Source organism: Azospirillum sp. Sh1 (genome assembly GCF_008365135.1).
Classification (GTDB): Bacteria; Pseudomonadota; Alphaproteobacteria; order Azospirillales; family Azospirillaceae; genus Azospirillum; species Azospirillum oryzae.
The window spans coordinates 113,672-168,527 of the sequence record NZ_VTTK01000004.1 but is presented as its reverse complement, the minus strand read 5'-3'; the positions used below and the strand labels follow the sequence as shown (position 1 = coordinate 168,527).

The following is a 54,856-nucleotide window of genomic DNA, read 5'->3' as shown; positions in this document are numbered from 1 at the left end:
TCGAGCACCATGTCAGCGCCGAGACGCTGGACGCCTTCCGCCGGGCACTGGCGAAGGGCGGCTGAGCGGCTGTCAGTCGAATGGTCTTCAGCCGGCCAGACCGTTGTCGATTGCGATGCGGATCAGGGCGCGGGTGCTGTCGGCGCCCAGCTTGTCCTTGATCTGGGTACAGCTGTTCGCCACGGTCTTCTGACTGATCCCCAGCCGCTCCGCCATGGCCGCCGTGGTCAGCCCGCGCCCGACCAGCCCCAGGATTTCCCGCTCGCGCTGGGTCAGTCCCGTGAGCGGGTCGGGCGGCGGCGTCAGGGTCATCAGCGCAAGATCGCGGGCAAGGCCGCTGTCCAGATGGATGCGCCCTGCCAGCACCGTGCCGATGGCGGAGGCGAGGCTGTCCGGCGCGTCGTTCTTGGTGACATAGCCCCTGGCTCCGGCTTTCAGCGCGCGGGCGGCGATGGCCGGATCCTCGTGCATGCTGAAAATCAGGACGGGCACGGCCGGGGTTTCCTCGCGGATGGTCCGGAGCACCGCCATCCCGCCGCCGTCGCCCGGTATGTTGAGGTCGAGGACGACGACGTCCGGCCGCTCCGCCCGCCACAGGGCCAGCGCGCTGCCGACATCCTCCGCCTCGACCACGCGGCCGAGCGCCGCTTCGGCCAGAAGGCGTTGGCAACCGGCCCGGACGATGGGATGGTCGTCGACCAGAAGAATGGTGCGGGTCACGTCATGCACTCCAATGCGGGCGGCGAGGATGGGGAGAGGGCCGGCCGGCACAGGCGGGCCGACACGCGGGTGCCGCCGCCGGCCGCGGTTCCGATCGACAGGGTGCCTCCAAGCGTCCGTACCCGCTCCGCCATCCCGGAAATGCCGAAGCCGCTTTTTCCTGCGTCCCCGCCGTTTGGCATGCCCGGGCCGTCGTCGGTTATGGTGATCTCGACCATGTCGGGGTCGATCCGCAGGCCGACCGCGACGGCCGACGGCGCGGCATGGCGAAAGGCGTTGACCAGGGATTCCTGCACCAGCCGGTAGACGGTCAGCCGCAGCACCTCGTCGCAGCCGTCGAGATCGGCAACTGCCGCCGGCGGTTCGATGGCGAGTGTCACGGCGATGTCGGGCTGGCGCCGCATCCAGTCCCCGGCCAAGTCGGCCAGCGCCTCGCTCAACGGCAACTGGTCGAGCAGGGCGGGGCGCAGGCGGGCCAGGATGCGGCGGCTCAGCCGGTGGACCTCCGCCGCCGTGTCGAGGATCTTGCCGGCACGCTCGGCGGCCTCGGTGTCGGCATCGCCGTCCCGCAGGCGCAGGATGCGGCCGGCATCGACCTTGATCGCGAACAGGGCGGCGCCGAGTTCGTCGTGGATTTCGCGGGCGATCTCCCGCCGTTCGGCATCCTGCGCGGCGACGATCCGCTGGCCGGCTTGCCGGTTCTCCCGCTCCGCCGCCGCCAGCCCGTCGGCCAGCGCGGCGATGCCGGTTCCCAGCCGGTCCAGTTCGGGAACGCCGTGACCGTCGAAGGCAAAGGCATAGTCGCCGGCGCGCAGCCGCTCCACCCCGGCTTCCAGCCGCGACAGCGGAGCCAGGGCGCGCCCGACCGCGAGATGGGCGGCCGCCATCAGCAGCAGCCCGACCGCCAGCATCGCGGCGGCGAGATCGCTCATATCCTCCCACACCTCGGCAATCTCGTCCCAGGGCTCGGCGACGATGCGCAGATCGCCCGCCACCAGCCGGCGCTCCTGCGGCTCCCCACCGATCAGCGCGGCGAACCAGTCCGGCGCCCGCCGTTCCGCCGGCTCCGGCCGTGGCAGCCCATCGGGTCCGATGAAGCGAAGGTGGCGCAACCCCAGACTGTTCAGGATGCCGATGCCGTCCGGCATCTCCCCGCGCTCCGCCATCGCCAGTCCCAGCGCACCGCCCAACTCGAGGGCGGAGGCCATTTCCGCCCGGACGGCATCGCGGGCATTGGCGACCATCACCGCCCCGCCGGCCGCCGCCATCAGCAGCAGGAAAAGCCCGATCAGGGCCAGGATGCGCATCCGCAACGACACCGCCGCCCACTCCGCAATAGGACCAATGACGGAATGTTAGTCGATCAATCGGATCGAACGCCATCCGCCCTTCGGACAATCGAACGACGCCGCCGACGTGGATTCGCACGTGCCGCATCGGCGGACGGGAAAAAATCCCGGTCCGTACGGGATGTCGTCATGGCGCGCCGTCAAGAAGTTCTTCCCCGGATTGTCGAATGGAACTGCAGCCCCGACGGAGAGACTATTGGAAGCGGCAAGACATGGTGCTGTGCGCCGGGCGGGATGCACAGGCCGGCTTTGGAAAGGTTCTGCCGCTCAGAAAGCAACGGCCTTCTGGCACGACATCGTCACGTTCGGCTTTTCCCGGTTCCGCGGGCGGCATCGCCTCCCGCCGTCCACGGGATCGGGGACAAGCCGGCGTGGCGGTACCGCCGCTTGGCGGCCAATCATCGGGGGAAACGCATGACACTTTCGTCCTACAGCACATCTGCGGCCAGCACCATTTCCGGCGCAAAGCCGCGCCGCCGGGCCCATCTGGCAGGAGTCGCCACCGTGCTTGCCGCGCTGGTCCTGGCTGCGGCTCCGGCGGATCCGGCGCTGGCCTCCGAGGTCACCTGGGATGCCATCGCCAACGATGCGAAGAACAGCGGCGACGTGCTGATGTATGGCATGGGGGTGGAAGGCAAGCGTTTCAGCCCGCTGAAGCAGATCAATGCCGAGAGCGTGTCCCGGCTTGTCCCCGCCTGGTCCTTCTCCTTCGGCGACGAGAAGCAGCGCGGTCAGGAGACCCAGGCGCTGGTCCATGACGGCGTTATCTACGTCACCGCCTCCTACTCGCGGATGTTCGCGCTGGACGCCAAGACCGGCAAGCGGCTGTGGAGCTATGCCCACCGCCTGCCCGACGACATCCGTCCCTGCTGCGATGTGGTCAACCGCGGTGCCGCGATCTATGGCGACAAGCTGTTCTTCGGAACGCTCGACGCATCCATCGTCGCGCTGAACAAGGACACCGGCAAGGTCGTCTGGAAGAAGAAGTTCGCCGATCACAAGGTCGGCTACACGATGACCGGCGCGCCGACCATCGTGAAGGACCAGAAGACCGGCAAGGTTCTGCTGATCCATGGCTCGTCGGGCGACGAATTCGGCGTGGTCGGGCGGTTGTTCGCCCGCGATCCCGACACCGGCGAGGAAATCTGGATGCGTCCGCTGGTCGAAGGCCACATCGGCAGGCTGAACGGCAAGGACAGCACGCCCACCGGCAGCGACAAGGCTCCCTCCTGGCCGCGCGACAAGGACGGCAATCTGGTGGAGGCCTGGAACCATGGCGGCGGCGCGCCGTGGCAGAGCGCCACCTTCGACGTCGAGACCAACACCATCGTCATCGGCACCGGCAACCCGGCGCCGTGGAACGGCTGGGCGCGCTGGCCGGGCGACAGCCTCTACACCTCGGGCCAAGCCTATGTCGATCCGACCACCGGCGAACTGAAAGGCTTCTATCAGCACACGCCGAACGACACCTGGGACTTCTCCGGCAACAACGAACTGGTGCTGTTCGACTATACCGACGCCGCCGGCAAGACGGTGAAGGCGACGGCGCATGCCGACCGCAACGGCTTCTTCTATGTCACCGACCGGGTGAAGCTGGCGACGGCCGGCGGCGAGCCGAACAAGCCGAACAGCGTGTTGGCGGCCTATCCCTTCGTCGACGGCATCACCTGGGCCAAGGGCATCGATTTGAAGACCGGCCGTCCAATCGAGAATGAGGGACAGCGTCCGCCGCTGCCAGCCGAAGGCGAAAAGCGCGGCAAGCCGGTCGAGGTGTCGCCGCCCTTCCTCGGCGGCAAGAACTGGAACCCGATGTCCTACAGCGAGGACACCAAGCTGTTCTACATCGCCGCCAACCATTGGAAGGAGGATTACTGGACCGAGCATGTCGGCTACAACCCCGGCTCGGCCTATCTCGGCATGGGGTTCCGCATCCACAAGATGTTCGACGACCATGTCGGCAGCCTGCGGGCGCTGGATCCGAAGACCGGCAAGATCGTCTGGGAGCATAAGGAGGAACTGCCGCTGTGGGCCGGCACGCTGGCGACCGCCGGTAATCTGGTCTTCACCGGCACCGGCGACGGCTTCGTCAAGGCCTTCAACGCCAAGACCGGCGAGGAGCTGTGGCACTTCCAGACCGGGTCGGGGATCGTCTCCTCCCCGATCACTTGGGAGCAGGACGGGGTGCAGTATGTCGGCATCACCACCGGCTATGGCGGCGCGGTGCCGCTGTGGGGCGGCGATCTGGCCGACCTGACCACCCGCGTGACCCAGGGCGGCTCCTTCTGGGTGTTCAAGCTGGCCGACGTGAAGGTCTCCAGCACCAAGTGACCAGGACCGGGAAACCGGACCATGGAACGCCGGGGTGCCAAGCCGCCCCGGCGCCTTTCATCGGAGGCATCATCATGACGTCGCGCATCACAACCCCGCAGTCCCGGAAATGGCCCGATGACTTTCGCCGGCTCGTTGCCCTGTGTGTCCTGACCGTCGGCCTTTCGGAACCCGTCCCATCCGCGTTCGCGGCGGGAATGGAGACGGCGGCCGTTCCAGCGGCTTCAGACGACCAGACGGCGCAGCCGGTCGGCGGCGGCGAGGAGGAGCGGGCGAGCGTCGTCGACGGGTGCAGGCTCGGGCCGCGCATCGTCTGCCCCAATCTGGACCTGAGGCACCGCAATCTGCGCGGCCTGTCGCTGGCGGGAGCCGATCTGCATGGGGCCAATCTGATGCGGGCCGACCTGCGCAAGGCGGACCTGCGCGGCGCCGACCTGACCGGAGCCATTCTGGACGGCGCCGACCTGCGCACCGCCTTCCTGCAGGGCGCCCGCCTGTCGGGAGCACGGCTGCGCGGCGCCAATCTGGAATTCGCCCGCGCCACCGGCGCCGACTTCACCGGCAGCGACCTGACCGCCGCCAATCTGGAAGCGATCCGCGCCGACAAGATCAACCTGTCCGGTGCCAGCCTGGAGGGGGCCAATCTTCAGGAAGCGAAGATGTCGCTCTCAAACCTGTCCGGCGCCAACATGGACGGGGCCAAGCTGCGCTTCGCCATCTTCCAGGATGCGCTGATGACCGGCTGCCGGGCCTGCCCCACCGGCTGGTGAGCGCCGGCTGGCGATTTCAGCAGTGCCGGCCGCGCTTCGGGGTCGCGGCGTCGCAGCCGCAACATCCCCCGCAGCCGCCGCCGGCCTGCGGCGGCACCGGACGTCCGGCCAGCCGGCGCAGGCGGTTGCGCCAGGATGCCGGCAGCAGGATGGTCCAGGCCACCCAGGCGAAGGCAATGGCGACGATCATACCGACCAGAATGTTTTCCATCATGGCTCAGCCTCCCAGCAGGGCGGTGGACAGCCGGAAGGTGACGAAGGCGGCGCCATAGGCGAGCGCCGTCATGTAGGCGATCATCACCAGCATCCAGAACCAGCTGTTGGTCTCCCGTTTCACCACCGACAGGGTGGAGACGCATTGCGGGGCGAACACGAACCACGCCAGCAGGGACAGCGCGGTCGGCAGGCTCCAGTCCGCCGCCAGCACGCCGGCCAGCGAACCGGACAGCGCGTCGCCCGTCTCGCTCAGCGCATAGACGGTGCCGAGCGCCGCCACCGCCACCTCGCGCGCCGCCATGCCCGGCACCAGCGCGATGGCGATCTGCCAGGTGAAGCCGATGGGGGCGAGCAGCGGGGCCAGCGCATGGCCGAGCATCCCGGCGAAGCTGTAGTCGATGGCCGGGCCGGTCGCACCGTCGGGCGCCGCCGGGAAGCTGCCGAGGAACCACAGCAGGATCATGATGGCGAAGATCACCGTGCCGGCGCGGGCCAGGAAGATGCGCGTCCGCTCCAGCAGGCCCAGCAGGATGTCGCGCGGGCTGGGCAGCCGGTAGGACGGCAACTCCATCAGCAGCGGCTCGCGGGCGCCCTTGAAGATCGTGCGCTTCAGCACGAAGGCGACCGCCAATGCCGACAGGATTCCGGCGGCATAGAGGGTGAACATCACCAGCCCCTGCAGCCCGATCATGCCGCCGGCCACCGTCCGGTTGGGGACGAAGGCGGCGATGATGAGTGTGTAGACCGGCAGCCGGGCCGAGCAGGTCATCAGCGGCGCGATCATGATGGTCGCCAGCCGGTCGGCCCGGTTCTCGATGGTGCGGGCGGCCATGATGCCGGGAACCGCGCAGGCGAAGCTGGACAGCAGCGGGATGAAGGCCCGGCCATGCAGCCCGACCCCGCCCATCAGCCGGTCGAGCAGGAAGGCCGCCCGCGCCATGTAGCCGGTGGATTCCAGCATCAGGATGAAGAAGAACAGCACCAGGATCTGCGGCAGGAAGATCAGCACGCTGCCCACCCCGGCGATGATGCCGTCGGTGATCAGGCTTTTCAGCATGCCGTCCGGCAGGGTGGCACCGGCGGCGGCCTGCACCCAGCCCAGCGCGCCGTCGATCATGTCCATCGGCACGGCGGCCCAGGCGAACACCGCCTGGAACATCAGGAACAGCACCAGCAACAGGAAGGGCAGCCCGACCGCCGGGTGCAGCAGGGCCGCGTCGATGCGCCGGGTGGCGAGCGACGGCTTGCCGGCATCCTGAAGCGCGGCGGCGAGGATGCCTTCGACCTCCTGGTGATAGGCGCGCAACTCCCGCGCCGACGGCTCGCTCCAGCCGCAAGGGGCTGCGGCGAGGTCGGTCGTCATCGCCATCATGCTGCGGTCGATCTGGTCGAGCAGCCCGGCCACGCCGTTGCGCCTGATCGCCACCGTCGGCACCACCGGGACGCCCAGCGCCGCCGACAGGGCCGCCGCATCGACACGGCAGCCGCGCGCCTCCGCCACGTCCATCATGTTGAGTGCGAGGATGATCGGCCGGCCGAGCTTCTTCAGTTCCAGCACCAGCCGCAGATGCAGGCGCAGGTTGGTGGCGTCGCAGACGCAGACCATCGCGTCGGGCGGCGCCTCATGCCGGAAGCGACCCAGCACGACGTCGCGCGTCACCTCCTCGTCGGGGGAGCGGGCGCGCAGGCTGTAGGTTCCGGGCAAATCGACGATCTGCACGCGGGTGCCGGCGGGACTGAGAAATTCGCCGACCTTGCGCTCGACCGTCACGCCGGGGTAGTTCGCCACCTTCTGGCGGGCGCCGGTGAGCGCGTTGAACAGGGCGGTCTTGCCGCAGTTGGGATTGCCGACCAGCGCGATGCGCGGCACGGCCAAAAGCGCGGAGGTGGATAGTACGGTATCGGACATCGCGGAAATCCTTCCGCAGGAAGGGGAGGCGACGGCTCAGCCGAGCGTCACCAGAACGGCGTGCGCCTCCGCCCGGCGCAGGGCCAGGGTATGGTCGTCGATGCGCACGGCAAGCGGATCGGCGCCGGGGAATCCCTCATGCAGGATTTCCACGCGGGCGCCTTCGATCAGGCCCATCTCGATCATGCGGCGTTCCAGTTCGCCGGGCGGCAGCGGGGTGACGACGGCGGCCTCGTCGAGGCCGGTCACCACCGCGCGCTGACCCTTGCGCAACACGCCGAGACGGCAGCTGTCGCCGGGGGCCGGAGGGTCGGAGGTGGTGCCAGGGGAGATGTGGTGTCGTGCACCGGAAATAGGGGAAGTCATTCGGGATCACCTTTCGGCGGCGCAAGGCCGCTGACGCCATAGTGATGCGAATAACTCGCAATTGCGATGTGGCGAAGCGTCGCAAAGCCCGCCGTCCGTGGGTGCTCGTCCTTTTTGCACCCTTGCCGCGCCGGCGCCGCGGCGACCAAATAGGGGCCGGAAATCAGGCCGTTGCCCAACCGGGGCGGTGGCCGGTCGGGAAGGCTTGTGATGACAGAGACACAAAAGGATCCCTTCGCCGCGGCGGCGTCCTTCAACGCCGGGGTCTATGGCACAGGGCTGCGGCCGGTGCGTGCGGAGCGGCTGGCCGAAGCCGTGCGGCGCCTGCTGCGGGCGGCTGGTAGCGAGACGGAGGAGGCGGCCGTCGTCGCCGACCATCTGGTGGAAGCGAACCTGCGAGGCCATGACAGCCACGGCGTCGGCATGCTGGCGATGTATATGCCGGCGATTGCCGCCGGGCTCTTGCTGCCCAACCGGCATGCGACGGTGATCGGCCGCTCCGGCCCCTTCCTGGCGGTGGGCGGCGGCAGCGGCTATGGGCAGGTGATCGCGCGCGAGGCGACGGACCTCGCCATCGAACAGGCGCGGCGGGACGGGCTGGCGGTGCTGTCCCTGCGCGACAGCCACCATATCGGCCGCGTCGGCTCCTATGGCGAACAGTGCTGCGATGCCGGACTTGTGGCGCTGGCATTCGTCAATGTCGTCACCCGCCCGGCGGTGGCGCCGCATGACGGCACCCGGCCGCGGTTGGGCACCAATCCGATCTGCATCGCGGTTCCCGGTACGGCTTCGACGCCGGCCCTGGTGCTGGATTTCGCCACCAGCGCCGTCGCCGTCGGAAAATGCCGCGTTGCGATGGGCAATGGGCAGGAGATGGCGCCCGGCCTGCTGCTCGATCGGCAGGGAGAGCCCACGCAGGACCCCGGCGTGATGTTCCAGGACCCGTCGGGCGCCCTGCTGCCGCTGGGCGGCCACAAGGGGTTCGGATTGGCGCTGATGTGCGACGTGCTGGCCGGGGCGCTGGCCTCGGCGATGCCGGGCACGCCGTCGCACCAGAACTCCGGCCGGGTGATGAACAACATGTTCGCCATCGTCTTCGACCCGGCGCGCGGCGGCAACGCACAGTGGGCGGCCGACCTCGACGATCTGGTCGCCTATGTCCGCGACACGCCGACGGCACCGGGGGTGGACGCCATCCAGATGCCCGGTGAGCCGGAAAGCCGGACCCGCCGGGAGCGTCTGGCCGACGGCATCCCGCTGGACGGCGCCACGCTGGCCATGCTGGACAGCCTGGGGCGGGAGCGCGGGGTGGAGTTGGGCGACCTGCTGGCCTGACGGCGGTCAGCCCAGCAGCTTCAGCGTCGCCTCGTCCGGTTGGCCGCCGCAACAGCGGTCCAGGGCCTTGCGGTAGAGGTCGCCGTCCTCTGCCGCAGCCCGCGCGTACAAGGTCATGGAGGAGCGGAACTTCAGGTCGTCCGGCGAACCGAAGATCTCATGAAGCGTCCGCCCCTGCACCGCCAGAACCGCTTCCGTCGCCTGCGCCAGCCGGGCACCGAGAATCGGGTGCGCCAGATAGGCCCGCGCCTCGGCGAGCGAGGCGATGCCGTAGAACTGCGCGGTGGGGGAGCGGCCGAGGTCGCGCAGCTGCGGGAAGACGAACCACATCCAGTGGCTCCGCTTGCGGCCGGCCCGCAGTTCCTGGAGCACGGTCGCGAAGACCGGATCCTGCGCCTTGACGAAGCGCTGGAGGTCGAAAGGATCATCCTGCGGCATGGCGCTGCTCCTTATCGGGTGCCATGCCGAGACATCGGTTGCCGGCCAGCGCTTCGCAACGGCTGTTTGCGGGATCAGCCGCCGGTCCCCAGCGCGATGGCGATCTTGCCGAAATGGCTGCCGCGCGACAGGGTGGCATAGGCGCCGGCCGCATCCTCGAAGTCATGGACGCGGTCGACCACCGGGCGGATTTGGCCGGCGTCGACGGCGCGGACGGCCTCGCGCAGGTCGGCCACCGATCCGGTGTTGCTGCCGACCACCTTCAGCATCTTCATGATGATCGGGAACAGCGAGGCCTGGAGGTCGGCGCCGCTGAGGAAGCCGATGACGAAGACCGTGCCTTCCTCCGCCGTGGCGTTCAAGGACCGGGCGAAGGTCTGGGCGCCGCCGGTCTCCACCACCAGATCGACGCCGGCCCCGCCGGTCAGCTCCAGAACCCGCGCGTCCCAATCGGGGGTCGTCCTGTAGTTGATCGCCTCGTCGGCGCCGAGCGCCTTCGCCCGCTCCAGCTTCGCGTCGGAGGAGGAGGTGATGATGACGCGGGCGCCCGACGCCTTGGCGAATTGCAGGGCGAACAGGCTGACGCCGCCGGTGCCGAGCAGAAGCACGGTGCTTCCCGGACGGACCGCGCCGGTGCGGATCGCCCGCCATGCCGTGGTCGCGGCGATGGGCAGGGTCGCCGCCTCGGTGAAGGACAGGTGGTTGGGCACCGGCACGAGGCTGGTGGCGGGGACCACCGCGTAATCGGCGAGCGAACCGGGCATATTGATGCCGCGCATCCGCCGCCCGGCGACCGGCGGCAGCGCGCCGGCCTGCCAATCCGGCAGGAAATGCGGGATGACCCGGTCGCCTTCCGTCAGTCCGGTCACGCCGGGACCGATCTCCGCCACTTCCCCCGCACCGTCGGCGACGGGGATGAGCGGCAGCGACGGCACGGGGAAGGCACCGGTCGCCACCGCCAGATCGACATAGTTCAGGCTGGCGGCGCGCAGGCGGACCAGCACCTCGCCCGCGCCCGGAGTGGGGCGCGGCAACTCGGCGATGCGGAGGGCGTCGAGACGGGGGGCTTCAAGCTGATAGGCGCGCATCGGGATGGTTCCTTGCTTGCTGTGATGTGTGACGCGAAGCTAGCCCGTTGCGCTTGAGCCTTTAATCCAGTGTGTCTGCATGATATTGCTGCACATCATGCACGAATTGAGCGATCAGGGGCTGGAGGAGGTCGCCGCCTTTCTGGCGGTTCTCGACACCGGCGGCTTCGCACCGGCGGCGCGGGTGCTGAACCGCGACGCCTCCGTGCTGTCGCGCCGGGTGTCGGCGTTGGAACGGCGGCTGGGAGTCCGGCTGCTGGAGCGCACGACCCGACGGGTGACGCCGACGGAAGCCGGGCGCCGCTTCGCCGACCGGGCGCGCATGGCCCTGACCCTGCTGGCCGATGCGGAGCGGGAGGCCGCCGACGCCGGGGCGGTGCCGCAGGGAACGCTGAGGCTGTCGCTGCCGGAGGCGTTCGGGCGGCTGTGGGTGGCGCCGCTTCTGCCCGACTTCCTCACCGCTTTTCCGCGCGTGCGGATCGAAGCCTTCTACAGCGACCGTTTCGTCGATCTGGTGGGGGAGGGGTTCGACCTTGCCATCCGCATCGGCCGGCTGCCCGACAGCTCGCTGGTGGCCCGCCGGCTGGGGGCGGAACGGCGGCTGGTCTGCGCCGCGCCATCCTACCTCGCCGCAAGGGGAGTCCCGCAGGAGCCGGCCGATCTCGCCGGCCATGACGCGCTGCTGTTCGCGCTGTTCGACTCGCCATCGGATTGGCATTTCAGCCGGGGGCGCGAACGGGTGCGTGTGCGGCTGTCCGGACCGCTGCTGACCGACAATGTCGACAGCCTCGTCCATGCCGCGGTGGCCGGAATAGGGCTGCTGGTGTGTTCGGAATGGCTGATCGGGCGGGAACTGGCCGGCGGGCGTCTGGTCCGCGTGCTGCCGGATTGGGAGATCGGGAGCGACGCCGGCAGGGGCGGCGGCGGGGAAGCTGCCATCCATCTGGTCCGCCCGTCCGGCCGATTCACCGCCGGCAAGACCCGCGCCTTTGCCGACTGGATCGCGGACCGGCTGTCGCCGCCACCCTGGAACCGCCCGCCCTGACGGGCGCTCCGGTCAGTTGCCGCCGATTTCCACGGGCATGCGGACGAGGTCGCGGTTCCAGGTGATCTTGCATTTGTCCAGGTTCAGCCGCGTCATGTAGACGTAGGCGGTCTTGCCGACATCGTCGAAGTTGCGGCCCTGGCTGCCGGGATCGAGCAGGGCGGGGTAGTCGAAGGCCGCCTTGTCGCCGCATCCGTAGCGGAACAGCAGCGGGGCTGCCCACAGAAGCTCCGGCTTCGACCAGCTCACCAGATCCGCCGAGGTCGTGGTCCAGATGCCGGTGCGGCCGTCGCGGGTCATCGCCAGCGTGGCGATGAACAGGCCGCTGGCGCGGTGGCGGACGATGCTGCGCACAGTGCCTTGCAGGACATCGGGGGCGACCGGGGCGCAGAGATGGGCTTCCGGGGCGTCTCTGGTTTGATCGTCCCGGACGAAGCTGACGGAGAAGGACTTGCCGTCCCAGCCGCGCCAGGAGTGCGGATCGGCGAGATTGTCCGTCCGCATCAGGCAGGCGCCGCGCTTCTGCGCCCCGAACCGCTCGGCCCATAGGAAGGCGTACCAGTGGTCGCCGTTGCGGACGATGTTGCTGGGCGCGAAATAGCCGGTGCGCTGGCCGACGTCGCCGCCGTAGGGATAGGGCAACGTGGCGACGGTGTGGTTGGGTGGGGCAGCGCTCAGCCGGAAGCTCGCACCGCCGTCGGTGGAGACCGCCGCGGTGACGCTGTTGCGCCAGCAGCGCATGTATTGGCCGGACGGGCAGAGCGCAGGGCGTTTCTGGGCATGGAACTCGTTGCTCACCAGGGCGAAGACGGTGGTGCCGTCCGGCGTGTAGAAGGACGAAATCCAGCTGCGGTCGTCATGCAGGCGCGGATCGTCCTGACCGTGGCCCTGGAAGATCACCGCACAATTCGGCCGCACGGCGTCCAGCGACGGACCGGTCAGTGCCCGCGCGGTGGAATGGGACGCGATCAGATGGACCGTGCCGCCGGCGTCGCGGAAGGCGCGCGCCGGGGTGTCCGGCGCATCGCTTTCGGCGCAGGCGTCGCGCTGCCAGGAAGTCACCGTTTCCGGCTCCCCCGTCTTCTTGATCGTCAGCGCGTGGGCGGGAGCGGCGACCATGCTCAACGTCAGCAGGAACGCGGCAGTCCGGTTGAGCATGGCGGCCCCCACTTGTCCCGTCACTTGCCGTTTGCGATGGACTTCAGGAAGGGCGCCGGCTGCAGCCGGTTGGCGATCAGGAAATCCAGATAGCGGGCGGCCGACTCCGCGCGGTGGCGGTCATAGGCGTCGGCATCGAAATTGATCAGCGACTTCAGCCGGCTGCGGGTCAGCGGCATCGTCAGGTCGGCGGCGTCGGCATAGGGGACGCCGGTGTTCTCGCACAGTTCGCGCGTGCGGGAATCGATGGTGACCGTCAGGCCCATCCGCTCCGCCTGGATCGCCAGCGCGACGCCGTGATAGCGGCAGCCGATGGTCAGGTCCTGCTGGCGCAGGGTGTCCATCCATGCCGGCACGTCATAGTAGGAGCGCATGTAGTTCCGGCACCAGACCTTGAACTCCTCGAAGGAGTAATGCGGCACGGTGTGGCGGTGGATTTCCTTCAGCGCGTGCGGATCGATGCTGTCGAACAGCCCGCGCGAGGCGCGGATCATCTCGCCCATCGACTGCACGATGTACTGGCCGGGAGCGATGGGATCCATCATCAGGGCGATCAGCTGGTGCTCGATCTCCCGCGTCTTGACCCAAGCCTGATGGCCGCCGGCCACGGTGATCGAGCGCGGCAGGTCGAGCGCCGACCAGTTGGCGTGGATCTTCTTGCCCAAGCCCGGCGCCTGGTTGAGGAAATGCGACGGGCAGCCACCGGGCAGCGAACCGGTGATGCCGAGCTTGTCCAGCTGCGCCGTGGTGTAGGCGCCGCGGGTGTAGATGTTGGGCGACGTTGCCGACGACGGGTTCGACGCCGCGATCACCTGCGCCCAGCGCAGCGTGCCGGGGCTGAGTTCGATGTCGTGGTCGTAGCTGTTCGCCTGGGCGCCGAGGCCGATGGCGACGATCGGCAGTCCGGACTTTTCCAGATTCTCGGCCATCTGACCGTAATCGGTGTGGCGGCCCAGCTGGTTGGCGCAGGGAATGACGATGATGTCGGCGTTGTTCCGCAGCGTCTCGGCCGAGGAGCCCCAGCTGAAATGCTTCACCGGGTTGGCGATGTGGCTGCAGATCGAATGCACGAAGGCAAGATTGCCGTTGTTGTGCCCGATGCCGTTGTACAGGTCGTCGAAGGCGGCGTTCGAATAGAGGCCGAGGTTCGGCGTCTTCCACAGCACCGCGACGCGCAGAGGCTGGGACGACGCACGGCTTGCGGTCTGACTGGCAGTCTGGCCGGAAGAGTGCGGCCGGTCGACAGGAGTGTCGATGACGATGTCTTCAAGCATGTCGGCTCTAGCCTCGGGTCGGTGGATGCTGGAAACAGCCCGACGGTAAGCGCAGAAGAGGTAGGACTGCAAGTGACATCCAAAAAATACCACGGCTGATTTATCAACGGACAGTGATTAGACTTTCTAAACATTTTTTATGATGAGTTATTTTCTGTGATTTAAGTGTCAATCCGTCGATGAAATTGCGAATTTGCATGGAAATTCGAAAGATGTTCGATGGCGGAAAAAGTGGGGTTGAAAGCGGGCGAAGGCCATCCCATCTGAGCCAGCGTTCCCGGAAATCGAGGCGGGAGCCAAGCGTCAGCCAGGGTGCCAGGAAAATTCGCCTGGGCGCCCCTTTAATGCGTTGTCAAAATTCCTATATAGTGTTCGTTGCGCCGTTGATGGCGCCGACCCCGAAAGAACGGCTTTCGCCCATATGACTGTTTGCAATTCCCCGGTTCGGCCGCGCTGACCGCCTGGCCCTGCCGCTCCTCTCCGGCCCTGCACCTTGCTGGCTGCGGCGCCACCTTCCCCGGCGCGGCGCCGCCCGCGGGGCTGGAGAGGGCCCCTCTTTGCCCGTTTCCGCACCGAAGCCCGGTGCACGCCGTCCAGCAGCGTCGAATGCCGGCAACGCAACGAACCAAAAACCCGACCTTCAACAGGACCGACCCGATCAACGCCGGGGCCTTTGCCCGCGGCGCCGTTCCCGTCGGCTGGGAGAAAAAGAGACACCATGCAGCGCAACGCTGAAACCCGCACCGCTCAATCCGATACCGCCACAACCCGCACCGCAGAAACCCGTATTTCAGAACCCCGTACTGCGGAACCGATGCAGCTCTATCTGCAGGACGCCCGCAAGTATCAGTACCTGACGCCGGAACAGGAACTCGATCTGGCCGTCCGCTGGCACGACCATCAGGATCCGGCCGCGCTCGACAAGCTGGTGGGCAGCCATCTGCGTCTCGTCGTCAAGATGGCCCGCGGCTATCTCGGCTATGGCCTGCCGCTGGCCGATCTGGTGGCGGAAGGCAATGTCGGCGTGATGCAGGCTGCGCAGAAGTTCGATCCCGCCAAGGGGTTCCGCTTCGCCACCTATGCGTCCTGGTGGGTGCGTGCGGCGATCCAGGAATATGTCCTGCACAACTGGTCGCTGGTGAAGATCGGCACCACCGCCGGGCAGAAGAAGCTGTTCTTCAGCCTGCGCCGCCTGAAGGCGCGGATGCAGGAACTGGAGAGTGGCGATCTGTCGCCGGAAGCGGTGGAGAGCATCGCGACCGAACTGAACGTGTCGAAGACCGAGGTGGTGGAGATGAACCGCCGCCTGGGCAACGACCGCTCGCTGAATGTCGGCCTGTCGGAAGAGGGCGATGCCGAGTGGCAGGACCTGCTGGCCGACGAGCGGCCGGACCAGGAGACGACTCTCGCCGACTCCGAGGAACGCCGTCGGCGCCAGCAGTTCCTGAAGCTGGGGCTGGGGGTGCTGGACGACCGCGAACGCCGGATTCTGGTCGCCCGCCGGTTGCGTGACGAACCGCTGACGCTGGAGGAGCTGAGCCAGACCTTCCACGTCTCGCGCGAGCGCGTGCGTCAGCTGGAGGTGCGTGCCTTCGAAAAGCTCCAGAAGGCGGTGATCGCCACCGCCAAGACGGAGCAGATGGCAATCGAGAAGAACCGTCTGCCGACCAATGCCTGACCGGGCGGGTTGCGGCGATGTCATGAAAGGGCGCGGCTTTCCAGAAGCCGCGCCCTTTCATCGTGTCCGGCCGGCCCTCATTCATCCCGGCGTTGGAGGTTTTGTTCCCTTTTCCCGTTGTGCCGTCAGGTGTCCAGGCAGCCGCCCTTCGGTGCGACGGTGATGCGGATCAGTTCCGAACCGCCGCCGCCGAAGACGTTGCCACCGGTATAGGTCAGGCAGCCTTCGTTGCGGTAGATGACCTGCAGACGCTGGGCGTCGTTGCCGAAATAGAAGGGGATCCAACGCTTGCCGGTCTCGTGCCGGATCATGTTGTCGGGCGCGCCGATCAGGGTGGAGACCTCCTCCATCGTCATGCCGATCTGCAGCTTGGCGAAGCGGCTGCCGGGGGCGGGAGTGCCGATCACCTCGCCCTCGTACCGGCCGTCGCGCGATTTCACCATCCTGGCGCCCGGCGTCGACGGCGCGGCGGATGCGGTCGTCGTCGTCCCGTTGCTGCTGGCCGTACCCTGCTGTTGCCCGGCGCAGCCGATCAGCAGCGCCACCGCGGACAATGCCGCCCAAGTCGTCTTCCCCACCATGTCTTTTTCCTATTGGTTCTGTTCCGGCCGTGGCCATGTAGAGGCGACTATGAGGGCGATAACCGGTTGCCAGCATTGGCAAAGGCGGATGAGGAACGCCTGAGAGGGGTAGTAACAACAGGCAGCCTGCCGGCCGCGCCACCGCTACGCCGCGGCATCGACCTGCCGCTTGCCGCTGTAGTTCTTGAACAGGTCGTAATCGGTGTCGCAACGCACTTGTGCCAGCCCGGCCGCCGCCATCGCAGCGGTGATGACCTCCGGTTCCACGCAACGGTCGATGGTTTCCCAGTAATAGCGCATCAGCGTCCGCCCGCTTTCGCCGCCGCCACTGAGGCGTGAGACCGCCGGCACAACCATGCCGAGATAGGCGTTCATCAGGTGCCGGGTGACCGGGCGGCGCGGCCGGCCGATCTCCATCACCAGCACGGTTCCGCCGGGGCGCAGCACGCGGCGGAACTCGCGGAAGGTGGCGGTCAGGTCGCCGACATGGCGCAATGCGTAGCCGATGGTGACGAGATCGACGCTAGCATCGGCCAGCGGCAGCGCGTCGGCCACGCCCTGGATCAGCGGGATGGGCAGGCTGCGCCGCGCCTCGGCCAGCATCGCTTCGCTGAGGTCCAACCCGATGACGTCGTCGGCATTGCCGCAGAGCGCCACCGCCTCCCGTGCGACCAGACCGGTGCCGATGGCGACGTCCAGCACCCGCATGCCCGGCCGCAAGCCCGCCCGGCGCAGGCATTGCGCCCGGTACCAGGAGCCGGAGCCCAGCGCGAAGATCGCGTTGATGCGGTCGTAGTGGTGGGCGGTGCGGTTGAACAGCCCGCGGACGAAATGCTGCCGTTCCGCCTTGTCGCCATAATAGGCGTCCAGCACCGGATGCGGTTCGACGGCGGCGCCGACGCGGGGGGAGGATTCGGTCGGCACGGCGGTGTCTCCTTCACGGCGCAGGCGGCAACGGCAAACGTCGTTGGCAACACACGCACCACGCATCCCCGGTTGAGCTGTTCGGCTACAGGCCGTGGGTATCTTGTGGGCGCGGAACCCGGCAGGCAAGTAGGTTTGCATGTCGCCAAATGGGTAATCACTCAAGCCAGTTGCGAAGTCTCAAGTGCATTGGCGGGATCGGGCAGCACTGTGCGGCAGCGTCGAAATCCTTCTGAAACATTGCTGCGCGGAGATACTGAAACAGCGAACGCTGATATCGGTGGAAGGTGGATATATCCTTTCGGGTAGGCCCCGGATAAAGGGCAGTGTCGGGGTTTTGTCCCTGGATTGCGCGCAACGGGGTGCGGTAAATTTCGGCAAGAGCAGCCGGTCGCTGTGCCAGAAACGGGTATCCACCTCGAACACCCCAATGCGGGACAAGCGGAGAGCGGCAAAGCCCATGGTGTCGAACGGTTCCGATTACGACTGCGATGTTCTGGTGGTGGGCGGCGGGCCTGCCGGGTCGACCGCGGCGGCGCTGCTGGCCGGGAAGGGTCATCGGGTGGTTCTGCTGGAAAAGGACCATCACCCGCGCTTCCACATCGGTGAATCCCTGCTTCCCTGCAACCTGCCCCTGCTGGAGCGGCTGGGCGTACTGGAGGAGGTGGAGCGGATCGGCATGCTGAAATATGGGGCGGAATTCGTGTCCCCCTATCATGGCAAAGCGGTCACCTTCGATTTCGCCAACGCCTGGGACAAGGCAAAGCCCTACGCCTTTCAGGTCCGGCGGTCGGAATTCGACCACATCCTGATCCGCAACGCCGCCGCCAAGGGCGCCACCGTCGTCGAGGGCTGCAAGGTGACGGACGTCGACATCCAGGGCGGCGAGGGCACCACCGTCACCGCGCGGCAGGAGGACGGCACGATCCGCACCCTGCGCACCCGCTTCCTGGTCGATGCGTCCGGCCGCGACACGCTGCTGGCATCCCGCTTCGGCATCAAGCGGCGCAACGTCAAGCACAACAGCGCGGCGATGTTCGGCCATTTCACCGGCGCCAAGCGGCTGCCGGGCAAGGCGGAAGGCAACATCACCGTCTTCTGGTTCGACCATGGCTGGTTCTGGTTCATCCCGCTGGCGGACGGCACCACCAGCGTCGGGGCGGTATGCTGGCCCTATTACTTCAAGACGCGCAAGACCGACCAGACCCAATTCTTCCTTGATACGGTGGCGCTCTGCCCGGCGCTGGCGGAGCGGCTGGAGGGGGCGGAACTGACCGGCCCGGTGACCGGGACCGGCAACTTCTCCTATCAGGCGGACCGCATGTCGGGGCCGGGTTACGTCATGCTGGGCGACGCCTTCGCCTTCATCGACCCGGTGTTCTCCACCGGCGTCTATCTGGCGATGACCAGCGCCTTCGAAGGGGCCGAGGCGGTCGATGCCTGCCTGCGCGAGCCGGCGCGCCAGGAACAGGTGCTGAAGCAATTCGAGCGGACGGTCCGCCAGGGCATCGGCACCTTTTCCTGGTACATCTACCGGGTGACGACGCCGGCGCTGCGCAACCTGTTCATGGGACCACGCAACGTCTTCCGGGTGGAGGAGGCGTTGCTGTCGCTTCTGGCCGGCGACGTCTTCCGTCCGTCACCGATCAAGGCACGGCTGAGGATATTCAAGGCGATCTACTACATGAACGCCCTGCTGGACTTCAAAAGGAACTACATGGCATGGCGGAAACGGCGGCAGAACGTGCGCACCCCCGTGGGCGACGCGGTCTAGGCTTTCTCGGCACGGTCCGGCGGGCGTGGGAGTATCCCCTGTTCTTCGGCCTGCTGTTCCTGTTCGGCCTGATGTCGCTGGCCTGGAGCCTGACGGCGGCGCTGATCGGTCCGCTTCTGCCGCGCCGGATCGCAGGGCCGCTCGGACGGCAGGCGATCAAGACGGGATTTCGCCTCTATCTCGGCACGCTGCGGGCCTGCGGCGTGCTGAGGACCGACCTGTCGGCGCTGGATTCGCTGAAGGGTGACGGCGGCCTGCTGATCTGCCCGAACCATCCGTCGATCCTGGATGCCGTGCTGCTGATCTCGCGCTTGCCGGACGTCGTCTGTATCGCCAAGGCCCCGGTCTACGACAACCTCCTCTTCGGCGGCGGGGCGCGGATGGCCGGCTATATCCGCAACGACGCGCCGAACTCGCTGGTCAAGATGGCGGCGCAGCGGGTGCGCGCGGGCCACCAGTTGCTGATCTTCCCCGAAGGCACCCGGACGGAACGGGCGCCGGTCAACCCGCTGAAGGGCGGCTTCGCCCTGATCGCCAAGACGGCGGGGGCGCCGGTGCAGACCGTCTTCATCGACGCCAACAGCAACTTCCTCGGCAAGGGCTGGCCGCTGTTCCGCAAGCCGGAGTTCCCGCTGGTCTACACCGTCCGCCTCGGCCGCCGCTTCGATCCGCCGACCGACGTGCGTGGATTGGTCGGGGATCTGGAACGCCACTACAGGACAGAGCTGTGATACCCGACGCCTCGACCAGCCATCTGGTCCTGATCCCCAGCTACAACACCGGCCCGAAGCTGTTCGAGACGGTGCGGGATGCCCGCGCGCATTGGGCGCCGGTCTGGGTCGTCATCGACGGCAGCACCGACGGAACGCCGGCGGAACTGCGGGAGATGGCCGCCGAGGATCCGCACCTGCGCGTGCTGGAACTGCCGGTCAACCGCGGCAAGGGCGCCGCCGTCCTGCATGGGCTGGAGGAGGCGGAGCGCTGCGGCTTCACCCATGTGCTGACGATGGACGCCGACGGCCAGCATCCGGCCGACCGCATTCCGCAGTTCCAGGGGGTGTCGATGGCCAACCCCGACGCGCTGGTGCTGGGAAAGCCGGTGTTCGATGCCGGCGCGCCGCGGTTGCGGGTGGGCGGGCGCAAGATCTCCAACTGGTGGGCCGACCTGGAGACGCTGTGGGGCGGGATCGGCGATTCGCTGTTCGGCTTCCGCGTCTATCCGATCAAGCCCCTGCGCGCGGCGATGCGGCGCAATCCGTGGATGCGGCGCTTCGACTTCGATCCGGAGGCGGCGGTGCGGCTGTGCTGGCAGGGCCTGCCGACCATCAACGTCCCCGCCCCGGTCCGCTATTTCAAGGCGGAGGAGGGCGGGGTGTCGCATTTCAACTATGTCCGGGACAACGCCCTGCTGACCTGGATGCACACCCGGTTGATGCTGGGCTTCATCGGCCGGCTGCCGATGCTGGCGGTCCGGCGGGTGCGCTCCCGGCCGCTCAGATCATTCCTCCGTTGATCGAGACGATCTGGCCGGAAATATAGGCGGCGCGGTCGGAGGCCAGGAAGGCGACGAGGTCAGCCACCTCCTCCGGCCGGCCGGCGCGCTTCATCGGCACCATCCGCTTGACCGTCTCCGTGTCGAAGGCGGCGTCGGCCATGGGTGAAGCGATGATGCCGGGCGCCACCGCGTTGACGGTGATGCCGCGCGGCGCCAGTTCCAGCGCCAGCGACTTGGTGGCGCCATGCAGCCCGGCCTTGGCGGCGGCATAGTTGGTCTGCCCGCGGTTGCCGGCGACGGCCGCCATCGAAGACAGGTTGACGATCCGGCCCCAGCGCGTGCCGATCATCGGCATCAGCAGCGGCTGCGTCACGTTGAAGAAGCCGTTCAGCGACACGTCGATGACGCGGCCCCACTGTTCCCGCCGCATCGCCGGCATCACCGCATCGTCGTGGATGCCGGCATTGTTGACCAGGATTTGGATGGGGCCGGACTCCAGCAGCCGTTCCAGGGCGGCGGCGGTGGCCTCCGCATCGGTGACGTCGAAGGCGATTGCTTCCGCCGATCCGCCGGATGCCGCGATCTCCGCCGCCAGGGCGGCGGCGCGGGCAGGGGAGCCGTTGGCGTGGACCAGCACATGGTGGCCGTCGGCCGCCAGTGCCCTGCTGATGGCGGCACCCAGGGCGCCGCTGCCGCCGGTGACGAGTGCGCGTTTCATGAATCCCCCATTTCCGCGCCGCCCGCATCGATCACCACCGCCGCCCGGCCGCTCAGCAGTTCCCGGCCGCCGGCCGACAGGGTGAAGGCGTAGATCACGCGGCTGCCCTCGCCGGTCAGGTTTTCGGCGTCGATGACCAGATCCTCCGCGATGTCGTCGAGCCGGGCGACATGGCAGGCGATGTCGCGCAGGCTGGCGAGATAGCCGGCGGCCGGGCGCTCGCCGCCGGCCGTCAGCCCGCCATGCACCGCCATCGCCTGGGATGCATATTCGACGCCGCACAGAACGGCAAGCCGACCGGCATGGCGCAGCGGGTTGTCCATGTCGCGGTGGCTGCGGGCGATGCAGCGGATCCGGCCGCGATCCCAGGACAGTGCGCCGTCCAGCAGGCACATGGTGCCGGCATGGGGAATCAGCGCCGCCAGCTGCTCGCGCGTCATCAGCATGATGCGCCGACCCGCACCACAACCCGGCCGCCCGGCGGCAGGTCCAGCACCGCCGTTTCCGGGGCGCCGCCCGCGCCGACCCGTGCCAGCGCCGCCAGCAGCGGCAGGGCGCGGGCGGTCGGGTTGCCGGTGCGCAGGGCCTCCAGCCCTAGGTCGGCCATGCGGCTGACCGGCTCATCTCCGCGCGACAGGCCGATTTCCAGCCGGGCGAGGCAGCGATCGGTCGGTTGCGGGGTCAGCACCAGGGCGGTGCCGAAGATGCCGGCAATGGGACGGACCTTGTTCAATGGCTCCGGATAAGGCAGGTCGTAGGCGATCAGCCCGACGGTCCAGCCATCGGCCGAGACCTCCGCCGCCGCCTCCAGCAGGCCGGTCTGGAAGCTCTCGTCATGGGCCGACAGGCTGGTGGATGGCTCGCGGCATCGGGTGGCGATGCTCCAATAGCCGGCAGGCGCGTTGTGGACGGAGTTGTGGAAGCGGGTCGGCGAGATGTCGCGCTCCTCCGTCGCCAGCGTCTCCAGGATCTGGTGCAGGGTGTCGGGATCGCCGCTGGATGAGGTGAAGACGGTGGCGACGGTTGCCGGGTCGCGGCCGGTCTGCGCCAGCGCCTCCGCCCCCACCGCCATGGCGAGCTTGACGGTGGGCACGCTGCGGCGCCGTTCGGCTGGGGGCAGGAGAGGACTGGCGGTCAGCACGGCCGGCGTCGCGACATAGGGGCTGTCGCCGGCGAGGATGCCGCGCGACTCCGCCCAGCCCGGAAGACCGGGGCCGAGCAGGCCGATGCCCTCGACATAGGCCCGCATCAGGCAGCCCACCCGAAGATCAGGCTGCTGTTGCTGCCGCCGAAGCCGAAGGAGTTGGTCATCACCCGGTCGAGCCGTCCGTTTTCGTTGGCCTGAAGGTAGCGGCTGCGCAGGGTAGGGTCGAGATTGCGGGTCTGCGGGCTTCCGGGGATCAGGCCGGTGCGCAGCGCCAGCACGCTGATGATCGCTTCGACGATGCCGGCGGCCCCCAGCGTGTGGCCGGTGTAGCCCTTGGTGGAACTGACCGGGGTGCGGGTGCCGAGCAGACCGGTGATGGCCTGATCCTCCGCCGCGTCGCCATAGGTGGTCGCGGTGCCGTGCAGGTTGACGTAGTCGATGTCCTCGGGGCGCAGGCCGGCGCTGGCCAGCGCCCGTTCCATCGCCAGCCGGGCGCCCAGCCCTTCCGGATGCGGGGTCGACATGTGGTGCGCGTCGTTGCTCTCGCCGGCGCCCAGCAGATGGATGGTGCCGGGGACCGGCTTGGGATCCGCCCGCTCCAGCAGGGCGAAGCCGGCGCCTTCGCCGAGCGAGACGCCGCTGCGCTCCGCGTCGAAGGGCCGGCAGGGGGTGGGAGACACCAGCTCCAGCGAATGGAAGCCGTAGAGCGTCGTCAGGCACAGGCTGTCGGCCCCGCCGACCACCGCGGCGTCGCACAGGCCGGTGGCGATCATGCGCGCGGCGTTGGCGAAGACCTTCGAGGTGGTGGCGCAGGCGGAGGAAACGACGAAGGCCGGCCCTTCCAGCCCCAGCCGCCGGCGGACGAAGTCGGCGAGCGAGCCGGTGCTGTGGGTGGTGGCGAAGCTGAAGGTGGCGGGCAGGGCTCCGGTCTGCGGATCGCGCGCCCGGAACGCCAGTTCGGCCGACAGGATGCCGGAGGTGCTGGTGCCGAGGAAAACCCCGATCCGGTCGGCGCCGTAACGCTCGCGCGCCGCGGCGACCGCTTTGGCGAAGCCATCCTGGTGCAGCGCCATCTCGGCCAGCCGGTTGTTGCGGCAGTCATAGCTTGCAAGCTCCGGCGGCAGGCGTGTGTCATCGACGCCCGCCACCTCGCCGATGTGCGTGTCGAGCGTGACCGTCTCGAATCTGCAAGGTTTCAGGCCGCCCCGGCCGTTGCGCAGAGCATCCAGGGTTGCATCCTGGCCGGCACCAAGACTGCTGACGATGCTCATATGGCTTAGGGAAAGTGGATGCACGATGAAGTTCTTATGATCGTTGGACAGGGCGGGCGGTGGATTGCGGTTTCATTTCCGGTGAAATGCTAGCATTGGAAAATTCATGCCCGGAAGGACAAATTTGGACTGAGGCGTTGCTTCGGCGGCCTATGAACAAGGTGTTGGCGAATGGTGTGCCCTGGCTCATCGGCAGAGCCTCCGTGGCGAAGCCCTGGACGGCCAGCAGGGCGGACCACTCCGCCGCCGGGCGGTAGGTCAAAGGCTGGCGACAGCGACCGCGGGCGGCGCAGGCGATCTGCTCCGCCCAGCGGGTGACCTGGAAGGGCAGGCCGCCGTCGGCGTCCGCTTCCCGCAGCAGCAGCAGTCCGCCGGGCTCCAGTGCGTCGGCGCAGCGGGCGAGTATCGCCTCCTGTTGGCTCCGGCTGAGGTAGAGCAGCACATCGAGGATGACGATGGCGTCGCAGGCCGGCAGGTCGGCGTTGCGGATGTCGCCCTGGACGACGGCGTCGACGCCCAACGCCGATTGGGCGATCCGCACCCGTCTGGGCGACAGTTCGACACCCTGTGTGACGAGGGCGGCGGGAGGCGCGGGCCAGTCGGCCGGCCAATCACCGGCTGCGTGCCGCTCCGCCGCCGCTCGCAGCAGCGCCGTCAGAACCCCCTGGCCGCAGCCGAGGTCGAGCAGCCGGCCACGGGCTGGCAGCAGCGGCCGGCTCATCAGGTGGCGGAAGACGGGGTCGCCGGCCAGCTTGCCCTTGGCGAAATGCCAGGCGTAACGGCCGCAGCGGCGATAAGGCCGCGCGGCGCCGGCGACCAGATCGCGGAAGACGGCGTCAGTCATCGGCCACCACCTCCAGCGATACGGCCGTCAACCCTCGGGCGGTCAGGGTATCGAGCAGGCGGGGCAGCACCGTCAGCACCACCGGCCGGCCGCCATCATCGCCGTTGCCGTCGCGGGCTGCCGAGCCGTCATGCAGCATCAGCAGGTCGCCGGGACTGAGCTTGTGGACGAGGCGCCGCTCCACCCCGGCCGGGTCGCGCCGCACCGCGTCGAAGCCGCGCCGGGTCCAGGTCGCCAGACGCAGGCCGAAGCCGGCGAGCACGGGGTCGAGCAGCGGATTGCGCAGGCCGGCCGGCGGCTTGAAGAAGCGGGGCGGCCGGCCGGCAAGGTCGCTCAGGATGCGCTGCGCCTCCCCGACCTCGCGGCGGATGGCGCCGATGCCCATGGCGGCGAAGCGGTGGGAATGACGCCAGCTGTGGTTCTCCACCGTATGGCCGCGGCGCATGATGGCGTCGATCAGGGCGGGGTGGCGGGCGGCGCGGTCGGCGATGCAGAAGAAGCTTGCCTTGGCGTTTGCGCGGTCGAGCTGGTCGAGGACCGCGGGAGTGACCTCCGGATCGGGGCCGTCGTCGAAACAGAGACCGACTTCGCCCCGCCGCGCATTCTCCACCGGCAGGCGGCGCAGGTTGGGGCCGAGCAGGCTGCTGCGCGGCCAGAGCCCTATGGCGCCAAGCAGGACATGGTTGCCGGCCACCGCCCCCAGCGCCCAGGGCCATGCCGCGGGCAAAGCCGCCACACCGGCCAAGGCGGCGACATGCAGGGCGGCCGATGCATGCAGCAGGGGAGATGGGGTCCAGCGGCGCTCAGCCATGGCTCGGACCCTCCGCTCCGGCGGGCTGCTGCCGGCTCAGCACCGCGGCGAAGGCGAGGCTGAGGAAGGCGCCGACGGCCACCGTCATGCCGATGCCATGCAGCACGGGGATCGCTGAAAACGCCAAGGTGCCGAAGCCGATGACCGTGCAGAGGTTGGCGATGGCGACGGATGCGACGGTGCGCTCGCGCAAGGCCACGGACGGCTCCGGCCGCTCGAACAGCAGGGAATAGTTGGAGCCGACACCGACCACCAGCAGCAGGCCCACCAGATGGAAGATCGACAGTGCCTGTCCCAGTGAGGTCAGCAGCGCCATGGTGATGACCACCGCCGCGGCCAGCGGCATCACCGCCGCGACCAGCGAGCGGGCGGACCTCAGGGCGGCGGCCAGCAGCACCGTGATGGCGACGGTGCCCAGGAGGGCCAGCGTCAGCGCCTCCTGCCTATAGGTGCGGTACAGGCTGTCGGATTCCTCCTTCAGGTTCAGCAGGATGGCGCCCTTCGCCGCCGGGTCGCCGGCCAGCCGGATGCCGAGCGCCTGCGGGTCGGTGACGCCGCGCAAGGGCAGCATGGCGGTCCAGCCGCTGCCGGTGCGGACCAGCAGGGAGTCGAGTTTCAGCTTCAGGCTGGTGCCGTCCAGGCTGGCCGGCGTCAGCAGCGGCTGGGTCCGCGCCTTGTCGGCGTCGGCCAGGAAAGGGGCGAAGGCATCCGGGCGAAAGGGCAGGCCTTGCAGGGCTTGGGTCAAGGCGGCGCGCAGCTGGTAGGGCGGCGGCAGGGCGGCTTGGCGGGCGCGCTGGGCCGCCTGGCTCGGAAGGACGAGGGCGGGGGAGTCGTAACCGGCAATCTGATGGTCGCGGGCCACTGCTTCCAGCGGGGCGGACAGGCGTTCGGCGGCGGCCAGCGCCCCGTCCATCGTAGGAGCGCTGGTGACCAGAAGATGGCCGGCGTCGGGGGCGCCGAGGTCGCGGCGCAGCGCCTCGTCAAGCCGCTGGTCGGCTTCCGCGATCGGGCTGAGGCTGGACAGTTCCGCCGACCAGACGGTCGGGCCCTGATAGGCCAGCCATGCCAGCGACAACAGCGTCACGCCGGCCAGCGGCAGGCGCAGAGCCGGGGCGGAGCGGGTCAGGGCGGTCAGCAGCGGCGCCAGCCTTGCCGGGCGTTCGGTGGAGTAGTCCCGTGGCAGCAGGACCGGCAACACCCAGCGGGTGACCGCCAATGCCACCACCAGCCCGGTGATGGAGAAGAGGCCGAGCTGCGCCAGACCGCTGAAGCTGGAAAACAGCATCGTGCCGAACCCGACGACGGAGGTCGCCACCCCCAGCAGCAGGGTCGGCCAGATGCGCAGCAGGGTGCGGCGCGCCGGGCTGCCCGGCTGGGTCTGGGTGAACAGATAGATGGCGTAATCGACGCTCTCGCCCAGCAGCGTGACGCCGAAGCCCAGCGTGATTCCGTGCACCGTGCCGAAGCTCAAGCCCACCGCCGCGACCCCGGCCAGTGCACCGGTCGCCGCCGGAAGCAGTGACAGGGCCAATGCGCGCAAGGAGCGGTAGACCAGCAGCAGCACGCCGGCCACCAGGACCGTGGCGATGATGGAGGAGCGGGTGGCGTCCGCCTCGATCCGGTCGCGGGTCTGGACGGAGAAGACGGCCGGCCCCGTCATCACCAATCGGGCGGAGCCGGTCGTCGCCCGCGCCTCGTCGAAGGCACTGCGGATCAGGTCGAGCGTCTTCTGCTGGGCGTCCATGTCGAAGCCGGGAGCGGCGGTCTGCACAAGCAGCAGCGCCCGCGACCCGTCGGTGGACATCCACACGCCGTCGCGGCTGGCCGGACCCGCGGCGTCGCCGAGCATCCGGTCGGTCAGGCGCAGGATCTCGGCGGTGGGGTCGGCCGGCAGGGCCTGCTTCAGGGCCATGCCGGCGGGCGATTGCAAAAGGCGCAGGTCGTTCTGCAGGGCGTCGCGCAGACCATCGGCGGTGAAGCGGTCGGCGGTGACGGCGGGGCTGAGCAGATAGCGGTTGGTCCAGAGATAGGTGCCGTCGGGACCGCGCCCCGTCCGCTCGCCATTCTCGACCGCCGCCACCAGCGGGTCGCCGCGCAGCCGGGCGGCGAGCGCGCGGCTGAGGCCGGTCAGGTGATCCGGTGCGTCGCCTTCGATGGCGATCAGGATCAGGCGGGAGACGACGCCGTCGCGCAGCTGGTCGACCAGCAACTGCTGGGTGGCGGAGGGGGAGCGCGGCAGGAAGGCGGACAGGTCGGCTGTGACCGGCGTACGCGCCACCAGCAGGCCACAGGCGATCAGCCCCGCCAGCCACAGCGCGACGGCCCATCCGCCCCTACGCACCGCGGCCGTCATGCCGGGTCGGGCTGGATGGTCATGATGGAGCGGTCGCCGTCGGCCTGGAGAACCTCGATCCGGCGGATCGCGGCGTCGCGGCCGGCGATGACGATGCGCTGCACCGTCTGGCGGGCCTCCTCCGCCCGCGGAGTCAGCTGCATGCGCCAGTCCTGCAGCGTGCCTTCCAAAGCCACCTCGTAGAAGCGCATGAGGGTCGGCACGTCGCCGCGCAGGGTGGCGCGGATGCTCTCCACATAGGTCTGGATTTCCGGCATGGCGGAGACCGACAGCGTGCGCGATGCTCCGTCCGCCTGGGTCAGGGTCAGGCGGTCGCCGTCCAGCCGCAGGCTTTCCGGCTGGGGCTGCAGGGTGCGCTTTTCGAGGAAATCGGGGCGGCGGTAGGTCAATGTGCCGCTGCTCTCCAGCGGGGCGGTCAGCAGGCCGAGTTCGCGCGTTTCGGTGAAGCGGGCGTTTGAACTTGGAACCCGGGCGAAGCGGGCGAACAAATCCTCCAGCCCCCAGGATTCGGCCGCCGGTGCCGGTGCGGCGGCGCCCGCCAGCAGGAATGCGGCCAAGCCTGTTCCCAAGGCCGCCAGGATTGGGCGGCGGGCCGGTCTATTTCCAGAAATCATAGAAATTGAACCAGTTGTAGGGGGAGGACAGGGCGTGATGCTCCAGCCGGTCGGCGAAGCGCCCGGCTGCCCAGCGGACAAGGCCCGGCCGGTCCTGTACCGGCACATCGGAGAAGTCGGCGATGCGCTCGAAATGGACGTCGTAGCGTCGACCGCCTTGATAGATCCCGACCATCAGCACCACCGGCCGCTTCAGCATCGCCGCCAGTTGGAAGGGCCCCAGCGCGAAGCCGGCGGGCTGGCCGAGGAAGGGCAGGCGGACCTCCTCCTCCCCGTCCAGGGTGCGGTCGGCGAGCATGCCGACGAAATGGCCCTGGTCCAACCTTTCGCGCACCCGCAGCATCGAATCCGGCCGGCCCAGCCCGATCACCTCCATCGACAGCAGCGGGTTGATGGCGTTGAGGACCGAGTTGATCTTGCGGGCATTCTCCTCGTACATCACCAGACTGACGCGCAGGTCGCGCTGGCGGTGGCCCAGCATGCGGATCGCCTCGAAGCTGCCCATATGGGCGCCGATCAGCAGGCAGCCCTCCCCCCGCTGCATCAGGTCGATGACGATGTCCTCGCCATGGACGCGGATGTCGAAATCGTCGGACTGGTCGTTCAGGAAGAAGACGCGGTCGAGCAGGCAGGCGGCGAAGACGTGATAGTGGCGGAACAGGTCGCCGAAGCCGGGCGTACGGCCCAGCGCCCTGGACAGGAACAGCGCCGACGCCCGGCGCGGCTTGCGCGAGAACAGGACGAAATAGAGGCAGATCGGATAGAGCAGCAGCCGTGCCGCCCGCCGGCCGAGCCGCAGGGCGACCCAGACGATGAACTTGATGGCCGCGGTCGTGCTGCGCTCCGGCCGGGTCATCCACTCCTTGCGACGACGGCGCGGTGGTGGCGGGGCGATGGGAGAGGCGGCGGTTTCGGTCGCCGGCTTGGCGCGCAGGGGGAGCTTCATGAGGTCACGCTGCCGGTCATCAGGGTGGCGGTCATCACGGGACGGCCTTCCACGCTGCCGGTGAAGGCGATGCCGCCGGTCGGGCCGGCATGCCATTCGACCAGCATGCGGTCACCGGGGCGGACCGGGTGAAGGAATTTGGCGGAGCGCAGGCGGCTCGGAGCAGAGGTCAGGCCCTCTGCCGCCGCGATGGCGGTCAGGGCGGTGTCGAGCAGGACCGCGCCGGGAATGATCGGGTTGCCGGGGAAATGCCCGGCGGCGGTGGGATGGTCGGCGGGGAAGTGGATGTCGGTGCGGTTGGGCACGGCGTCGGCACCTAGTCGGGTCGGCTGTCGTCGAGCATCCGCAGCAGGGCCTCGCGCGGCAGCTTGCCGGTCGGGTTGCGCGGCAGGGCATCGACGAAGCGCAGGGGGCGCGGCAGGAAGATCGGGTCGATCCGCTCGCGCAGGCGGGCCAGCAGCGTCTCGGCGGTCAGGTCGGGGGCCACTACCAGGGCGGCGAGGCGGGTGGTCCCGCTTTCCCCCTCCCGCGGCATGAAGATCACGCCGTCCATCACGCCTTCGACCGAGTTCAGATGGTGATTGAGGAAGGCGAGCGAGCTGCGCTTGCCGGCAATGTTGACCTGATCGGCGGAGCGGCCGTGCAGGATGAAGCGGGTGTCGCTCTTCAGTTCGATCACGTCGGCCAGCAGCGTCTCGCCGTCGAGGAAGTCGCCGGATGCCCAGGTCCCCTGCTCGTCCTGGCGCAGGCGGATGCCGTCGATGCAGAGCCACTCCGCCGTGGCGCTGGTGCGGCGGACGGCGACCTGACCGGTCTCCGAACAGCCGTAGATCTCGTGCAGCGGAGCGCCCAGCCGGGCCTCGGCGTCGATGGCGAGCTGGGGAGCCAGCGGAGCGGTGGCGCAGAGGATGAAGTCGAGCGGGGGCAGGGCGGTGCCGTCGGCGAGCAGGGCCTGCAGGTGGACCGGCGTGGTCACCAGGATGCGGCGGCCGGGCAGGTCGGCGAGGCTGGCGGCGATGTCGGCGGGGAACAGCGGCCGGCCGCCATGCAGGACCAAGCCATGCTGGAGCGCCAGCAGGATGACCGATTCCAGCCCGTACATGTGCTGGTGCGGAACGGTGCCGACCAGACCGGCTGGGCCGAGATCGGCGATCTCCAGCGCGGTGCCGGCGCCATGGACGCTGCGGACCAGGGTGCCCCAGCTTTTCACCTGCGGCATCGGCCGTCCGGTGGAGCCGGAGGTGAAGGCGATGGCCGCCACCTGATCGGCCGGGAAGGCGAGGTCGGCGTCGAAGGGCGAGCCGGCCAAGCTGTCAAGGCCGCCGGGAGGAAGCGCCTCGATGCAGGTCATGCCGGGATAGGTGGCTCCGGCATCGGTCAGGCAGATCAGGCCGGGATAGCTCTCTTCCAGCTGGCGCAGCGTGGCCGGGGTGTCGTTGGGGGGATGCAGGCAGATCTGGCGGCGCAGCAGCGCGGCCCCCAACCCGACGGCGAAGCCCAGGCGGTCGCCGCACAGGTTCAGCAGATAGGCGCCGTCCGGCAGGCGGCGGGCCAGATCGCGCACGGCGGCAAGGTAGGCGCGCACCGTCACCGGCCGGCCGTCATGCAGGGCGAACAGGTCGTCGGGACCGCCGTGGCGCAGCAGCGGCAGGCGGGTGGTGGACAGCATCGTCATTGCGAAACCATCATGGGTTTGGCCGCTCCGAAAAGACGCGGACGACGTCGGCGATGGAGCCGTGGGAGTAATTCCAGAACTTGCGCAGGCGGTAGGCGTATTCCGTCAGGAACATTGCGGCGACAAGCGGCAGGTCGAGGACGTTGATGAAGAAGGACCAGACCGCGGGCGGGGCGAAGGCGAACAGCAGGGCCGACATCGCCAGCTGACCGGCGAAGAACAGGCACCAGGCGATGGTGACGCGGCGGGTGTAGACCAGCATCTCGTCGGTCAGACTGCCGCGGATGCGCCGGGCGATCCAGGTGATCAGCGGCTCCCGTCCCGCCAGCAGGGTGCGGCCGAACAGGGCGAGGAGGCCGACATAGATGGCGGCATGGCTGATCGCCGAGGCGGCCAGCAGCCCGTCGCGGGCGGAACGCCAGGACAGGCCGAACAGGGCGATGGCGCCGGCCAGCGCGATCCAGCGGAAGCGCGGCGCGGCCCGGCCGACCACCAGCCCGGTCACCCCGGCCTGCACCAGCGCCAGCACCAGCGCGGTGTCGGCATCGAGATCGGCGACGATGGCGCCATGGACCAGCAGGGGATAGAGCGCGAACAGCGACAGGCCGGCGCCCACCGCGGCCCCTCCCCTGGTCCAGGCGGCGGCGGATGGCATCAGGCGGCTTTGAGCTGCTGGATGTGGCTGTTCAGGGTGCGCAGCGAGGCGAAGATCCTGGTGTTGTTCTCGTCATCCGCCCGCAGCTTCACCCCATAGGTCTTGGAGACGGCGAGCGCCACCTCCAGGATGTCGATCGAATCGAGGCCCAGCCCCTCGCCATAAAGGGGGGTGTCCGGGTCGATATCCTCCGGGTCGGCTTCCAGGGTGAGGGTGTTCACGATCAGCGTCGCCAGATCAAGTTCGGTCGGCGACAGGGTCTGCAAGTCACTCATCATGCCTCACTAAAGCAACGCCTGCCGCTTCTGGGATATTCTATCCCATTGGATATAACCATTGGGTATAGAACGCCGTATTGGAGTGGCGGGATTCGCAATTTCAGGCGTCACGATAGCTAGGCACCCGGAGCCGCGCCATCATTATTTTGGAGTGATCAATTTGTTTTGTTAAAGATTGAGTTTCTTTCTAGAGGTGGTGGTTGAGGGTGGGAGGCGCCCTGGGAGTGGAACGTTTGGAACGCTATGGAACGGTTTTCGGGGTGGTGGACCGCCCCCCGAAGCTGAGACGACGGTTAAACTGTTCCGGATTGGTCATGCCACCAGGGCCGGGCGGCCGCCCGGCCCTGGTGGCGGGAATTTTTCTTCGAACTCGACCGGTGGGCTGTAAGCAAGGGCCGAGTGAAGGCGCTGCCGATTGTATACCTCATCGATGAAGCGGTCGATGCAGGCCCGCGCCTGGGCGATGTCAGCGTAGGCTCGACCGTCGACCTCTTCGGTCTTGAGTGTCTTCATGAAGCTCTCCGCCATGGCATTGTCGTAAGGGCAGCCGACCCGGCTCATGCTTGGCTGGACGCCATGAGCCTCCAGACGCCCGATGTAGGCCCGGCATGCATATTGAACGCCTCGGTCGGAGTGGTGAACCATCGGTCCCGCTCCGCGCGCGGCCAAGGCGCCGTCGAGCGCCTCCAGTGCCAGCTCCGCACGCAGATGATCGGCCAGTGCCCAGCCGATCACCCGGCGCGACCAGGCGTCCAGGATAACCGCCAGATAGGCGAACTCCCTACCCAGCCGGACATAGGTGATGTCGGCAACCCACAGCTGGTTCGGCCCGCTCAGCGTCAAGCGGCGTGCCACGTTGGGCCAGACCGGAAAGTCATGCCGGCTGTCCGTCGTCGCCGGGACGAACGCCGCCCGCCGCAGACACAGCAGGGTGTCCTCCCGCATCAGCCGCAGCACCCGCTTGTGGTTCACCAGCCGCCCCTCCCGGCGCAACAGCGCCGTGATCCGCCGGTAACCGTAATGCCGATGCGCCAGGGCCAACCGCTGGATGGCGTCGCGCAGGTCGGTCTCCTCCGCTGCCGGCGCGCGCTCCTGCCAATGCCGGTAAAAGCCGGCCCGGCTCACCCCGGCCAACCGGCACATCCGTTCCACCGGAATTCTGCCTTGCCGCTGCGTCATCGCCTGGATGGCGGCGTAGACGCCGTCTCGCCAGCCGCGCTCTTCGGCCGGCGTGACTCCTCGATACGCTGCAAGGCTTCGCTGAAAAAATCCAACTCCAACTGCTGGCGGGCAACGGTCCGCTCAAGCTCACTCACCCAGGCCCGCACCTCAGGCGCAAGCTGATCCGACACGGCTCCCACAGGCGCGCTCGGCGCCCGACCCGCTGCCGCGCCTCCCTCCGCAGATCGAGACCGACGATAGCCGCGCCAGCGACCGGGACGACGCTCCAATCCAGCCTCACCATCACGCCCAAAAGCATTTCGCCAGCGGTAAATCTGCGCACGGAATACGCCAGTCTCCCGCTCAAGATCCGTTATCCGTTCGCCAGCGTCAAGCCGACGAACCAGCGAAACCTTGAACTCCAAACTTCGCTTCTCTCCCATCCGTCCTCTCCCTCAGAGAAACGGAACACTTTAACCCTGTCTCAAATCCGGGGGGCACTCCAGTGGTGTTCAGTGTTGCATTCTCCCTCTCCCCCCGAGGAGAGGGTCGGGGTGAGGGGGGTGCATGGCGTGGATTTGGTGGGGAGCGGGGAGTGCGTGATGCTTGGAGATCCTCGCCACGCGACCCCCTCACCCTAACCCTCTCCCCGGGGGGGAGAGGGGATAGTAGGGGCGGAAACGGGGAGATGTTGACCCGGAAACTCTAATCCCGGGTCGGATGCCGCACCATCGAAAGCTTCAAAACCGACCCCGCCTCAGCGGGCCAGCAGGCGGTCGATAGCGGTACGGTCGGGCAGGGAGGGAATGGCGCCGGGGGCGGTGGTGGTGAGGGCGCCGGCGGCGTTGGCGAAGCGGCAGATGTCCTGCAGGCGGTCGGGGGTGAAGGCGTTGTCCACATCTTCAAGGATGCCGGCCAGCAGGGCGGCGACGAAGGCGTCGCCGGCGCCGGTGGTGTCCACGGCGGTGACGGCCATCCCCGGCACATGGCCCGAGGCGTCGGCGGTCAGGAAGGTGCAACCATTGCGGCCATGTGTCACCACCAGCAGGCGCAAACCGTCATGCCACAGGCCGCGGCCGGCGGTGTCCGGATCGGCGCTGCCGGTCAGGAATTCCAGTTCCTCGTCGCTCAGCTTGACGATGGCGGCGGCGGCGATGCCCTGGCGGATCAGGCGTTCCGCCGTGTCGCGGTCGGGCCAGAGCGCGAGGCGCAGGTTGGCGTCGAAGGAGACCAGCCGGCCATGGCTGCGCGCCGTCTCCACCGCCAGCAGGCTGGCTTCGCGCGAGGATCGGTCGATCAGGCCGATGGAGCCGGAATGCAGCAGGCGGGCCGCCGCGATGGCGTCGAGGTCGAGGTCGGCGGGGGAGAATCCGGCCATCGGCTCGCCATAGAACAGGAACTCCCGCTCCCCCTCCTCGTCGAGGGAGACGAAGGCGACGGGGGTCTTGGCGTCGGGGACGAGGCGCAGGCGGGACACATCGACGCCGGCATTGGTCAGCGCCCGCGCCAGGAAACGGCCGAAGCCGTCCGCCGCCGTCCGGCCCATGAAGGCGCTGCGCACCCCCAGCCGGGCCAGACCGACCGCGACATTGGCAGGCGCCCCGCCCGGCGCCGGGTCGAAGGCGCCGATCACGCCGGGCTGCGCCGGGCCGGCGGGCATGAAGTCGATCAGCACCTCGCCCAGGCACAGCACGTCGGGGCACAGCACGTCGAGCGGTTGCAATGAGGTCATGGAGGGGTCGTCCTTCAGCTGGGGACGCCGGTATAGCGGGCGAGCACGGCGCGGGTGCCGTCCGCCCACAGGGCGCGCAGGGCGGCGGAGAAGGCATCGCGGAAGGGCTGCGCCCGGCCGACCTCGCCATAGACGTCGTCCATGCCGAGCCACGCCGTCGGCTCGGTGCGGGCCTGGCGGGCGACGGCGGTCAGGCGGTCCCAGTTGGGATCGTTCGGCTCGATCGGCTGGCCGTCGTCGGTGGTCCCGAAGCAATAGCGGCACCACAGCGCCGATTCCAGCGCCAGACCCTCGATGCCGGCGCCGGCCTTCAGCCGGTCGGCAATGGACGGGACGATGAATTTCGGCTGGCGGTTGGAGCCGTCCAGGCAGAGCCGGCGGATGGTGTCCTTGATCTTCGGGTTGGCGAAGCGGCGCTCGATGATGCCGAAATAGCTGGCGAGGTCGGTGCCCGGCACCGGCGGGACGGTGGGGATGATCTCCTCCCGCTCGATCTTCTGCAGGAAGGCGCGGATCAGCGGGGTTTCCATCGCCTCGTGCGCGTAGGTGATGCCGAGCAGCCCGGCGGGGTAGGCGATGACCGCATGGCCGCCGTTGAGGATGCGGATCTTCATCGTCTCGAAGGGCGTCACGTCGGGAACGAACTGCACGCCCACCGCCTCCAGCGCCGGGCGGCCGGCGGAGAAGCGGTCCTCCAGCACCCACTGCGTGAAGTCCTCGCAGAAGACTGGCCAATTGTCGGCGATGCCGAAATCGCGGTCGAGGGTCTCACGCTCCTGCACACCGGTGGCAGGCGTGATGCGGTCGACCATGCCGTTGGGGAAGGCGACGGAGTTCTCGATCCAGGCGGCGAGGTCGGCGTCGATGCCCTTGGCGATGCCCAGCACGGCGTTGCGGGTGACGATGCCGTTGTGGGGGATGTTGTCGCAGGACATGACGGTGAAGGGCACCGTGCCGGCGGCACGGCGGCGGGCCAGACCGGCGACGATCAGGCCGAAGATCGTGGTCGGGCGGGAGGGCACGGCGATGTCGGCGCGGATCGCCGGATGGTTGGCGTCGAACTTGCCGGCGGCATCGATGTAATAGCCGCCCTCCGTCACCGTCAGCGAGACGATGCGGATGGCTGGGTCGGCCAACTTGGCGATGATGGCGTCGGCGTCGCCGACCGGCAGCATGCCGATCATGGCGCCGGTGACGCGGGCGAGGCTCTGCGCGCCGGACTGCTCGACGACGGTGGTCAGCCAGTCCTGGCCCTCCAGCGCGTCGCGCATGCGCTGGTCCGACGGCATCACCCCGGCGCCGAGGATCGCCCAGTCATGGTCGCGACCCTGGGCGAACAGGCTGTCGAGATAGACCGCCTGATGGGAGCGGTGGAAGTTGCCGACGCCGAAATGCAGGATCCCGGCGGACAGGGCGGAACGGTCGTAGGCCGGCACCGAGGCGCGGGCTGCGATGTCGGGGAGGGTGGCGGCGGACAGGGCGATGGTCATGGCTGGGGTCCTGCGGGGGATCGGGGGATCCACCCTCTCCCCCCCGGGGAGAGGGTCGGGGTGAGGGGGATGCTTGGCGTGGATTCGGTGGGGTGCGAAGCGCTGCCAATCGACAAAAGCCTCGCTGTGCGTCCCCCTCACCCTAACCCTCTCCCCGGGGGGGAGAGGGGATCCCTTCGAGGGAGAGGGGATCCCGGGGCGGGAGAGGGTAATTCTCAACTCATCCAGTTGCCGCCGTCGACGTTGTAGGTCTGGGCGACGATGTAGTCGGCCTCGGCGCTGGCCAGGAAGATCGCCATGCCGGTCAGATCCTCGGCACGGCCCATGCGGCCGAAGGGAACCGCTTCGCCGACCATGCGCTTCTTCTCGCCGGGCTGGAGACCCTCGTGGCGGGCGAACAGGGCGTCGACGCCGTCCCAATGCTCGCCGTCGACCACGCCGGGGGCGATGGCGTTGACGTTGATGCCGTGCTTGATGAGGTTCAGGCCGGCCGACTGGGTCAGGCTGATGACCGCCGCCTTGGTGGCGCAATAGACGCCGACCAGTGCTTCGCCGCGCCGTCCGGCCTGGGAGGCCATGTTAATGATCTTGCCGCCGCGGCCCTGCGCGATCATCCGCTTCGCCACCGCCTGCAGCGTGAAAAGCGTGCCGGCGACGTTGATCGAGAACAGGCGGTCATAGCTCTCCCGCGTGATCTCGACGATGGGGGCGAGGTCGAACAGGGCGGCGTTGTTGATCAGGATGTCGATGCCGCCGGCCCGCTCCACCACCGCGGCGACGGCGGCGTCGATGGAGGACTGGTCGGTCACGTCGAGCGCCACGGCGTAGGCGCCGGGGCCGATCTCCGCCGCCGCCTGCTCCGCCGCGGCGAGGTTGATGTCGGCGATGGCGACCGTCGCGCCCTCAGCGACATAGGCGGCGGCGAAGGCGCGGCCGATGCCGCGCGCGGCGCCGGTGATGATGGCCGATTTGCCGTCGAGACGTTTCATGGGGCCACCTTTCATAGGGTCAGGACCTTTCATGCCACTTTGACGCCCGGCGCCGCAGAGGACAGGGCGTTGCCCTGGGCGTCGAAGCGGTGGAGCTTTTCGGACTGCGGCGTCAGCCAGACGCGGTCGCCGTGACGGACGGGGAACTCTCCGCCGGCCCGCGCCACCATCGTGCCGATGCCGTCCACCTGCACATAGACGAAGGTGTCGGAGCCCAGATGTTCGGACACGGTGACGGTGCCGGACCAGCGGCCGGATTCGGTCGACAGCGCCAGATGTTCGGGACGGATGCCGATGCAGTCGGCGCCGTCGCCGCGCGCCGCCTCCCCCTCGATGAAGTTCATGCGGGGAGAGCCGATGAAGCCGGCGACGAAGCGGTTGCGCGGGCGGCTGTAGAGGTCGATGGGGGAGCCCACCTGCTCGATCCGGCCGGCGTTCAGCACCACGATCTTGTCGGCCATGGTCATGGCCTCCACCTGATCGTGGGTCACATAGATCATGGTGGTGCCGAGGCTGGCGTGCAGCTCGGAGATTTCCAGCCGCATGTTGACGCGGAGCGCGGCGTCGAGGTTCGACAGCGGCTCGTCGAACAGGAAGGCGGTCGGCTCGCGGACGATGGCGCGGCCGATGGCGACGCGCTGGCGCTGGCCGCCGGAGAGCTGGCCGGGGCGGCGGTCGAGATAGCTGGTGAGGTTCAGCACATTCGCCGCCGCCTCCACCTTGCGGTCGATGGCGGCCTTGTCCAGCCGGGCCATCTTCAGCGGGAAGGCGATGTTGTTGCGCACGGTCATGTGCGGATAGAGCGCGTAGGACTGGAACACCATCGCCAACCCGCGCTGGGCGGGCGGCAGCGCGGTGGCGTCCTTGCCGTCGATGCGGATGGAGCCGGACGACACGTCCTCCAGCCCCGCGATCAGGCGCAGCAGCGTGGACTTGCCGCAGCCGGACGGGCCGACGAACACCACGAACTCGCCATTGCCGATGGTGAGGTCCAGCGGCGGGATGACGGCGATGTCGCCGAAACTCTTGGTGACGCGGTCGAGCGTGATCTGTCCCATAGCGGGGTCCCCCTACTTCACGGCGCCGAAGGTCAGGCCGCGCACCAGCTGCTTCTGGCTGAACCAGCCGAGAACCAGGATCGGCGCGACCGCCATGGTCGAGGCGGCCGACAGTTTCGCGTAGAACAGCCCTTCCGGGCTGGAGTAGCTGGCGATGAAGGCGGTCAGCGGCGCCGATTGCGAGGCGGACAGGTTCAGCGTCCAGAAGGCCTCGTTCCACGCCAGGATGACGTTCAGCAGCAGGGTGGAGGCGATGCCGGGCACCGCCATCGGCAGCAGGACGAACAGGATCTCGTCGCGCAGGCCCGCGCCGTCCATCCGCGCCGCCTCCAGGATCTCGCCCGGAATTTCACGGAAATAGGTGAACAGCATCCAGACGATGATCGGCAGGTTGATCAGCGTCAGCACGATGACCAGACCGACGCGGGTGTCGAGAAGCCCGAAATCGCGGAACAGCAGGTAGATCGGGATCAGGACGCCGACCGGCGGCAGCATCTTGGTCGACAGCATCCACATCAGCACGTCGCGGGTGCGCTTGCCGGGTACGAAGGCCATCGACCACGCGGCGGGAACCGCGACCATCAGGCCGATCAGCGTCGAGCCGACCGAGATGACCACCGAGTTCCAGAAATGGAGGAAATAGTCGGAGCGCTGCTGCACCTCCGTGTAATTCTCCAGCGTCCAGTGGAAGGCGAGGAAGGAGGGTGGGCTGGCGATGGCCTCGGCTTCGGTCTTGAAGCTGGTCAGCGCGGTCCACAGGATGGGGAAGAAGATCACGATCCCGATGGTCCAGGCGACCAGGGTCACGACCAGCTTCTGGCGGTTGGTTGCGGCGCGCGCCATGGTTAGATGTCCAGGTTGCGGCCGATCATCCTCATCAGGAAGACGGCGACGATGTTGGCGAGGACGACGGCGACGATGCCGCCCGCGGAGCCGCCGCCGACATCGAACTGCAGCAGCGACTGGGCATAGACGAGATAGGTGATGTTGGTGGTGGCGGTGCCCGGCCCGCCGTTGGTCGTCACCAGGATCTCGGCGAAGACCGACAGCAGGAAGATGGTCTGGATCAGCGTCACCACCGTCATCGCCCGCGCCAGATGGGGCAGGATGACGTGGATGAAGCGGTCCACCGCGCCGGCGCCATCCATCTCCGCCGCTTCAAGCCTTTCGCTGTCGAGCGATTGCAGGGCGGTCAGCAGGATCAGCGTGGCGAAGGGCAGCCACTGCCACGTCACGATCAGGATGATCGAGGACAGCGGCGCCTCGGCCAGGAAGTCGAAGGGCTGGAGGCCCAGCCCCTTGGCGATGGCGGCGAACAGGCCGTTCACCGGGTTCATCAGCATGTTCTTCCACACCAGCGCCGAAACGGTGGGCATGACGAAGAAGGGGGCGATGATCAGCAGGCGGACGATCCCCCGCCCCCAGAAGGGCCGGTCGAGCAGCAGGGCCAGCCCGATGCCGCCGGCGATGGTCAGCACCAGCACCCCGCCGACCAGGGCCAGCGTGTTGCCGAGTGCGGCGAAGAAGGCCGGATCGGTCAGGAAATACCGGTAGTTCAGGAAGCCGATCCACTCCTCCTGCCCCGGCATCAGCAGGTTGTAGCGCAGGAAGGAGAAGTAGAGCGTCATCGCGAGCGGGATCAGCATCCAGCCGAGCAGCAGGACGACGGCCGGAGACATCGTCAGGCGCGCGGCTGCACGCGAATGGGCGGTGGCCATGGCTCGACCCTTGGGGAACGACGTTGCGGGAGGCGTATTCTTCGGCCGTCATCCCCGCGAAGGCGGGGATCCAGGGGACTCCGCGGTTCAGCGGTCGAACCGGCTGGATTCCCGCCTTCGCGGGAATGACGGCTGACAGAGGATCATGCACTCATCCGGTACAGGGACGATGACTTCCGCTTACTTGATGTAGCCGGCCTTGGTCATCTCGCGGGTGGTCAGGGCCTGCGCGCTCTGCAGGGCCTGGTCGGCGCTCATCTGGCCGGCGAGTGCCGCGGAGAAGGCCTGGCCCACCGCCGTGCCGATGCCCTGGAATTCGGGAATGGCGACGAACTGCACGCCGGTGTAGGGGACTTCCTGCACCGTCGGGTGCTGCGGATCGGCGGCCTGGATCGACTTCAGCGTCAGGTCGGCGAAGGGGGCGGCCTTGCGGTATTCGGGGTTGGCGTAGAGCGAGCTGCGGGTGCCGGGCGGCACGTTGGCCCAGCCCTCTTCCTTGGCGACGAGATCGAGATACTCCTTGGAGGTCGCCCAGGAGATGAAGGCCTGCGCGGCGTCGCCCTTCTTGCTGCTGGCGGGAACCGCGAGGCTCCAGGCCCACAGCCAGTTGGACCGCTTGCCGAGACCGGTGTCGGGGGCCAGCGCATAGCCGACCTTGTCCGCCACCTTGCTCTGCGCCGGGTTGGAGACGAAGGAGGCGGCGACGGTGGCGTCGATCCACATCGCGCATTTGCCGGTCTGGAACAGCGCCAGATTCTCGTTGAAGCCGTTGGAGGAGGCGCCCGGCGGGCCGGCGTCCTTCATCACGCCGAGATAGGTCGTCAGCGTCTGCTTCCACGGTTCGGTGTTGAACTGCGGCTTCCAGTTCATGTCGAACCAGCGGGCGCCGAAGGAGTTCGCCATGGCGCTGAGGAAGGCCATGTTCTCGCCCCAGCCGGCCTTGCCGCGCAGGCAGATGCCGTAGACTTCGTTCTGCTTGTCGGTCAGCTTGCGCGCGGCGTCGGCGATGAAGCTCCAGGTCGGCGCCTCCGGCATGGTCAGTCCGGCCTTCTCGAACAGGTCCTTGCGGTACATGACCATCGAGCTTTCGCCGTAGAAGGGCGCGGCGTAGAGCGTGCCGTCGGTGGTCAGGCCGCTGCGGATCGAGGGCAGCAGATCCTCGACGTCATAGTTGGCGCCGAGCTTGTCGAGCGGCTTCAGCCACTTCTGCTTGGTCCAGATCGGAACCTCGTAGGTGCCGATGGTCAGGACGTCGTACTGGCCGCCCTTGGTGGCGATGTCGGTGGTGATGCGCTGGCGCAGCACGTTCTCTTCCAGCGTCACCCAGTTCAGCGTGATGTCGGGATGGGCCTTGGTGAAATGATCCGCCAGCTTCTGCATGCGGATCATGTCGCCGTTGTTCACCGTGGCGATGGACAGCGTTTCCGCCTGTGCCGAGCTGCCGAGAAACGCGGCGACCGCCGCGCCGATCAAGGATAGCGCACGCTTCATTCCAGTTTTCCTCCCCAATGTCCTGTCCGGCCGCGCCTTGGCTTTGCTCCGCCGGCCTCTGCGACTGGTCGCCCGACCTCCGGATGCGTCCACGGCATTCGGTTTGTAGGGCACACGAACACTATGGCGCAGGCGGCGGAGGGGCGCAATAGATAAATCACATTGATTTTAATATTCGGTGACGTATGGCGCCGACGCTGTTCGCGACGGGCCGGGACAAAGCAGGGAGTAAGCCGTTTTTGGTACTGCGCTTGCGCCGGTCGGGCGCGGCTTGCTACGGTGATTGAGGCCTGGAGCGGGGCCGGCAGTGTCGTTCCGATGGCTCGGGAGCGGCATTAAGTAAATCACTTTGATTTTGTTATGATCGGTTGTTATACGGATTGTTGGCAACATCCGAGGCAGGAGGCGGCGGGAGCATGCGGGGCGGCGATACCACCGGGCTGCGCGCCTACAACGAGCGGCTGGTCATGCATGCGCTGTTGCAGGCCGGCATGCTGTCCAAGGCGGAAGTCGCGCGGGAGACCGGGCTGAGCGGGCAGGCGGCGTCGGTGATCGTCAACCGGCTGCTGGAGGATGGGCTGCTGGTCAAGCTGGACAAGGTGCGCGGGCAGGTCGGCCAACCCTCCACCCCCATCGCACCGAACCCGGAGGGGGCCTATTCGCTGGGGGTGAAGATCGGCCGGCGCAGCGTCGAGGCGATCCTGATCAACCTGCTGGGCGAGGAGATGGGGGCGAGCCGGGTGCGTTACGACGCGCCGCTGCCGGAACCGACGATCTCGACCGCCATCGCCCAGGCCGTCGGGCTGCTGGGGCATCTGTCGCCGGCGGCGCGGTCGCGGGTGGTCGGGCTGGGCGTCGCCATGCCGGACGAGATCCATGCGTGGTCGGCGGAACTGGGCTTGGCGCCGGGTGCGCTGGACGGCTGGCGCGATGCCGACATCGGCGGCGCCTTCGCGCGGGAGACCGGGCTGCCGGTGACGCGCTACAACGACGCGGCGGCGGCCTGCGCGGCGGAGATGATCGCCGGCCATGCCATCTCCAGCCGCAGCGCGCTCTACATCTATCTCGGCACCTTCATCGGCGGCGGGGTGGTGATCGACGGGCGGTTGTATCGCGGCGAGCAGGGCAATGCCGGGGCTATCGGGTCCATGCCGACTGGGCCGACCGGGCCCACCGGATCGAACGGCCGGGGGGAGGCGCCGGGGCAACTGATCCACGCCGCCTCGATTTTCCTGCTGGAGCGGGAGCTGGCGGCCGGCGGCATCGATCCGTCGGCGGCGCTGTCCGCCGCCCTGGCCGACGGCAGCGGCGAGCGGGCGGATGCCATCTTCGACGCCTGGGCCGAAACCGCCTGCGCCGAGCTGTCGCGCGCCGTCGTGTCGGCCCTCAGCGTCATCGATTTTCAGGAGGTGGTGGTCGACGGCTTCCTGCCGCCGTCCTGGCGTGACCGCTTCACACAACGGCTGGCGGCGGCGGTGGAGCGCTTCAACCGGTCGGGGCTGAAGGCCGCGCCGGTTCTGGCGGGCTCCATCGGCCCGATGGCCCGCGTGCTGGGGGCGGCGATGCTGCCGCTGAAGGCGCGCTTCTCGCCCGACACCGACCTGTTGGTACGGTCGGGCATGGCGCGTGATCTGATCTGACGGATCAGATCACGATGCCAGCGAGCGCGGGGCTCTGGTCGAGGGCGTCGGCGAGGGTTTCCAGCATGCGGCGGCAATCGGCGCGGCTCACCGGGGCGCCGAGGCAGATGCGCAGGGCCTCCGGCGCCGGGCCGGCGGTGAGGAAGACGTCGCTGACGGCGGCGGCGATGCCCGCATTGCGCAGATGGGCGGCGAACTCCCCGCGCGTCCAGCTTGGCGGCAGGTTCAGCCACAGATGGAAGCCTTGCCCGTGGGCGGTGACCGATTCGGGGGCAAGCAGGTCGCGGGCGATGCGCTGGCGGGCCTCGGCCTCGGCGCGGATGGCGGTCAGCAGCGCGTCGGCGGTGCCGTCGGCGATCCACTGGGTGGCGACGGCGGCGGGGATCGGCGGCGTGCCGAGGATGGTGGCGCGCTGGGCGGCGGCGAGCCGCATCGCCTGACGGGCGTCGGGGGCGGCGACATAGGTGACGCGCAGGCCGGGCGCCACGCATTTGGCAAGGCCGACGACATGGAAGGTCACGTCAGGGGCCAGCGCGGCGATCGGCGGCGGGGCGTCCTGCGGCAGCACGCCGTAGATGTCGTCCTCGATGATCGGGATGTTGTGGGTGCGGGCGATGGCGGCGATGGCGGCCCGCCGCTCGGTCGGCAGGGTCGCCGTCGTCGGGTTGTGCAGGGTGGGGGTGCAATAGAGCGCCTTCGGGGCATGGGCCTCCACCGCCGCGCGCAGGGCGTCGGGGTCGAGGCCGTCGCCGTCCATCGCCACCCCGACCACCCGCAGCCCGAGCTGCCGCGCGATGGCCTTGAAACCGGGATAGGTCAGCGCCTCCGTGCACACGGTGTCGCCTGGGCGGGTGAGCATGCAGAGCAGGGCCAGCAGGGCGCTCTGCGTGCCGGGGCAGACGACGATCCGGCCGCTATCCTCAAGGCCGGGCAGGCGCCGGCCGAGCCAGCGCGCGCCGGCGGCACGGTCGTCCTCCCCGGCGCGGAAACCGGCCTCGGCCTCCGGATAGCGCAGCAGCGCTTGCGGGTCGAGGCGCAGCATCGCCTGGGCCAGCCCCCGCCGCACGCGGTCCAGAAGCTCCGGCGAGTCGGGCAGCGGCGGCTGGTTCATGGTCATGTCGATGACCGCGGCCGGGGCGGTGGCCGCACGCAAGGGCGGGGCGGGGGCGGCGCCTTCCGATGGCGCATTGGGTGCGCTGACGAAGGTGCCCTGGCCGACACGGGCGTCGAGCAGCCCACGGCGGCGGGCCTCGCTGTAGGCGCGGCTGACGGTGGTCAGATCGACCCCCAAACGGTCGGCCAGCACGCGCTGTGGCGGCAGCCGCTGCCCCGCCGCGAGACGCCCGCCGGCGATGTCGTCGGCAAGAGCGTCGGCGATGGCGAGATAGACCGGCCGCGCGCGGTTGGTCAGGTCGGGTTGCCAGATGCCGGTGTCTGACGCTTCGGCTTGCCCTGCGTTATCGGATTGCATGGATTTCCTGGCCGTTCCCTTGCCTGCATGCTGCGGCGCTGTCTGTAGCATATGCGCGTTCGGATGCGGGTGTCATCCTCTCTCCCCCAGTCGCTACGGCATGCAAACATTTTCAGTCATTACTAAACCTTTGGAATGAAAGAAACTTCCCGTCATCCCCGCGAAGGCGGGGATCCAGAGTTTCCTATGCAAGTGCTTGCAAAGTCTGGATTCCCGCCTTCGCGGGAATGACGGCCGAGAAAGCAGTTTCATTTCATTGACGTACATGATGCTGAGATGTGTAAACGCCATAGCTCTGGGGAGAGGGAAATTCCCCAGGGCGATTCGATCCGGTCACGGCGCCAGGAAGACGCTGTCGTGCCGGACCGGCTGGCCGTCGCCGGTGTCGGGGGTCAGGGTGACGGTCACGGGGGTGGAGGAGCCGGTCAAGCTCGCCTGCGGCACGCGGACCTGGATGCGGTAGGTCTCCACCGCATTGGCGCGGGCGGACAGCGACAGTTCGCCGGCCTCGGTGCCGTCGCCGGACAGGCTGACGCTCGCCTGCGGCAGTCCGGACAGGGCGATGCGGTAATGGCGTTCCACCAGCGACATGTTGGCGATCTTGATGGTGTAGGCGTTCTGGATGCGGCCGTCGTTGAGCGTGACGAACAACGGCGCCCGGTCGCGCAGAATGGAGATGTCGTTGCTGGACCTCATCGCCAGAGCAATCGTCATCACCCCGCCGACCACGACCAGCATCAGTCCATAGACGATGGTGCGCGGCCGGATCAGGCGGTAACGGGGCGGTGGAACCGCGACGGCCTTTGCCGCCTGGGCGGTCAAGGTATCGAAGCGGATCAGGTCGCCGGGCCGGTCGATGCGCGCCATCACGTCGTTGCAGGCGTCGACGCACAGGCCGCAGCCGATGCATTCCATCTGGATGCCGTCGCGGATGTCGATGCCGGTCGGGCAGACCTGGACGCATTGCCCGCAGTCGATGCAGTCGCCATGGCCCTGGTGGGTGCGGGCGTCCCAGCCCTCGCTCTTGCGCAAGGGCGCCCGTCCCTCGCCGCGCCACTCCTGATAGGTGACGACCAGACTGTCCTCGTCCAGCATGGCGGCCTGGATGCGCGGCCAGGGGCAGACATAGAAGCACATCTGTTCGCGCATGAAGCCCGCCATCGCATAGGTGCAGGCGGCGATGAACAGGACGGAGCCGGCGGCGAGCGCCGAGGCGTCGAAGCGCAGCATGTCGACCGCCAGCGTCGGCGCGTCGGTGAGATAGGCGATGCCGAGGAAGCCGGTGACCAGCGAGACCGCCAGCCACGCCGTGTGCTTGACCGTCTTCTTCGCCAGCCAGCCGGCGGTCCAGGGGTGCCGGTCGAGGCGGATGCGGTCGCCGCGATCGCCCTCCACCCGCCGCTCCACCCAGACGAACAGGTCGGTCCACACCGTCTGCGGACAGGTGAAGCCGCACCAGACCCGGCCGCCGAGCGCGGTCGCCAGGAACAGGCCGATGGCGGCCAGAATCATCACACCGGTGATGTAGTAGACATGCTGCGGCCAGAGTTGCAGGGCGAAGATGTAGAAGCGCTGGCTGCCCAGGTCGAACAGGACCGCCTGATCGGGCAGGCCCGGCCCGCGCTCCCAGCGCAACCACGGGATGACGGCGAACAGCGCCAGCAGGACCGCGCCCAACAGCGTCTTCACGCGCCGGTATCGCCCGCGCACCGCCTTGGGATGGATCTTGCGGTGGGGGGCATAGGCCGGACCTGGGGCCGGGGCCTGCTCCGGGGGAACGGTCGCATGGTCCGGGCGGCGGGTGACGATGGGCGCATCGCTGGGCATGGATCACCTGGCACGAAGAAACCGTCCGGCCGCCAGCCCGCGCCTGTCAGGCGCATGGAGCGGCGGCCCTCCGGCGATGCAGCTTGTATGGATCAATCGTACGGATTGCTCAAGAGCATTGTACGGAGTTTTGTGTTGGAAAATCCGTCATGCGTCGGTTTGACGCATCATATCCAGGGCATTGATAGCCTGATTTCTCCATACAATCGGCCGACTTGGCGTTGATCTTATAGATTGTATGGATTCGGTGCATGGTCAGCCGCCATTGCCGCGCCGGATTTGCGACGCACCTTGTCTGCGACTGGAGACGACCATGCGACAGGACAGATGAGCGGAAAATCGAAGGACAGGTTGGGCAGGGCGACGGACAACCCCTGCATCGGCCTCTGCCGGTTCGGTGGCGACGGTGCCTGCCTGGGCTGCCATCGCACCAAGGCGGAGGTGAAGGGATGGAAGCGGCTGAGCGACGCGGCCAAGGCGGCGATCAACGACAGGATTGCCCAAGGGGGCCGGCAAGCTGTCCAGGCCGACCCCACCGAGGGAAAGGCGCCGCGCAAGCGGCTGCGCAAGCTCGACCGGAAGATCGGCAAGCTGGAATCGAAGCTCGCCGCCTTGCGGGCAGAGCGCGACCGGGTCGCGGGTGCCGGCCCGGCCGGATAGGCAGCGCCGGTGGGGCCGCGTCAGGTTTCCGAAAGGAAGGCCCGGATCGCTTCGACCACCTCGTCCTCGCATTCGCGGTGGGGGACGTGGCCGGTGTCGGGCAGGAGGCGGACGGTTCCGCGTCCGGCGGCGATGCGGGTCGGGTGCTCGGCCGACCCGTATTCGTCGCGGTCGCCATGCAGGGCCAGCACCGGGCAGCGGACCTGCGACAGCGTCCTGTCCAGCGTCCAGTCGGCGAAGGCGGGGGACAGCCAGGTCTCGGTCCAGGCGTCGACCGCCCAGCGCGCCTTGTCGCCTTGGTATCTGGCCAGCCGGGCGAGCTGCGCCGGTTCCTGGAAGCCTTGTTTGGCCACGCGGATGCCGTCGAGTGTCCGTTCCTCGACGAAGGCCTGCGCGGCGATGGTCACCAGCGCCCGGCAGCGGGCGGGGAAGCGCGCCGCCGTCTCCACCGCCATGCCGCCGCCGACGCTGTGGCCGCAGGCGACGAAATCGCCGATGCCGAGATGGTCGAGCAGCAGGGGAATGACCTCCCGCGCCTCCGCCGCGACGAAATCGCGGGGCAGGGTGCCGGGGTGGGGATCGGAACGCCCGAAGCCGAGCCGGTCATAGGCGACGACCCGCCGCGCCGTCGCTGCGGCAAGGCTGGCCGGGAAGCTGCGCCACAGATCGACGCAGCCAAGCGAATCGTGGAGCAACAGGATCGGCGGGAGGGTGCCGGCGGTCTCCGTGTCCGGGGTCCAGTCCTTCACATAGAGGCGGCCGGCGGGGGTGGGGATAAGGCGATCCTGGTCGCTGACGGCGGTGGTCATGTCGTCCGGTGGCTGCTGCAGTCGAGGGACGGCAGGATAGCATGAATTGCCGCGCCTTAAGCCCGTGCGCGCAGATAGGGGGTCATGCGCCATTCGGCGTGGCGGATCAGGCGGGTGGCGATGAAGTTGATCAGCAAATAGAGGATGCCGGCGACGATGAAGATCTCGAAGACCGCGAAGGTCTGGGCGATCATGCGGCGGGCGACGCCGGTGATCTCCATCATCGTGATGGTGCTGGCGAGCGAGCTGGCCTTGACCATCAAAATCACCTCGTTGCCATAGGCCGGCAGCATCTGGCGGATCGCCACCGGCAGGACGATGCGGCGGAACACCCGCATCCGCGACATGCCGCAGGCCCGTGCCGCCTCCACCTGTCCCTGCGGCACGGTTTCGATGGCGCCGCGCAGGATCTCGGACGTGTAGGCGCCGGTGTTGAGCGCCAGCGCCAGGATGGCGCACCACATCGGCTGGCTGAGGACGGGCCAGAGGACGCTGTCGCGGATGAAATCGATCTGGCTGAGGCCGTAATAGATCAGGAAGATCTGCACCAGCAGCGGCGTGCCGCGGAAGACGAAGGTGTAGGCGGAGGTCAGCGCCACCGCGACGCGGTTGCCGGACAGGCGCAGAAGCGCGGTGGCGAAGGCCAGCACCGCACCGAAGGCGAGCGCCAGCGCAACCAGCTCAAGGGTCAGGGGCAGGGCCGCGAGCAGGCGGGGCAGGCTGTCCCACATCAGAGTCCAGTTCATCGTCAAGCCCTCCGCACGCCGCGGCTGGCGTAGCGCTCGGCCCGCTGGAACGCCGCCGTCGAGACGGTGGTCAGGGCGAGATACAGCAGGGCGGCGACGCTGTAGAACAGGAAGGATTGCCGGGTGGAGCCGGCGGCGATGTGCGCGACGCGCATGATCTCGGCGAGGGCGGTGACCGAGATGAGCGCGGTATCCTTCAGCGTCAGCTGCCAGACATTGCCGAGGCCGGGCAGGGCGAAGCGCAAGGTCTGCGGCACCAGCACCCGGCGCAGGATGCGCCAGCGCCCCATGCCGCAGGCCCGCGCCGCCTCGATCTGGCCGTAGGGCACCGATTTGACGGCGCCGCGGATCACCTCGGTCGAATAGGCGCCGGAGATCAGGCCGACGGCGGCGACGCCGATGGAAAAGGCGTTCAGCTCGACATAGCCGCTGTAGCCGAAGATGCCGGCCACCGCCATGATCATGCCCGAACCGCCGAAGAACAGCAGGTAGATCACCAGCAGTTCCGGCACGCCGCGCACGGCCGTGGTGTAAAGCTCCGCCAGACCCTTCAGCAGGATGCTGTCGCTGAGCTTGGCGGCGGCGCCGGCGGCCCCGAAGGCGAGGCCGAGCAGGAAGGAGGACAGCGCCACCGCGACGGTCATCGCCGTCCCGGACAGCAGCTGCGGCCCCCAGCCGTGCAGGCCCTGGGTTATGAAGTCCAGCATCGGCGTTCCCTTTGTCGATTGTTCCTAAGGACGCAGGACCGCGTCAGGCGGCGAGATGGCGGGACAGGAACTGCCGCACGCGGTCGGAGTCGGGATTGGTCAGCACCGTGTCGGGCGCCCCTTCCTCCTCGATGCGGCCCTGGTGGAGGAAGACGACCTTGGAGGAGACCTCGCGGGCGAAGTCCATCTCGTGCGTCACCAGGATCATGGTGCGCCCTTCGTCGGCCAGCTGGCGGATGACGCGCAGGACCTCGCCGACCAGTTCGGGGTCGAGGGCGGAGGTCGGCTCGTCGAACAGCATCACCTTCGGCTGCATGGCGAGCGCGCGGGCGATGGCGGCGCGTTGCTGCTGACCGCCGGAGAGCTGGACCGGATAGCAGTCGGCCTTGCCCAGGATGCCGACCTTGTCGAGCAGGCTTCTCGCGAGGTCGACGGCGTCGGCCTTCGGCACGCCAAGCACGTGCACCGGCGCCTCGATCACGTTTTCCAGGATGGTCATGTGGGTCCAGAGATTGAAGTTCTGGAACACCATGCCCAGGCTGGTGCGGATGCGGTCGACCTGCCGGGCGTCGGCCGGCATGGCCCGCCCGCCGCGCGCCGTCTTCATGGCGATGGTCTCGCCGCAGATGGTGACGGACCCCTCGTCGGGGACCTCCAGCATGTTGATGCAGCGCAGAAGCGTGCTCTTGCCCGAGCCTGACGAGCCGATCAGCGTGATGACGTCGCCTTCACGGGCGGTCAGCGACACGCCCTTCAGCACCTCCAGCGATCCGAACCGCTTGTGGATGCCGTCCGCCTGCACGGCGATTGTGGCGGCGGGGTTGGTGGGAGGGTGGCGGTGCGCCGGCCCGTCCTGGCCGACGCTGGCGATACGATGCTGGTCCATGCGGCGTCCCGTTATCGTTGGGGACACGGAGCATCAGCGAAGCAGGCGGCAGCCGATAGATGAAAAATTGACGGAAGACTCGGGGCAACTTGCCAGATTGAAAGCTCGGGCTGCGCGAAATGGCAAGTCGGCATTGGAAAGTCGGGGGCGGCCTACAGCCGGGCGCGGGTGCTGCGCGGGGTGTTCAGCAGCAGGTTCGTCTCGCTGGTGGTGATGCCGGGAATGAGCCGGATTCGGCGCAGAACCCCGTCGAATTCCGGCAGGCTGGCCGCCGACAGCTCGACGATCAGATCCCAGCGTCCGTTTGTGCTGTGGATCTCCATGATCTCGGGGAAGCCGCTGAGCGTCCGCACCACACGGTCGGTCGCCTGCCCCTCCACCTCGATCAGCATGATGCCGCGCACCGGCGCCTCCACCGTGTCGGCGCGCAGGATCACGGTGTAGCCGGTGATGATGCCGGAGCTTTCCAGCCGCTCCATCCGCGAGCGCACCGTCGCCCGCGAGACGCCGAGTTCGATGGCGAGGTCGGAAATGCTGCGGCGGCCGTCGTGGCGCAGCAGGGTGATGAGCTTCTCGTCGAGCTGGTCAAGCGTCATGGTCGCGGCCTTTCGACATTATGGCAAGCTTGGCTGTCCAGTTTGGTAGGCTGGATGGAGAGTTTTGTCAAATTGCCCTGTCCGTTCCGCCGGAATCCTGTGGTTTGCTGGTGGGAGGAACAGGCAAGAGACCAAACAATGTCCTACCAGAAGACAAAGACGAAGCAGTGCCGGCTGGTCGGCGTGCCGGTGCAGGACGGAGCGGGGCGGCTGGGCTGCGAAATGGGGCCCAGCGCCTTCCGCACCGCGGGGATCGCGCGGGCGCTGGCGGACCTCGGCCACAGCGTGACCGATCTCGGCAATGTGGCGCCCCTTCCGCAGCGGCCGATGGCGCATGGCAACGCGGCGCTGAAGTTCCTTCCCGAAGTGGCGGGCTGGACCGCCGCGCTGACCCAGATCGCCTACGAGGCGAGCGCCGGGCAGGACGCGATGCCGATCTTCATGGGCGGCGACCACAGCCTTGCCGCCGGCACCCTGACCGGGCTGGCGCAGCGCGCCGCCGAGATGCGGCGTCCGCTGTTCGTGCTGTGGCTGGACGCGCATCCGGATTTCCACACGCTGGAGACGACGGAGAGCGGCAACCTGCATGGCGTGCCGATGGCCTATGCCACCGGGCTGGCCGGCTTCGACGGCTATTTCCCGCCGCCGCCGGCGCGGCTCGACCCGCACAATGTCTGCATGATGGGCATCCGCAGCGTCGATCCGGCCGAACGCCGGGCGCTGGAGACATCGGGCATCACCGTGCACGACATGCGCAAGATCGACGAGCACGGCATCGTCGCCCTGCTGCGTCCGTTCCTGCAGCGGGTGGTGGAGGCGGACGGGCTGCTGCATGTCAGCCTGGACGTCGATTTCCTCGATCCCGGCATCGCTCCCGGCGTCGGCACCACGGTTCCCGGCGGCGCTACCTTCCGCGAGGCGCATCTGGTCATGGAGATGCTGCACGACACCGGCCTTGTCAGCAGCGTCGATCTGGTGGAGCTGAACCCCTTCCTGGACGAGCGCGGCCGGACTGCGACCCTGATGGTGGAACTGCTGGCCAGCCTGATGGGGCGCCGCGTCCTCGATTATCCCACCCGCAGCTTTTGATCGACTGGAGCGCCCGACCATGATCCCGAACCTGAACCTCGTTCCCTTCGTCAGCGTCGATCATATGATGAAGCTGGTGCTGCACATCGGCGTGGAGCGCTTCCTGACCGAGCTGTCCGCTTATGTGGAGGAGGATTTCCGCCGCTGGGAGAGCTTCGACAAGACGCCGCGGGTGGCCTCGCACAGCGCGGAGGGCGTGATCGAGCTGATGCCGACCAGCGACGGCCGCACCTATGGCTTCAAATATGTGAACGGCCATCCGAAGAACATGCGGGAAGGCCGCCAGACCGTCACCGCCTTCGGCGTGCTGGCCGATGTCGGCAACGGCTATCCGGTGCTGATGACGGAGATGACCATCCTGACGGCGCTGCGCACCGCCGCGACGTCCGCGGTGGCTGCCAAACATCTGGCGCCGAAGGATGCCTCCTGCATGGCGATCATCGGCAACGGCGCCCAGGCGGAGTTCCAGGCGCTGGCCTTCAAGGCGCTGCTGGGCATAGCCAAGCTGCGGCTCTACGACATCGACCCGGTGGCGACGCAGAAATGCGTGCGCAACCTGCGCGACCAGGGCTTCGAGATCACCGCCTGCAAATCGACCGAAGAGGCGGTGGAGGGCGCGCAGATCATCACAACCGTCACCGCCGACAAGCAGTATGCCACCATCCTGACCGACAACATGGTCGGGGCGGGCGTGCACATCAACGCGGTCGGCGGCGATTGCCCCGGCAAGACGGAACTGCACCGCGACATCCTGCTGCGCTCGGACATCTTCGTCGAATATCCGCCGCAGACGCGGATCGAGGGCGAGATCCAGCAGCTGGCCCCCGACCATCCGGTGACGGAGCTGTGGATGGTGATGACCGGTCAGGCCGTCGGCCGGCGCGACGCGCGGCAGATCACGCTGTTCGATTCCGTCGGCTTCGCGACGGAGGATTTCTCCGCCCTGCGCTATATCCGCGACAAGGTGGCGGGCACCGGCTTCTACGAGAATCTGGACATGCTGGCCGACCCGGACGAGCCGCGGGACCTGTTCGGCATGATCCTGCGTGCGGCGAAGCCGGCACCGGTGGGGGAGGCGGCGTAATGATTGCCCTCTCCCGCCCCGGGAGAGGGAGGGGACCCACGAAGTGGGGAGGGTGAGGGGCAATCCGGACATGGATTTCTGAGCTTTGCGTCACCCCTCACCCTTCCCATGCTGCGCATGGGCCCCTTCCCTCTCCCGGGGCGGGAGAGGGACTTATCCTTCCCCCTCCGCCAGCGCCTGCTCGGCGCTGAGTTCCTCCAGGTCCAGCTCCGCTTCCAGGCGGTGAAGCACGGTGTCGTGGATGCGGCCGCCGCGGTGCAGGCCCAGGATCTCGGCGCGGGCGGCGCGGTTGGCGGCCAGGACGGCAGCGAAATGCTCGCGGCGGTCCTCCGTCAGCATGCCTTCGCTCTCGTGGAACCGCTCGGCCATGGTGGCGCGGTGGCCGTATTGTTCGAGAAGGCGGGGGTGGCGCTGGCGGCCGTCCGGCGTGCCGGAGCGATTGCGCACCGCCTCCAGCGCCGCACGGGCCATGCGGATGCGGGTTTCCGATTCCGACAGGGTCGGCCGGCGTTCCAGGGTGAAGCCGCCCAGCCGCATCATGCGGATCAGCGGGGCCAGCGTGGTCGCCTGCCCCAGGATCGACAGCAGGATCACCGCCCAGGTCGTCGCCAGGATGATGTCGCGGCCGGGGAACTCCGCCGGGACCGACAGGGCGACGGCGAGGCTGACCACGCCGCGGATCGCCGCCCAGCCCATGATCGCCGGCACCGCCGCCGACGGATAGGGATCACGGCGGCGCAGGCTCGGGAACAGGAAGCGCGGCAGGTAGGTCGAGGGAAAGAGCCAGGCGAAGCGCGACAGGATCATCGCCAGCGCCACGGCGACGATCATCGGCAGCAGGTCGAACAGGCCGGTCCCGGCCTCCGCCAGCCGGCCCAGCACGCCGCGCAGCGACAGGCCGATGATGATGAAGACCATCGATTCCATCAGGAAGACCGCCACCGCCCACACCGCGTTGGCGTGGGTGCGCAGCTGGGCGGTGAACAGATCGTGCTGGCGCCGGCCCATCACCAGCCCGCAGCCGACGGTGGCGAGCACGCCCGACACATGCAGCGCCTCGCCGCCCAGATAGCTGCCCCAGGCGGCGAGGAAGCCGCCGACGATGCCGAGCGGCACGTCGCGCAGACGGCCGAGCAACAATGCCGCGATGTGGCCGAAGACAACGCCGGCCGCCACCCCGCCGATGGCCAGCCACAGGAATTCCAGCGAGGCGTCGGCCGCGTCGAAGGTGCCGGTCATCCCGGCGGCGATGGCGATGCGGAACAGCACCAGCCCGGTGGCGTCGTTCACCAGGCTCTCGCCTTCCAACAGGGTGACGATGCGGGGCGGCAGCGGCAGGCCCTTCAGCGCCGCCTTGGCCGCCACCGCGTCGGGCGGCGACAGGATGGCGCCGAGCGTGAAGCAGGCCGCCCACGGCAGCGACGGCATCACCAGATGGGCGGCCACCCCGATCGCCAGCGTGGTGAAGGCGACGGCGCCGACCGCCAGTTGCAGGATGATGCGCAGGTTGGCGCGGAAGTCGCTCCACACCGTGAAATAGGCGCTGGCGAACAGCAGCGGCGGCAGGAACAGCAGCAGGGTCAGGTCGGGATCGGGCGTGATCTCCGGCAGTCCGGGGATCAGGGCGAGCGCGATGCCGCCCAGCACCAGAACGGCCGACGGCGGCATGCGCAGGCGCTTGGCCGCAAGCTCCAGCACGATGATCGCCGCCATCAGGCCAAGGACGAGTTCGAACTGACCGGATGGCGACATTCTGGGGGGCTGCCGTTCTGTTTCGGAAGGGGCAAGGGGATCAGGCGGTGGCCGGGGCGGCGGCGGCGGGATGCAGGGCGCAGGCGGCGGTGCCGACCAGACCCAGCGCGCCGGCCAGCAGCAGCGGCGCGGCGAGGCCGCTGTGCGCGACCAGCGCGGCACCGATGGCGGCACCGACGAAGATGGCGAC

General features: G+C 68.4%; 54 protein-coding genes (2 of these 54 cut by a window edge). 13 read left to right on the top strand and 41 right to left on the bottom strand.

Annotated features, from left to right (window positions below):
- Positions 1-65, top strand: partial view of a manganese-binding transcriptional regulator MntR gene (gene mntR, locus FZ029_RS06700; RefSeq protein ID WP_149268525.1) — the 3' end only. The gene continues 397 nt to the left of window position 1, outside the view; only the last 65 of its 462 coding nucleotides appear in the window; its start codon lies beyond the left edge, outside the window; its stop codon occupies positions 63-65.
- Between the two features lie 22 nt (positions 66-87).
- On the opposite strand, the gene FZ029_RS06695 is transcribed toward mntR, so the two are convergent.
- Both FZ029_RS06695 and FZ029_RS06690 read right to left on the bottom strand, forming a co-directional pair.
- Positions 88-720, bottom strand: a complete 633-nt coding sequence (locus FZ029_RS06695) for a response regulator transcription factor (protein WP_149268524.1) — start codon at positions 718-720, stop codon at positions 88-90.
- The gene (locus FZ029_RS06690) at positions 717-2,039 is read right to left on the bottom strand and encodes an ATP-binding protein (protein WP_282184127.1); all 1,323 of its coding nucleotides are present in this window, start codon (positions 2,037-2,039) and stop codon (positions 717-719) included. The genes FZ029_RS06695 and FZ029_RS06690 overlap by 4 nt, the downstream gene beginning before the upstream one ends.
- Positions 2,040-2,483: 444 nt before the next feature.
- Between FZ029_RS06690 and FZ029_RS06685 the strand changes: the two genes are divergently transcribed.
- Positions 2,484-4,397, top strand: coding sequence for a methanol/ethanol family PQQ-dependent dehydrogenase (locus FZ029_RS06685; protein WP_149268523.1), 1,914 nt, complete (start codon positions 2,484-2,486; stop codon positions 4,395-4,397).
- Between the two features lie 74 nt (positions 4,398-4,471).
- Positions 4,472-5,167 (top strand): pentapeptide repeat-containing protein, encoded by a 696-nt coding sequence (locus FZ029_RS06680; RefSeq protein WP_149268522.1) that lies wholly within the window; start codon positions 4,472-4,474, stop codon positions 5,165-5,167.
- A 16-nt stretch (positions 5,168-5,183) separates the two neighbouring features.
- On the opposite strand, the gene FZ029_RS06675 is transcribed toward FZ029_RS06680, so the two are convergent.
- Genes FZ029_RS06675 through FZ029_RS06665 form a run of 3 tightly spaced genes read right to left on the bottom strand, consistent with a single transcriptional unit; the run spans position 5,184 to position 7,658 of the window.
- Positions 5,184-5,381 (bottom strand): hypothetical protein, encoded by a 198-nt coding sequence (locus FZ029_RS06675; protein WP_149268521.1) that lies wholly within the window; start codon positions 5,379-5,381, stop codon positions 5,184-5,186.
- Positions 5,382-5,384: 3 nt separating this feature from the next.
- Entirely contained in the window at positions 5,385-7,292 is a 1,908-nt protein-coding gene (gene feoB / locus FZ029_RS06670) for a ferrous iron transport protein B (RefSeq protein WP_149268520.1), read from the bottom strand.
- Between the two features lie 36 nt (positions 7,293-7,328).
- On the bottom strand, positions 7,329-7,658 hold the full coding sequence (locus FZ029_RS06665) for a FeoA family protein (RefSeq protein WP_149268519.1): 330 nt from the start codon (positions 7,656-7,658) through the stop codon (positions 7,329-7,331).
- A 210-nt stretch (positions 7,659-7,868) separates the two neighbouring features.
- Between FZ029_RS06665 and FZ029_RS06660 the strand changes: the two genes are divergently transcribed.
- Positions 7,869-8,993 carry a malate/lactate/ureidoglycolate dehydrogenase gene (locus FZ029_RS06660; protein WP_149268518.1) on the top strand — a complete coding sequence of 375 codons (1,125 nt, stop codon included), beginning with the start codon at positions 7,869-7,871 and terminating at the stop codon, positions 8,991-8,993.
- Between the two features lie 6 nt (positions 8,994-8,999).
- Here the strand turns inward: FZ029_RS06660 and FZ029_RS06655 are convergent, their stop codons facing one another.
- Both FZ029_RS06655 and FZ029_RS06650 read right to left on the bottom strand, forming a co-directional pair.
- A complete protein-coding gene (locus tag FZ029_RS06655; protein ID WP_149268517.1) occupies positions 9,000-9,431 on the bottom strand; it encodes a DUF1810 domain-containing protein in 432 nt (143 codons plus the stop codon).
- 74 nt (positions 9,432-9,505) lie between these two features.
- Positions 9,506-10,519, bottom strand: a complete 1,014-nt coding sequence (locus tag FZ029_RS06650) for an NAD(P)-dependent alcohol dehydrogenase (RefSeq protein WP_149268516.1) — start codon at positions 10,517-10,519, stop codon at positions 9,506-9,508.
- A 79-nt stretch (positions 10,520-10,598) separates the two neighbouring features.
- On the opposite strand from FZ029_RS06650, the gene FZ029_RS06645 reads away from it, so the two are divergent.
- Positions 10,599-11,564 (top strand): LysR family transcriptional regulator, encoded by a 966-nt coding sequence (locus FZ029_RS06645; protein ID WP_211104104.1) that lies wholly within the window; start codon positions 10,599-10,601, stop codon positions 11,562-11,564.
- 12 nt (positions 11,565-11,576) lie between these two features.
- Here the strand turns inward: FZ029_RS06645 and FZ029_RS06640 are convergent, their stop codons facing one another.
- The gene (locus FZ029_RS06640; RefSeq protein ID WP_149268515.1) at positions 11,577-12,722 is read right to left on the bottom strand and encodes a hypothetical protein; all 1,146 of its coding nucleotides are present in this window, start codon (positions 12,720-12,722) and stop codon (positions 11,577-11,579) included.
- Positions 12,723-12,742: 20 nt separating this feature from the next.
- Positions 12,743-13,996 (bottom strand): polysaccharide pyruvyl transferase family protein, encoded by a 1,254-nt coding sequence (locus FZ029_RS06635; RefSeq protein ID WP_149268514.1) that lies wholly within the window; start codon positions 13,994-13,996, stop codon positions 12,743-12,745.
- A gap of 718 nt (positions 13,997-14,714) precedes the next feature.
- On the opposite strand from FZ029_RS06635, the gene rpoH reads away from it, so the two are divergent.
- Positions 14,715-15,674 (top strand): RNA polymerase sigma factor RpoH, encoded by a 960-nt coding sequence (gene rpoH, locus FZ029_RS06630; protein ID WP_149268513.1) that lies wholly within the window; start codon positions 14,715-14,717, stop codon positions 15,672-15,674.
- A 125-nt stretch (positions 15,675-15,799) separates the two neighbouring features.
- Here rpoH and FZ029_RS06625 read toward each other — a convergent pair whose 3' ends face one another.
- Positions 15,800-16,255 carry a hypothetical protein gene (locus FZ029_RS06625; RefSeq protein WP_149268512.1) on the bottom strand — a complete coding sequence of 152 codons (456 nt, stop codon included), beginning with the start codon at positions 16,253-16,255 and terminating at the stop codon, positions 15,800-15,802.
- A 144-nt stretch (positions 16,256-16,399) separates the two neighbouring features.
- Complete coding sequence (locus FZ029_RS06620) at positions 16,400-17,179, bottom strand: class I SAM-dependent methyltransferase (RefSeq protein WP_247892169.1); 780 nt, start codon at positions 17,177-17,179, stop codon at positions 16,400-16,402.
- A gap of 460 nt (positions 17,180-17,639) precedes the next feature.
- Between FZ029_RS06620 and FZ029_RS06615 the strand changes: the two genes are divergently transcribed.
- The 3 genes from FZ029_RS06615 to FZ029_RS06605 are packed head-to-tail and all read left to right on the top strand — an operon-like array spanning position 17,640 to position 20,466.
- A complete protein-coding gene (locus tag FZ029_RS06615) occupies positions 17,640-18,953 on the top strand; it encodes an NAD(P)/FAD-dependent oxidoreductase (RefSeq protein WP_149268510.1) in 1,314 nt (437 codons plus the stop codon).
- Positions 18,902-19,684, top strand: a complete 783-nt coding sequence (locus FZ029_RS06610) for a lysophospholipid acyltransferase family protein (RefSeq protein WP_149268509.1) — start codon at positions 18,902-18,904, stop codon at positions 19,682-19,684. The genes FZ029_RS06615 and FZ029_RS06610 overlap by 52 nt, the downstream gene beginning before the upstream one ends.
- On the top strand, positions 19,681-20,466 hold the full coding sequence (locus FZ029_RS06605) for a glycosyltransferase family 2 protein (protein WP_247892168.1): 786 nt from the start codon (positions 19,681-19,683) through the stop codon (positions 20,464-20,466). Before FZ029_RS06610 ends, FZ029_RS06605 begins: the two co-directional genes overlap by 4 nt.
- On the opposite strand, the gene fabG is transcribed toward FZ029_RS06605, so the two are convergent.
- The 21 genes from fabG to FZ029_RS06500 all read right to left on the bottom strand — a co-directional run bounded on the left by fabG (position 20,447) and on the right by FZ029_RS06500 (position 41,399).
- A complete protein-coding gene (gene fabG, locus FZ029_RS06600) occupies positions 20,447-21,166 on the bottom strand; it encodes a 3-oxoacyl-ACP reductase FabG (protein ID WP_149268508.1) in 720 nt (239 codons plus the stop codon). The two genes, FZ029_RS06605 and fabG, sit on opposite strands and share 20 nt — an antisense overlap.
- Positions 21,163-21,612, bottom strand: coding sequence for a hydroxymyristoyl-ACP dehydratase (locus FZ029_RS06595; RefSeq protein WP_149268507.1), 450 nt, complete (start codon positions 21,610-21,612; stop codon positions 21,163-21,165). Before FZ029_RS06595 ends, fabG begins: the two co-directional genes overlap by 4 nt.
- Positions 21,606-22,415 (bottom strand): beta-ketoacyl synthase chain length factor, encoded by an 810-nt coding sequence (locus FZ029_RS06590; protein WP_211104103.1) that lies wholly within the window; start codon positions 22,413-22,415, stop codon positions 21,606-21,608. The genes FZ029_RS06595 and FZ029_RS06590 overlap by 7 nt, the downstream gene beginning before the upstream one ends.
- Positions 22,415-23,608, bottom strand: a complete 1,194-nt coding sequence (locus FZ029_RS06585; protein WP_149268506.1) for a beta-ketoacyl-[acyl-carrier-protein] synthase family protein — start codon at positions 23,606-23,608, stop codon at positions 22,415-22,417. The genes FZ029_RS06590 and FZ029_RS06585 overlap by 1 nt, the downstream gene beginning before the upstream one ends.
- Before the next feature lie 10 nt (positions 23,609-23,618).
- Positions 23,619-24,428, bottom strand: coding sequence for a class I SAM-dependent methyltransferase (locus FZ029_RS06580; RefSeq protein WP_149268505.1), 810 nt, complete (start codon positions 24,426-24,428; stop codon positions 23,619-23,621).
- On the bottom strand, positions 24,421-25,239 hold the full coding sequence (locus FZ029_RS06575) for a polysaccharide deacetylase family protein (RefSeq protein ID WP_149268504.1): 819 nt from the start codon (positions 25,237-25,239) through the stop codon (positions 24,421-24,423). Before FZ029_RS06575 ends, FZ029_RS06580 begins: the two co-directional genes overlap by 8 nt.
- Positions 25,232-27,592: an MMPL family transporter gene (locus FZ029_RS06570; protein ID WP_149268503.1), complete on the bottom strand. Its 2,361-nt coding sequence runs from the start codon at positions 27,590-27,592 to the stop codon at positions 25,232-25,234. The genes FZ029_RS06575 and FZ029_RS06570 overlap by 8 nt, the downstream gene beginning before the upstream one ends.
- On the bottom strand, positions 27,589-28,149 hold the full coding sequence (locus FZ029_RS06565; protein WP_188051835.1) for a LolA-related protein: 561 nt from the start codon (positions 28,147-28,149) through the stop codon (positions 27,589-27,591). Before FZ029_RS06565 ends, FZ029_RS06570 begins: the two co-directional genes overlap by 4 nt.
- A gap of 40 nt (positions 28,150-28,189) precedes the next feature.
- A complete protein-coding gene (locus tag FZ029_RS06560; RefSeq protein WP_149268501.1) occupies positions 28,190-29,152 on the bottom strand; it encodes an acyl-CoA synthetase in 963 nt (320 codons plus the stop codon).
- Positions 29,149-29,457, bottom strand: a complete 309-nt coding sequence (locus tag FZ029_RS32915) for a hotdog domain-containing protein (protein WP_188051834.1) — start codon at positions 29,455-29,457, stop codon at positions 29,149-29,151. Before FZ029_RS32915 ends, FZ029_RS06560 begins: the two co-directional genes overlap by 4 nt.
- An 11-nt stretch (positions 29,458-29,468) precedes the next feature.
- Entirely contained in the window at positions 29,469-30,827 is a 1,359-nt protein-coding gene (locus FZ029_RS06555) for an AMP-binding protein (protein WP_211104102.1), read from the bottom strand.
- 10 nt (positions 30,828-30,837) lie between these two features.
- Entirely contained in the window at positions 30,838-31,482 is a 645-nt protein-coding gene (locus FZ029_RS06550) for a hypothetical protein (protein ID WP_149268500.1), read from the bottom strand.
- Entirely contained in the window at positions 31,482-31,760 is a 279-nt protein-coding gene (locus tag FZ029_RS06545) for a phosphopantetheine-binding protein (RefSeq protein WP_149268499.1), read from the bottom strand. Before FZ029_RS06545 ends, FZ029_RS06550 begins: the two co-directional genes overlap by 1 nt.
- Positions 31,761-32,072: 312 nt before the next feature.
- Positions 32,073-32,939 (bottom strand): IS3 family transposase, encoded by an 867-nt coding sequence (locus tag FZ029_RS06540; protein WP_149268498.1) that lies wholly within the window; start codon positions 32,937-32,939, stop codon positions 32,073-32,075.
- A 739-nt stretch (positions 32,940-33,678) separates the two neighbouring features.
- On the bottom strand, positions 33,679-34,653 hold the full coding sequence (locus FZ029_RS06530; protein WP_149268496.1) for a carbohydrate kinase: 975 nt from the start codon (positions 34,651-34,653) through the stop codon (positions 33,679-33,681).
- 14 nt (positions 34,654-34,667) lie between these two features.
- Positions 34,668-36,143 (bottom strand): mannitol dehydrogenase family protein, encoded by a 1,476-nt coding sequence (locus FZ029_RS06525; RefSeq protein WP_149268495.1) that lies wholly within the window; start codon positions 36,141-36,143, stop codon positions 34,668-34,670.
- 215 nt (positions 36,144-36,358) lie between these two features.
- Positions 36,359-37,132, bottom strand: a complete 774-nt coding sequence (locus FZ029_RS06520) for an L-iditol 2-dehydrogenase (RefSeq protein WP_149268494.1) — start codon at positions 37,130-37,132, stop codon at positions 36,359-36,361.
- Positions 37,133-37,161: 29 nt separating this feature from the next.
- Complete coding sequence (locus tag FZ029_RS06515; RefSeq protein ID WP_149268493.1) at positions 37,162-38,190, bottom strand: ABC transporter ATP-binding protein; 1,029 nt, start codon at positions 38,188-38,190, stop codon at positions 37,162-37,164.
- Between the two features lie 12 nt (positions 38,191-38,202).
- Positions 38,203-39,033, bottom strand: a complete 831-nt coding sequence (locus tag FZ029_RS06510; protein ID WP_149268492.1) for a carbohydrate ABC transporter permease — start codon at positions 39,031-39,033, stop codon at positions 38,203-38,205.
- A gap of 2 nt (positions 39,034-39,035) precedes the next feature.
- Positions 39,036-39,908 (bottom strand): sugar ABC transporter permease, encoded by an 873-nt coding sequence (locus FZ029_RS06505; RefSeq protein ID WP_149268491.1) that lies wholly within the window; start codon positions 39,906-39,908, stop codon positions 39,036-39,038.
- A gap of 180 nt (positions 39,909-40,088) precedes the next feature.
- A complete protein-coding gene (locus FZ029_RS06500) occupies positions 40,089-41,399 on the bottom strand; it encodes a sugar ABC transporter substrate-binding protein (protein ID WP_149268490.1) in 1,311 nt (436 codons plus the stop codon).
- 416 nt (positions 41,400-41,815) lie between these two features.
- Between FZ029_RS06500 and FZ029_RS06495 the strand changes: the two genes are divergently transcribed.
- Positions 41,816-43,039 carry an ROK family transcriptional regulator gene (locus tag FZ029_RS06495; protein ID WP_149268489.1) on the top strand — a complete coding sequence of 408 codons (1,224 nt, stop codon included), beginning with the start codon at positions 41,816-41,818 and terminating at the stop codon, positions 43,037-43,039.
- Between the two features lie 4 nt (positions 43,040-43,043).
- Here the strand turns inward: FZ029_RS06495 and FZ029_RS06490 are convergent, their stop codons facing one another.
- A complete protein-coding gene (locus FZ029_RS06490) occupies positions 43,044-44,510 on the bottom strand; it encodes a PLP-dependent aminotransferase family protein (protein ID WP_149268488.1) in 1,467 nt (488 codons plus the stop codon).
- Between the two features lie 333 nt (positions 44,511-44,843).
- Positions 44,844-46,337, bottom strand: a complete 1,494-nt coding sequence (gene ccoG / locus FZ029_RS06485; protein ID WP_149268487.1) for a cytochrome c oxidase accessory protein CcoG — start codon at positions 46,335-46,337, stop codon at positions 44,844-44,846.
- A 327-nt stretch (positions 46,338-46,664) separates the two neighbouring features.
- Here ccoG and FZ029_RS06480 point away from each other — a divergent pair, with 327 nt between their 5' ends.
- A complete protein-coding gene (locus tag FZ029_RS06480; protein ID WP_211104101.1) occupies positions 46,665-46,997 on the top strand; it encodes a DUF1289 domain-containing protein in 333 nt (110 codons plus the stop codon).
- A gap of 20 nt (positions 46,998-47,017) precedes the next feature.
- Here FZ029_RS06480 and FZ029_RS06475 read toward each other — a convergent pair whose 3' ends face one another.
- The 5 genes from FZ029_RS06475 to FZ029_RS06455 all read right to left on the bottom strand — a co-directional run bounded on the left by FZ029_RS06475 (position 47,018) and on the right by FZ029_RS06455 (position 50,741).
- Positions 47,018-47,806 carry an alpha/beta hydrolase gene (locus FZ029_RS06475; RefSeq protein ID WP_149268486.1) on the bottom strand — a complete coding sequence of 263 codons (789 nt, stop codon included), beginning with the start codon at positions 47,804-47,806 and terminating at the stop codon, positions 47,018-47,020.
- Between the two features lie 56 nt (positions 47,807-47,862).
- A complete protein-coding gene (locus FZ029_RS06470) occupies positions 47,863-48,552 on the bottom strand; it encodes an ABC transporter permease (RefSeq protein WP_149268485.1) in 690 nt (229 codons plus the stop codon).
- Positions 48,553-48,554: 2 nt separating this feature from the next.
- On the bottom strand, positions 48,555-49,259 hold the full coding sequence (locus FZ029_RS06465; RefSeq protein ID WP_149268484.1) for an ABC transporter permease subunit: 705 nt from the start codon (positions 49,257-49,259) through the stop codon (positions 48,555-48,557).
- A gap of 43 nt (positions 49,260-49,302) precedes the next feature.
- Complete coding sequence (locus FZ029_RS06460) at positions 49,303-50,145, bottom strand: ATP-binding cassette domain-containing protein (protein ID WP_149268483.1); 843 nt, start codon at positions 50,143-50,145, stop codon at positions 49,303-49,305.
- 152 nt (positions 50,146-50,297) lie between these two features.
- Positions 50,298-50,741, bottom strand: a complete 444-nt coding sequence (locus FZ029_RS06455) for an Lrp/AsnC family transcriptional regulator (protein WP_109075869.1) — start codon at positions 50,739-50,741, stop codon at positions 50,298-50,300.
- Positions 50,742-50,879: 138 nt separating this feature from the next.
- Here FZ029_RS06455 and rocF point away from each other — a divergent pair, with 138 nt between their 5' ends.
- Both rocF and FZ029_RS06445 read left to right on the top strand, forming a co-directional pair.
- Positions 50,880-51,830: an arginase gene (rocF, locus tag FZ029_RS06450; protein ID WP_149268482.1), complete on the top strand. Its 951-nt coding sequence runs from the start codon at positions 50,880-50,882 to the stop codon at positions 51,828-51,830.
- 19 nt (positions 51,831-51,849) lie between these two features.
- Positions 51,850-52,914, top strand: a complete 1,065-nt coding sequence (locus FZ029_RS06445; protein WP_149268481.1) for an ornithine cyclodeaminase — start codon at positions 51,850-51,852, stop codon at positions 52,912-52,914.
- A 153-nt stretch (positions 52,915-53,067) separates the two neighbouring features.
- Here the strand turns inward: FZ029_RS06445 and FZ029_RS06440 are convergent, their stop codons facing one another.
- Together FZ029_RS06440 and FZ029_RS06435 are read right to left on the bottom strand one after the other, a co-directional pair.
- Positions 53,068-54,666 (bottom strand): Na+/H+ antiporter, encoded by a 1,599-nt coding sequence (locus FZ029_RS06440; RefSeq protein ID WP_149268480.1) that lies wholly within the window; start codon positions 54,664-54,666, stop codon positions 53,068-53,070.
- Between the two features lie 40 nt (positions 54,667-54,706).
- Positions 54,707-54,856: the 3' end of a YoaK family protein gene (locus FZ029_RS06435; RefSeq protein WP_149268479.1), read on the bottom strand. 552 nt of this gene lie beyond the right edge of the window; only the last 150 of its 702 coding nucleotides appear in the window; the start codon falls outside the window, past its right edge; the stop codon is at positions 54,707-54,709.

What these genes read in the sequence shown, in the direction of transcription:
- FZ029_RS06685 (WP_149268523.1), top strand. Translation starts at nt 2,484, where the DNA reads ATGACACTTTCGTCCTACAGCACATCTGCGGCCAGCACCATTTCCGGC.
- FZ029_RS06680 (WP_149268522.1), top strand. Translation starts at nt 4,472, where the DNA reads ATGACGTCGCGCATCACAACCCCGCAGTCCCGGAAATGGCCCGATGAC.
- FZ029_RS06675 (WP_149268521.1), bottom strand. Translation starts at nt 5,381, where the DNA reads ATGATGGAAAACATTCTGGTCGGTATGATCGTCGCCATTGCCTTCGCC.
- feoB (WP_149268520.1), bottom strand. Translation starts at nt 7,292, where the DNA reads ATGTCCGATACCGTACTATCCACCTCCGCGCTTTTGGCCGTGCCGCGC.
- FZ029_RS06665 (WP_149268519.1), bottom strand. Translation starts at nt 7,658, where the DNA reads ATGACTTCCCCTATTTCCGGTGCACGACACCACATCTCCCCTGGCACC.
- FZ029_RS06660 (WP_149268518.1), top strand. Translation starts at nt 7,869, where the DNA reads ATGACAGAGACACAAAAGGATCCCTTCGCCGCGGCGGCGTCCTTCAAC.
- FZ029_RS06655 (WP_149268517.1), bottom strand. Translation starts at nt 9,431, where the DNA reads ATGCCGCAGGATGATCCTTTCGACCTCCAGCGCTTCGTCAAGGCGCAG.
- FZ029_RS06650 (WP_149268516.1), bottom strand. Translation starts at nt 10,519, where the DNA reads ATGCGCGCCTATCAGCTTGAAGCCCCCCGTCTCGACGCCCTCCGCATC.
- FZ029_RS06645 (WP_211104104.1), top strand. Translation starts at nt 10,599, where the DNA reads ATGATATTGCTGCACATCATGCACGAATTGAGCGATCAGGGGCTGGAG.
- FZ029_RS06640 (WP_149268515.1), bottom strand. Translation starts at nt 12,722, where the DNA reads ATGCTCAACCGGACTGCCGCGTTCCTGCTGACGTTGAGCATGGTCGCC.
- FZ029_RS06635 (WP_149268514.1), bottom strand. Translation starts at nt 13,996, where the DNA reads ATGCTTGAAGACATCGTCATCGACACTCCTGTCGACCGGCCGCACTCT.
- rpoH (WP_149268513.1), top strand. Translation starts at nt 14,715, where the DNA reads ATGCAGCGCAACGCTGAAACCCGCACCGCTCAATCCGATACCGCCACA.
- FZ029_RS06625 (WP_149268512.1), bottom strand. Translation starts at nt 16,255, where the DNA reads ATGGTGGGGAAGACGACTTGGGCGGCATTGTCCGCGGTGGCGCTGCTG.
- FZ029_RS06615 (WP_149268510.1), top strand. Translation starts at nt 17,640, where the DNA reads ATGGTGTCGAACGGTTCCGATTACGACTGCGATGTTCTGGTGGTGGGC.
- FZ029_RS06610 (WP_149268509.1), top strand. Translation starts at nt 18,902, where the DNA reads ATGGCGGAAACGGCGGCAGAACGTGCGCACCCCCGTGGGCGACGCGGT.
- fabG (WP_149268508.1), bottom strand. Translation starts at nt 21,166, where the DNA reads ATGAAACGCGCACTCGTCACCGGCGGCAGCGGCGCCCTGGGTGCCGCC.
- FZ029_RS06595 (WP_149268507.1), bottom strand. Translation starts at nt 21,612, where the DNA reads ATGCTGATGACGCGCGAGCAGCTGGCGGCGCTGATTCCCCATGCCGGC.
- FZ029_RS06590 (WP_211104103.1), bottom strand. Translation starts at nt 22,415, where the DNA reads ATGCGGGCCTATGTCGAGGGCATCGGCCTGCTCGGCCCCGGTCTTCCG.
- FZ029_RS06580 (WP_149268505.1), bottom strand. Translation starts at nt 24,428, where the DNA reads ATGACTGACGCCGTCTTCCGCGATCTGGTCGCCGGCGCCGCGCGGCCT.
- FZ029_RS06575 (WP_149268504.1), bottom strand. Translation starts at nt 25,239, where the DNA reads ATGGCTGAGCGCCGCTGGACCCCATCTCCCCTGCTGCATGCATCGGCC.
- FZ029_RS06570 (WP_149268503.1), bottom strand. Translation starts at nt 27,592, where the DNA reads ATGACGGCCGCGGTGCGTAGGGGCGGATGGGCCGTCGCGCTGTGGCTG.
- FZ029_RS06560 (WP_149268501.1), bottom strand. Translation starts at nt 29,152, where the DNA reads ATGAAGCTCCCCCTGCGCGCCAAGCCGGCGACCGAAACCGCCGCCTCT.
- FZ029_RS06555 (WP_211104102.1), bottom strand. Translation starts at nt 30,827, where the DNA reads ATGACGATGCTGTCCACCACCCGCCTGCCGCTGCTGCGCCACGGCGGT.
- FZ029_RS06550 (WP_149268500.1), bottom strand. Translation starts at nt 31,482, where the DNA reads ATGCCATCCGCCGCCGCCTGGACCAGGGGAGGGGCCGCGGTGGGCGCC.
- FZ029_RS06545 (WP_149268499.1), bottom strand. Translation starts at nt 31,760, where the DNA reads ATGATGAGTGACTTGCAGACCCTGTCGCCGACCGAACTTGATCTGGCG.
- FZ029_RS06540 (WP_149268498.1), bottom strand. Translation starts at nt 32,939, where the DNA reads ATGACGCAGCGGCAAGGCAGAATTCCGGTGGAACGGATGTGCCGGTTG.
- FZ029_RS06530 (WP_149268496.1), bottom strand. Translation starts at nt 34,653, where the DNA reads ATGACCTCATTGCAACCGCTCGACGTGCTGTGCCCCGACGTGCTGTGC.
- FZ029_RS06525 (WP_149268495.1), bottom strand. Translation starts at nt 36,143, where the DNA reads ATGACCATCGCCCTGTCCGCCGCCACCCTCCCCGACATCGCAGCCCGC.
- FZ029_RS06520 (WP_149268494.1), bottom strand. Translation starts at nt 37,132, where the DNA reads ATGAAACGTCTCGACGGCAAATCGGCCATCATCACCGGCGCCGCGCGC.
- FZ029_RS06515 (WP_149268493.1), bottom strand. Translation starts at nt 38,190, where the DNA reads ATGGGACAGATCACGCTCGACCGCGTCACCAAGAGTTTCGGCGACATC.
- FZ029_RS06510 (WP_149268492.1), bottom strand. Translation starts at nt 39,033, where the DNA reads ATGGCGCGCGCCGCAACCAACCGCCAGAAGCTGGTCGTGACCCTGGTC.
- FZ029_RS06505 (WP_149268491.1), bottom strand. Translation starts at nt 39,908, where the DNA reads ATGGCCACCGCCCATTCGCGTGCAGCCGCGCGCCTGACGATGTCTCCG.
- FZ029_RS06500 (WP_149268490.1), bottom strand. Translation starts at nt 41,399, where the DNA reads ATGAAGCGTGCGCTATCCTTGATCGGCGCGGCGGTCGCCGCGTTTCTC.
- FZ029_RS06495 (WP_149268489.1), top strand. Translation starts at nt 41,816, where the DNA reads ATGCGGGGCGGCGATACCACCGGGCTGCGCGCCTACAACGAGCGGCTG.
- FZ029_RS06490 (WP_149268488.1), bottom strand. Translation starts at nt 44,510, where the DNA reads ATGCAATCCGATAACGCAGGGCAAGCCGAAGCGTCAGACACCGGCATC.
- ccoG (WP_149268487.1), bottom strand. Translation starts at nt 46,337, where the DNA reads ATGCCCAGCGATGCGCCCATCGTCACCCGCCGCCCGGACCATGCGACC.
- FZ029_RS06480 (WP_211104101.1), top strand. Translation starts at nt 46,665, where the DNA reads ATGAGCGGAAAATCGAAGGACAGGTTGGGCAGGGCGACGGACAACCCC.
- FZ029_RS06475 (WP_149268486.1), bottom strand. Translation starts at nt 47,806, where the DNA reads ATGACCACCGCCGTCAGCGACCAGGATCGCCTTATCCCCACCCCCGCC.
- FZ029_RS06470 (WP_149268485.1), bottom strand. Translation starts at nt 48,552, where the DNA reads ATGAACTGGACTCTGATGTGGGACAGCCTGCCCCGCCTGCTCGCGGCC.
- FZ029_RS06465 (WP_149268484.1), bottom strand. Translation starts at nt 49,259, where the DNA reads ATGCTGGACTTCATAACCCAGGGCCTGCACGGCTGGGGGCCGCAGCTG.
- FZ029_RS06460 (WP_149268483.1), bottom strand. Translation starts at nt 50,145, where the DNA reads ATGGACCAGCATCGTATCGCCAGCGTCGGCCAGGACGGGCCGGCGCAC.
- FZ029_RS06455 (WP_109075869.1), bottom strand. Translation starts at nt 50,741, where the DNA reads ATGACGCTTGACCAGCTCGACGAGAAGCTCATCACCCTGCTGCGCCAC.
- rocF (WP_149268482.1), top strand. Translation starts at nt 50,880, where the DNA reads ATGTCCTACCAGAAGACAAAGACGAAGCAGTGCCGGCTGGTCGGCGTG.
- FZ029_RS06445 (WP_149268481.1), top strand. Translation starts at nt 51,850, where the DNA reads ATGATCCCGAACCTGAACCTCGTTCCCTTCGTCAGCGTCGATCATATG.
- FZ029_RS06440 (WP_149268480.1), bottom strand. Translation starts at nt 54,666, where the DNA reads ATGTCGCCATCCGGTCAGTTCGAACTCGTCCTTGGCCTGATGGCGGCG.